Consider the following 57,671-nt stretch of genomic DNA (forward strand, 5'->3'; position numbering starts at 1 on the left):
AGATGTAAAATCAAGAGCAAAGCAAACTCTGAAATGGCAAATTGCTAACGGCGTCCAGCACGTTCGGACTCACGTGGATGTGTCAGATCCAACATTAATTGCATTAAAAGCGATGGTAGAAGTTCGTGAAGAAATGAAAGAGTGGGTAGACATACAAATTGTCGCTTTCCCGCAAGAAGGAATTCTTTCTTATCCAAATGGCAAAGAGCTGTTAGAAGAAGCCGTAAAACTTGGTGCCGATGTAATTGGTGCAATTCCACATTTTGAGTTTACTCGTGAATATGGCATTGAATCTCTTCATTACGTATTTGAACTGGCACAGAAATACAATTGCTTGATCGATGTTCACTGTGACGAAATTGACGATGAACAATCACGCTTTGTTGAAACACTAGCGGCTCTCGCTCATAAATTTGAGATGGGTAATAAAGTCACGGCAAGCCATACAACCGCAATGGGTTCTTACAACGGTGCTTATGCTTCTCGCTTATTCCGTCTACTTAAAATGTCTGGCATTAATTTTGTCGCTAACCCCTTAGTGAACATTCACTTGCAAGGCCGCTTTGATGATTACCCTAAACGCCGTGGTGTTACCAGAGTAAAGGAAATGCTCGCTGCGAATATTAATGTATGCTTTGGCCATGACGACGTATTTGATCCATGGTACCCACTGGGCACAGCAAATATGCTGCAAGTTTTACACATGGGCTTGCACGTTACTCAAGTGATGGGTTATGACCAAATCAATCAATCACTTGATTTAATCAGCAAGAATTCAGCCCGCACTCTTAATATTCAAGATAATTACGGTATAGAAGAAGGCAAACCTGGCAGTTTACTTATACTTCCTGCCGAAAATGGTTTTGATGCTGTTCGTCGCCAAGTCCCAGTTCAGTACTCGGTTCGTCATGGTAAAGTAATTGCAGAAACTCAGTTAGCAAAAACCAAGATCAACCTTGATCAAACGGAAGATGTTAACTTCAAACGTTAATCATCAATAAAGTCAATAAACAAGGGAGCGCACGCTCCCTTTTCCTTCGAAAATAACCAGCAATTTTTTTTCGTAAAAACTCAATCAAAGTGTGTACAGCCTCTAAGAATGTGTTACCATGCTCTCGCTCTGTTAGCCAGAGTTATTTAAGTTAGAAAAGTAAAATTGACATGTAAAATCGTTACCCGTTTTTGTAAGTAGTTTTTCCTTATTTCTTAGCAATATTAAATAATTCAATTATCAGCGCATTGCAGAAGACTGCAATAAACAATTAAAATTTATGAATAAGGGACAAATTATGTCTAACACAAATACTGGCACTGTAAAATGGTTTAACGAAGAGAAAGGTTTCGGTTTCATTTCTCAAGACAACGGCGGCGCTGACGTATTCGTACACTTCCGTGCTATCGCATCTGAAGGTTTCAAAACTCTTAAAGAAGGCCAAAAGGTTTCTTTCGAAGTTGAGAACGGTCAAAAAGGCCTACAAGCAGCTAACGTTGTTGCTCAATAATAAGCATTTAGCTTAAGAATTTTAAAGCGCTGATTTTTATCGGCGCTTTTTTGTTTCTATTGCGTTATTTTCCCCCACCTCAATTTCATTCTGCGGCACTTCGTACTATTAAATTCATATGAACATCCTAATTTGTGTCGATTTAATATAACCCGACCCCATTAATCATATAATTTTTAAAGCAAATTACGCAAAAATCCGCTAGTCTTATCTTTAAGTCACTCCCGTTAATATTCCTAGTTGCAGTAAGAATAATGAAAAAAGATGAATTTCAAAAATCGACCGCTAACTTAAAAAAAGCTGTTCCACTCATGATGAAAAACAGAGTGTCTACTACACCTGCAAATTATGCGTTGTGGTATACCTATGTTGATAATGCAATTCCTCAGCTAACGAAAGAAATGGATAGTGTTCTAGAACAATATGGCATTTGCCCCCCTACAGTTGGCGACACTCTTTACACCAACTATGTAGCCAGTAAATCAGAAACCAATATGAATGAGCTTCGTGCGAGTATTGAAGTTTTGGTGACAGAGGTTGCACATTCAATGAATGATACTTTAGCGGACACTTCTGCATTTTCAGAAATGATCGACAAAAGTTTAGGGGATCTGTCTAGAGTCGAGAATGAAGGCATGTCTATCGATGAAGTTATGGGGCTTGTCCGACAGCTTGTTTCTGAATCAAGAGATATCAGACACTCGACTCAATTTCTAAACTCTCAGCTAAATAATGCTTCAAGTGAAATTAGCCGCCTAAAGAATCAACTTGTAGAAGTTCAAAAAGACGCACTGTTTGATAGTCTATCTAGCCTTTATAATCGCCGCTCATTCGACAAAGACCTCCAAACTCTGTGTGAAACGAATCAAGCGATGTGCTTAATACTTCTCGATATCGACCATTTCAAATCTTTTAATGATACCTATGGGCACTTATTCGGTGACACCGTGATAAAAAGTATTGCTCGCAAACTTCAGTTAAGCAGTAGAGATGGCATCAGTGCCTATCGATTTGGTGGTGAAGAATTCGCTTTAATCGTACCAAATAAATCTTTGCGTATTGCAAGACAATTTGCTGATACTAGCCGACGTACCATTGAAAAATTATCCATAAAAGATCGCCGTAGCGGTAAGCAAGTTGGAAATATTACCGCTTCATATGGTGTCGTTGAGTTTAAGAAAGGGGAAAGCCCAGAATCACTGATTGATAGAGCAGATAAATTACTCTACGAAGCAAAATCACTTGGTCGTAACAGAGTCATGCCTATATAAAAGAAGACTCTTTTAGTGACTATAGTTCTAAGACGAATATCGTTTGAACATGCTTGGCTCACTCAAAGAAGCTTAACGTTTTGTTTATAGCCTACTCTTTAAATAGTTTCATTTAATAGCACAAAGCCTCGATATTTCGAGGCTTTGTCATTCTTAAAAATAGAACCCAGTACTTCCCTTGTCTGAGCGCTATTAATTTCTTGAGCACCATTAATTCTTTTACATTATGTGTGAATCATTGGAGGAGCACTAAAATGGTTTTTATAGGTGATAACAGTAATCAAGCCTGTAGTCTTCACCACTTTTCGCTTTGAATTCTTTATCTTCACTGCATGCTTTAGGCTTACCTTTCTCATCACCTTTTACCAAGCTGATCCAGTGTCGCATTGCTGCTGTGGACTCATCCAGTGTACTTCTATCTGATGTCATATCTTTAGGCGCTTGGCTAAAGGTTGTGCATGTCTCTAATTGAATATCGTCAATATCAACCAGTTCAACACACCCTGTTCCTTTGTGGCTGCCGAACATTACTTCTAGGTGGCTACCACTACCATCTCTTAACAAAATTGAGTCTGGGTCGCACTTCTCTCCCATGTAAGCAACAAATTGTTTTGGGTGCTGTAAGCCACTGTGCTGACCATTTTTAAAAAATGCCAATACGTGTCGGTAATCGATAACATAACTCGTCACGTCTTGATGTGAGCCATTTTCTAGTGGGAAAAGTCTATCAAGTAGCTGTTTAGCTTTGATCTGCTTTTCACTTTGTCGGTTTGAACTGATTGTCTCTACGGCAAAGACAGCTTCAGCGATAAATGGTTTTGTTTGTTTTTGGATTTCTGTTTTATCGAAAGTAAGCATATTCATAGTCTTTCCCTCTTGACTAATTCAGTGACCATTCACTGTTTCTCTTTAACCAGTCAGTTTTCAAATTGTAGATTGAAGGCAGAAAATCTAATTTCAATCCGATATTTATTATGAAAACTTACAAGCTCATTCAGTAATAATGTGTTCTAGAGCAATAATTCCAAACTAACGTTTAAATACTTTGTCATTTTGTGAATTGCTTAGTTTGTAGACTAACTCTTTTTTACTTACAATTTCACAACAAAAATTTTACAGTGTGAATTTTACAAATATGGCCTTGTCAAAAAGTTTAGTTCGTCAGTCACATTTTCTTGGAACCAAAATTAGGAACCTAAGAAAAAGGAACCATCTCACGATGGAAGATCTCTCTGCGCGCTGTATTCGCATCAACCCAGAGTACGCCCCTTCCGTTTCTTATCTATCGATGATCGAGCGAGGAAAGCGAGTACCAAGTATTGATATGCTTGAAGTGGTTGCTCAAGTATTCCAAAAAGACCCCACATGGTTTTTGGATGACGAGCCAGAACAGCAGGCCATTACCCCAGACAAAGGAAACCGAGGTGGTATCCGTGGGATGGCTTTAGAGCCCAGTTTTTTATTCTCAAATGACATTTTGCAAATTGCCATTCCAGAGATGCTGTCGCAAACTGGGATTTCAGGTAAACAGTTTGCTCACCTGTTGATAAGAGCCCATCAAGAAAGTAACCAAAACCACTTCCCCGATCTTGAGCGTGCGGCCGAAGAAGTTGGACTCAAACGGCTTAACTTAGGTGTTGAAGACCTCATTGATATCGCGCGGGATTTAGGTATCCAAATTCGCTGGGTCACTCGAACGCCAAAAGATGTAGTAGACGAGCTAGGTATAAACGCCAAGCAACTAGTGACTTCATTTTTTGAACCACCAGGAACCATTTACTTAAATGAGATACTCAAAGAATACCCAACGCGCTTGAAGTACGATTTATCCGTTTATATCGGTCACTGTATCTTGCATAGTAAAGAAGGTCTTAAAAGTGTCCTGTCTGTTGGCAATAACAACACTTGGGACGACACTCAATCTGCTTCATCTTCACTATTGAACTCTCAAGATATTCTTCAAGCTTGGCGAGATTTTGAATCCAGTTTTTTTGCAGGCGCTCTACTTTGCCCCAAGGTTCCATTTAGGCAGTTACTTGACCGAACCGGCTATGAAATTGATGTCCATAAACGCGCAGGCGTTTCTCCATCAGTAGCCATGAGAAGAATGACTGTCGTTTCTCCTTACCCTCATTGGCACTATTTCGATGCTTACGGTCCAGGGAAGCTAAAAGCCGTTTACAGAGGAAATGGCATACCACTTCCATGGGGAAACATGAGAACCGTTGCCGATCCATGTCAACACTGGGCAGTGTTCCGTAGGTTAACCGAACCAAGAGCCGGAAGCTCAGCACAAATTTCAATATTAAATGTTGGAGACGAGCCTCGTATTTATTGCTGTGAGTCCGTCAACATGACAGATCCAGCAGGAAACAACCGAGTTCTATGCGCTGGTATTGACCTTAATCCAGCAATCGATGCTCAAGGTGGAGACTCAAGATCCATAGCCGAAGAGCTGAAAGCATCTTGTGTGAGCAACGGAGGTTCAGTCATCATTCCAAATAGTATTAAGAAAGATCTCACTACTATCGCAAAAATTCTCAATATAAATTGGATAGAAAGAGGAATAGAAACCGAAGCTCGACTAATTTGTTCTCGAGGTGCAGAGTGCCCGCGCCAACCAAGTTGTTACTCTAAGTGTGGAGCATAAATCTTGTGCATCATTCTAAATGTTAAGTAAGTGTTCAGGCAAAGTGATAAACAAAGAACGCAAATAGTAATGGTAGGAAGAGTGGTACATAGCCTTGCAATGATTTGGTTGTTCGTGAATTTTAGGCAAAAAAAAACCAACCACAAATCAGTGATTGGCTATATATTTTTGTGAACAATATTAGGTTCACTAACAACGTCAGTTGGCTAGGTGACCCTCGGCTTAAGAAGGGTCACTAATACTAATGCAGTATGCGTGCCAACTTATAAAGCACCATTTATTAGGCATTCAAGCGCTTATTTACGACAATTACCACTTAACATTTGCATATTGCAATCGCAAAACGCAATTTAAAATAGATTTGCTAGTGAGCCCCTTATCAGCAATCAACTTTGCGGCTTACTCTCTAGCAGTACCGAGTAACTACAAAAAAAAGAGGTATAAATTACTCAATAGTGTTATTGACAATAAAGACATATATTAAAGTGTGATTTGCGTCGATATTTATATAGGAAATTCAACACCTTAGATCCTATACTCAACCCATCAAAGTAACTATTAAACGACTCTGTTCAGGAGAATGTTTTGAACTCTATTCTACGTCGGTTCCCGCTTTATCTAGTGGTCACTTTTATTGCGGGTGTTCCACTGCTTATATCACTAATACTCGCCACCTTGTCAGTTTTTGACTACCGAGAGCAAGCCAATACATCAAATCAAGACCAAGAAGCGGTACAGCTTGTTGCACTTTACGACAACCTAGCCCATAACATCGCAGTTGAACGTGGATTGTCGGCAGGCGTACTTGGCAGTAAAGGTAACCCTACTCAAGTCTCTAACTTGAATAAGCAACGCAAAGTCGCAGACAAACACATTGATGCTTTGATTCAATATACTCCTCAGTACCTATCACAAGAATTAACACTCAAGTTAAGTAAAGACATTCAACAGCGTTTACGTACTATTTCAGACATTCGATCTCAAGTTGATAGCTTAAAACCTAAAGCATCTCCTTTTGCCTACTACTCAGATATCAACCAGCTTGCTATTGATAACTCAGCCATGCTGCTTGCCAACATATCAAATGCAGAGATAACCACTGTGGGCGCTTCATTGATCTCGATTGTGACGATGAAAGAAAAAGCAGGGCAGGTTCGTGGAGCACTTAATGGCGTATTCGCACGAGGTAGCGCTACCCCAAAGCTCTTTACGAATATCCAAGGCTATATTGAACAAGGTAGCTATGCGATGCGTAATGCACGTATCGAAATGCCAGACGTTTATAAAAGTCAATTGACGAGCCTTACTCAGCAAGATAGCTGGAAACAAGTCGTCAATATACAGAATAGTTTTCTAGCTCAGTCTAATCATTTGGATTCAGTAAAAGGTCCAGATGCTAGTGCTTGGTTTTCATTAGCGACAGACCGAATAAAGCTACTCAATGGTCTACGTAGTGACTTACAAGAAAGTATGATCAACAAGTCAAATAGCAATGCTGAACGCGCCAACTTTTTGAGTAATTTATTCATTTTACTCATCATAATCGTGGGTTCTATTCTTTTACTTTCCATTATTTTATGCGTCCAGAATCTAAAAAAACGCGTAGGTTTCTTAACGTCTAATTTAGGTCAAATGTCGACACAACGAGACCTGACTGTTCAACTGAATATGGATGGTAAAGATGAAATTTCACAAATTTCGTCAAGCATTGATGCTCTTACGGTCAATATCAAGAACCTGCTGTCAGATGTGACTAAAACAAACGAGCACAGTACGATTCGACTTGAGACGATTGTGAGTAACTCACACAACCTAGGCAGCAGTAGTCAAGCCACAACAGCGAAGTGTGAAAATATTGCCACAGCTATGACAGAATTATCTCAATCAAGTTTAGAGATAGCTTCATCAGCGGAAAGAGCTCTATCTGAAACTTCTGACATGAAAGGACAAGTGACAGATTGCCTAAATCAAAGTGAAGCATCTTTTGCTTCTGTTGAGGGGTTATTAGCTCAAATTTCCGAAACGCAAAACTGTATGACAGAGCTTGAGAAAGATACTCATAGCATTGGTCAAATCGTAGCATCCATTCAAGGGATCTCCGAGCAAACCAACTTACTCGCCTTAAATGCTGCAATTGAAGCTGCACGAGCTGGTGAGCATGGACGCGGCTTTGCAGTAGTGTCATCAGAAGTTAGGGATCTAGCACAACGCAGTAAAGACGCAACTGAGAATATTAGCCAGCTACTTGAAAAGATCACTGAGAATACTCGTCGGTCAGTCAATAATATGGATAAGAGCCGAGAGGCAAGCGATGGCACATACCAATCCGTTCATGTAGTGAATGGAAGTGTTCAGCAACTTGAGACCGTCATAGAGCAGCTCAGTGAGCATATAACGAGTATTGCTAACTCAACAATCGAGCAATCGAAAGCCAGTGAAGAAGTCGATAAAGACGTAGATACGCTTAGTGAAATAGCTCAAAGTACAGGAACTTTGGCTAATGACTTGAATACCATCGTAGATGATTACAAAGTTGAAGTTGCCGATGTTCAACGAAAGCTGAGTGAGTTTAAATTAGGCTAATTTAACGTCTCATATCCGATACATTCGTAAACAAGCTACTCATTAGAAAAAGGCATAAAAAAGCGCAAAGACTCAATATGAGCTTTGCGCTTTTTATTATTCAATAGCATTAAGGCTTTATGCCACCTTAATGATCACTCGAGCTAATCAATACAGATTTTAGCCTAGCTCTAAGTTATTTATCTAAATACAGCCTAAGTAACAATAACTATCCGTTCGCTTTCGGTGCTGATGAAGGCTTTGAGTTACGAGAAAATGGCTTCTTCGAACGGTTACCTGCAGGCTTCTTTGAACCATATTCTGATGGCTTATTGTCACTATTCGAACGATTTGTTGCTGGCTTTTTACCACCATTACCGCGTCTGTAGTTATTTCCATTGTTCTTAATAGAATTATCATCAGTTGTAGATTGAGCACCTTCACCTGACTTATTAGCAGGCTTATTCGCTGTGTTTGGTTTGCGTTTTGGTGCTGAACCATTACCCGCTACGTGACGCTTATTTTTTCCAGCTGGCTTATGACCGCGAGAGTTTTCACCTGAACGTTGACCATCGTTGTGCTCTGTTTTTGGCTTTTTAGGTTTCTTCTGTTTGATAGGACGAGTATCTAAACGTGACTCCGGCAATTTGTTTACTGGAGCGAAGCCTTCAAGCTCATGGCGAGGAAGTACTTGCTGGATCAGGCGTTCAATGCCGAATAGGTCAGACGCTTCATCTGCAGAAACCAATGAGATCGCTTTGCCAGCTTCCCCAGCTCGACCGGTACGGCCAATACGGTGAACATAATCTTCAGAGACATTAGGTAAATCAAAGTTCACAACTTGCGGCAGCTGAGGGATATCAATACCACGAGCGGCAATATCTGTCGCCACTAATACACGAACTTTACCGGTTTTGAAGTTTTCAAGTGCTTTAGTACGAGCACCCTGGCTTTTATTACCGTGAATTGGAGCTGAAGTGATCCCTTGTTCATCTAAGAAACGAGAAAGCTTGTTCGCGCCATGCTTGGTACGGCTAAAGACCAAAACTTGGTGCCAATCATTATCTTTGATTAGCTTCGCTAGCATCGGTGCTTTTTTCTTTTGATCTGCCGGGAAGATGCTTTGCTCTACAGTTTTAGCGGTTGAGTTAGCTGGGTTTACTGAAATCTCTACCGGATTATTAACTAAACCTTTTGCCAAACGGCGAATGTCATCAGAAAACGTCGCTGAAAATAGCAAGTTTTGACGCTTCTTAGGAAGGAAAGCTAAGATTTTACGAATGTCACGAATGAAGCCCATATCAAGCATACGGTCTGCTTCATCCAAAACCAAAATTTCTAATTGATCGAATCGAATCGCGTTTTGGTTGTACAAATCTAAAAGGCGGCCTGGAGTAGCTACCAATACGTCACTGCCTTTACGCAGTTTCTGCATTTGCGGGTTGATCTTCACACCACCAAATACAACACTCGACGTAATATCCAAGTGTTTAGAGTACTTCACTACACTGCCATTCACTTGTGCAGCCAGTTCACGAGTTGGGGTTAAAACCAAAGCACGAGCTTGGTTAGGCTTAACACGAGGGCCTTTTGATAAGATTTCCAAGATAGGAAGCGTGAAACCTGCCGTCTTACCAGTACCCGTTTGGGCCGCAGCCATTACATCGTTGCCTTTTAGAACAGCCGGAACAGCTTTTTCTTGAATTGGCGATGGCTTGTCGTAACCTTGCTCTTCAATTGCTTTAAGGATTGGAGCAGAAAGGCCCAAAGAGGTAAAACTCATAGATTATTTTCTCTGTTTGATAACATGAAGATAAAGCCGTAATCATCAGAATGACTATGCGACTTCATACTATTACTCAATATCGAGTAAAGCGCGATATTCTGAGGCTTTTCCCTACTTTCAGCAACCAAAACTTTCCAAGAAAAAATTCTACTTATTTCACAAAATTGGGAGCCTGAAGTGCCTGGCGTTTTTCTTCATACATTCGTTCATCTGCAGCTCTAATTAATGCATCCACATCTTCATAGCATGAATCGTAGGTCACCCATCCAATACTCACCTTCAGATATATTAAATCTTGCTCATAGATCACTGGTGTTCCACAAATCACTCTCTGTAACTTCTGGCTAATCGCTCGGGCGTCAACATCGTCTTTCACTCGGGGCAATAAGATTAAAAATTCATCACCACCAATTCGAGCCACAATGTCCGAGCTTCTAAGTACGCTTTTTAATCGTTCAGCACATGCTACAAGTACTTTATCCCCAGCGGCATGCCCATAAGTGTCATTGATTGCTTTGAATTTATCCAAATCTAGATTCATCACCGCAAATGTTTCCGTGCCATGCTTACGAGCACTATCAAACTGCTGTTTTAAGCTGTATATGAAATAACGTCGATTCGGTAACTTGGTTAATTCGTCATGAAGAGAACGGCTACGAGCCATGGTATACAACTGATAAATAGTCATAAACGCTAAAGAGAGTACAAACAGGAGTACATAACCGACCAAACGAACAAAGTACACTCGGTACCAAGGCAAGTCGGCAAGTGCATCACCATCAAGTGAGGCTGCTATGTACCAACTTCCGTAAGGGAAGTTCACCTGTTCAGTGGCAAAAGCATCTTCAAAAACTGAAGAGTCACCATAAAAAATAGCACCTTCTTTACCTGTACTATTGAGCCCTCTGATACCAAGTCGGTACTTTAATTCGAAATTCTCAACGCCGACATCTTTGAAAAGTGACTGGAAATCAATAATGGCGCTGCACACACCCCAATAATCTTTGTTAAAAGGGGGATCGGTAAAAATAGGGTTTCTTGCAATGAGACCTTTTCCCCCTTGAACCAAATCGACAGGTCCAGAGATGAATATTTGCTCAATTTCATGGGCAATTCTTACCGACTCCCACTGTTCGGGGACATCACGATAAGCCACGCCAATCGCCTTTTCATTGCCTCTGAAAGGGTAGACGAAGTTAATGACATCATCCTTTGCTAACCCAATGATCTTGACATGGGTTCCTTCTCGAATGATGTTTGCAGCAATTTTTTCCCACTCTTTGGGACCAGCATCTGGGTTGACTGTGATTAATGTAGAGAGGCTATTAAGAACATAAATATCAGAAACAATGGCAGCTTCTAAACGAGAACGAATTACAGACAAGTGCTTTTTAGCCTCCGCCGCAGACTCATTTTTTAAAAATGAAACCTGGTTTCGGTGAAAAGATTCGACCGCTCCTACTGCTAACACAATAAACGAAAAAGCGAGAACTCTCACAGACCACTGTTTATTTAACCAATTTAGCATTCATGCTCCACTGTACTCCTTAATTTCATAATTAATTAAGGTCAGTTTTATTTATATAACTATTACTAAGAGTAAACTAAATGTTAAAGAAGTGCATATCTCAATGATGTGATTTTGAAGTAAAGCAATAAGAAAATCATCATTAAAAGTTGATATAAATCTGACACTTCGCCTCAATTAACTATGGTTCTACTCAAAGCAAACCAGAAAATCAGCTGTTAGCTTCATATAAATATATTATATAAAAACAAGTTGGAAGACGATTAACCAATAAAACTGACTTATATTTGACTGAATACTCACACGATCCCCCCTTCCTACTGCTAGTTTACTTGAATCTTGTTCATCACCCGGACCTATTGATATGAAACTAACAACACTCTCAGGTGGTATTGCGCTGGCTGTTTTTCTGGCTTTTGGCTCTTACGCAAACGAGTCAATTAGTGTTACAGAGTCTAGCCACTCTTCAGCAGACAACGTGTTGATACAAAAACCTGCATTAAATCGTCACTACAAAGAAGGTGCCGATTTGATTAAGAATACGTATGAAAGCCAACTTTATACTCTTCCTGCATTCAAAGAAGGGCACTATGGGCTTCGTATGTATCGCCAAACCCTTGATGATAAGTATTCGGCTGCAGTGTGGAGTGATATGGCTCGGGTTGCTAATAAATTGAATCGCCTCTCCAATGAAGTGCACACTCTTGAACAAATCGTCCTTTATTCAGAAAAACGAATAACGTCATATCTCGATGAAACTGATGAACGAAGCGTCCGACGCTACAACATTACTAAGCACATGCCAGAGTACTTATATCTAGGTGTTGATTTGCTGGGTTCAATGGCTAGAGCAAATGAATATGGGCTAGAACATAAAAATGATGAGAAACTACGTGAGATTATTAGACGCTATGATTTCTCTCACTATGTATCTAACCAAGACATGGTTAAGGCATGGGCTGCCCAATTAGCTAACCAAGTATATTGGCTAAGACAATTAGGTGAGCAAGACGTTGTGGATGAATTCGTAAAGACATTCAAAGATGCTTACCCTGACGAAACGGATAAGAAACTAAGCCAACAGCAATACGGTAATAAACTGTATGGCATGACTCATATTATCTTTGGTGATTCTGAGTACTACCAACATCAAGTAAGTGAAAAAGAACATCAGTGGATTTACGATTATTTCAGAGACAACATCGATACCATTCTGCTACGAGCAAAAGAAGACGTGATTGCTGAAGTCGGGTTGACATTTTTACTCGCAGGTTTAGAAGATGATCCAGTCGTAGAAAAAACACGCCAAGCTATTTTGGCTTCTATAGACAAAGAAAAAGGCATGATCCCATCTGTTACTGGAGATTTTGATCTCCAGTACGGTGAGCATAGAAATGTACTAGCGATAATGTTACTTGATTGGCAAAAAGTGAATGAGGCACCAACTTACATTGGTCAACCTGAAGTTTTTTCAAATCTACCTTATGGGCTTATTTCGAAGAAACTATAATATACGACACTTAAGCCGCTCCGTTCTATACAGTAAAACCTCGACTGCAAAATGTCACTTCAATGACATTTTGCAGTCGATATTACTTAGTTCAGTTCTCAATAATAATTTAGATTTCATCAACAATTGATAGAAGCATAAAAAATATCTGACTCTGTTTTCTGGTTGAATTCATAAAGTTCGCCATCAATTATCACTTTTAAGTTCTCGATATTTCGTGGTTTTTCGTCAACCGTAACTTCAAAGCCTCTAATGTGTGAATGGTGATAAAGTTGCCCAAACGACCCAAGAGCTACTGGCTTTCCATCCAAAACAAGAGAAGTATTTTCTTTCTTAATTTCGTATCCCTTAGTCACTATTAGCACTCTCAGTGGCGCTTGCTCTCTATCATCTGGAAAAACACTCATTTCCCCATTTTTTAAGCCGTCGTATTGTGCTCTGTGGTATCCACAACTTTGAGACTTAGTTAGTTCGAGCTGCTGAGATTCAACAGGCTTAAAATATGTTCTTTCGGTTGGGTAGACAACACAGCCAGTAATGAATGAAGTTGCTAATAAAGTAATGAATAATTGAATCTTCACTGAGTTTTTACCTTTAGTTTTGCTTCGACATAAGTTATGAATTGAATCTTAGTGATTCACCTCACCGTTGTCTGTAATGATTTGTAAGTCATTTATTACAAAACTTTTTAATCGCTCTACACTTCTGTGATGGCAACAACTCTGAGGATGGCAACACCATAAATATCCAATAACTAGTTAACCAAAAACCAGAAAACTCACATCACCTTCGACAGAACATAATTAGCCGATATAGAATGATTAATGCTATCGCCATCCCACATTGCGTATTTAATATTTAAATTTATCCATCTCTGTATTCAAGTTATCTGCCTGCTGAGACAAACCGCCTAACACTTCATCCACGTGGTTCACTTGTTCTGATACTTCAGTAGAGGCATCAGCAATAGAGGTAATGCTTGAGCTTATCTCATCAGTCACCGCTTTTTGCTCTTCTGTAGCTGCTGCAATTTGCACGTTCATATCATTAAGTTCCGTTAGCATGGATACGATTTGCTCCAACATCTGGGTGTTTTCGGCACAAGTACCCACACCTTTAATGACCGATGAATTCGCATTTTCTATGCCTTTAGAAACGCTTTGTGTCTCTTTTTGTAACGATTCAATTTTTGAGCGAATTTCTTCTGTCGAGTCTTGAGTTCTGCTTGCTAAAGAACGGACTTCGTCTGCTACAACCGCAAAACCTCGCCCTTGTTCCCCAGCCCTTGCCGCCTCAATTGCTGCATTCAAAGCCAGCAGGTTGGTCTGCTCTGCAATGCCTTGAATTACATCCAATACTTCAGCTATCGAGTTACTTTCATTATGCAGGCGAGTAATGGCTTCAACGGCTATTTTCATTTGTGTATTAATTTGTGACATTTCATCCCCGAGAGATTGTCCTACATCTTTACTCTTCGAGCCCGTTTCATTAGCTGCTTTCACATAATCAGCAGCTCGGTTGGCGAACTGTGCCACCTCAGCAATTGAAGCACTCATTTCGTTCACCGCGGTAGCGACACTATCAGTACGGTGGCTTTGTTCAGAAACCGCTCCGCGAGTACTGTTCATATTTCCAGACATAGACAGGGTGTTGTGATTCAGAGTCTCCGTCGCAACAGCGAATTCCTTGATCATTCCTTGGAGCTGCTCAAACAAAGCATTTAATGACGCAGACAAGTCCGTCATTTCATCCTTGCCTTGAATGTCCAATCGAGCGGTCAAATCGTTTCTTTGACTGATTGATTGCACTTTAAGAGAGGCATTTCTAATTGGACGTGAAATATTGTTCCCTACCAGATAAGAAATTCCTACAGACGCGGCGATAATGACGACAATACTGACAATTACGGTATTCATCACCGCTGAATTCAATACCGCGACATCCGCTAATGCTTCATCTTCATCAATCTCGGTTAAAATCCCCCACTTAAGGCCGGCTGCATCAATAGGAGCATAAGCAGAAAGCACTGCGACACCTCTATAATCATTGACGATTTCTACCCCACTTCCTCCAGCTAAAGCTTGAGTTGCCGTAATAGAGTTAACGGGTTGAAAACCAATGGATGAACCTTTGCCATCAATATTAGAAATCACATCAGACGATACACCCGAACGGCTTAATGCCGCCAAGTACTCTGCTTTACTTTCAATGAGGAATCGGGATTGGCTTCTCAGCAATAAATCAGGTCCTATCAAGTAACTTTCCCCACTGCTGCCTAATCCAGCCTGAGCCCACTCTTCAGAAAACGTCATAATTTCATTAATCGCATCAACTGGCATTTGAAATACTACGACACCAACTCTTCTTCCATGGTCGAAAACAGGGCTCGCAATAAACGAAGCCGCCGCTTCATACGAAGGATAGTAAGGATAAAAATCTTCTAAAAAATAACTATTTTTTGAAAGGTTCTTACTTTGACGATAAGCCTTACCTAACCCACTTGAACGGTATGGTCCCGTCTCTAGATTAGTAGCAAAATCGAGCTCTTTAAATACGGAATATACGACGTTTCCATCAAGGTCGATAAGGAAAATATCATAAAAACCAAAAGCTTCTAGATAGTGACGGATAGGGGAATGGTACTCTTTATGGGCAATGTCATAAGCGGTATTTAGGCTGTCGTAATCAAGTAAGTGCTTCTCTCCTAGTGCATTATTATTCGCACTTATATAACGAGCCTGTAGGGCTTTACCTGTTTCGGAAACTTGACTTAATTTACTGAGTTCATTGGCTGGCGTTTGAGCATTTCGAGAACGGTAAGTCATCCCAAACTGACTGGAATAATAACGCTTTAACTGGTTGAGGTTATCTTCCGTTACTTTGTCTACAGGGTATTCATTGAAAGCCTTAGTAAATGCTACCAACGCTTGTTCAGTTGAATGGTCATCAGCCAGCGTTTCTACTTGCAATTTTATTTGGTTAAAATAGCGTTCAATTTCATTTTTCTTAATTTCGCGCACAGACAGTAACTGGCTTGATGCTCGTTCATAGAGTGCATTTTTAGACAGCCCTGATGCTTTCCAACCAACAAAACCACCACTTACGACAACACCAACCGCGCACAGAAACGTACAAGCGACGATTATCTTGGTTGCAATTTTCATACTAAATCCTCGTAATACACAGAGTAATTTTTAAGCCATATGAAAATGCCAACTTACTTTTATAAAAATACTACTTTATACAAATACAACTGAATAGCAGTGCTATAAATTGCACCTCTCATTAGTCTAGACTAGAAATTTTAGCCTTTCGATTAATTATCTCATTCAATGGAATTAAACAAATCTTTAATAGAAATAAACCTAAAGCGCCAACTCTAACCAATGAAAATCTAATGCTTTTTCATTACCACTGTGAAGTCATCTGGTGAATAGCCATCAATGATGGTTACGTCGTCGCACAAGGTTCGACAAAAGCGATAGATCCCTTGCTTGTTGTAACCAGTCAATAAAGGTTGTTCGGGGTAGGTACTGGAATCCAATAAGTTAAAAATGACGCATTCGTTCGCCATTTCATACATATGCGTAATCACTTTGGTTAAGTAATTTTCATCGCGAGATTTGTAATTCAGTGACCCACTGGCAATCACAACATCACAAGAATTTACGCTTACGGTACTTAAGTCTCCGGCAAGAAATTCACAGCGGGGATCAGGGTGTAGGGTTTTCGCTTGCTTTAAGAAATGCGCTTGCTGATCAACGCCAATGTAGCGCTGTAAAGAATAGAGGTTTGAAAGGTAATCAAATAATTGCCCGTAGCCACAGCCTAAATCGACCACTGCGCGGTTTTCAAATTCTGTCGCATACGCAATAGCGGAAAACCTAGCAATCTGAGCGTAATGGCTTGACCAGCCTAATGTACGCGCATGGCTTTCTTGAGTTGCGTCTTTCCAGATTTTAACTCGCTTGCGGTGATACAAATAAACTTTCAGTCGATCGCGCCAATCCATTAAGAAAAATCTACGTAAACTTCACGCCCTGTATCCAATGACTTATTTTGATACTTCCAATGGTATTGGCTCAAAAGCCTTTCTGTTAATTCTAACCCAAGCCCAAAACCTAAGTTATTGTCTTCATTTGTTCCATCAACATTTTGATTAATAACGTGGACAGTCAAACCATCTTGAACAATCGAAACGCACCCTTCTTCAGTATGTTGAAATGCATTACGCACCAAGTTCGTCAATACAATTCGGCACAATCCTTCAGGTAGAAGACTAGAAGATAAGTCCGTTTTTAAATGGATTTCGACAGACTTCCCATTGAGAAGGTATTCAAGATCATGAGTGAGTTGTTCTATTATTTTACCTAGCTGGATGGAATTCATAGGCAGGTCTTTATCTTCTTGGCGAGTCAGCCACAATAAAGTCTCAGTTAAGTCAGTCATAGTGAAACCAGCGCGCTTGATACGGTCAACCACTTCTAACTGTTTCTCTGGGCTTTTACCTTTTTGAATCAACTTTTCAAGCAATTCGCTGTTTGTTCGAGTAACGGCAATTGGCGTTCGTAATTCATGGCTCGCATAACCTAAGAATTTTTGTTCCCTTTCTAACCCGTCCTGCATTGAACTCACGCTGTTTCTGATAATGCCTGCTAACGTGTTTAATTCACTGTAGTGGAAGTCAGGAATACTCCTTTCGATATTATCTTTATCGAGTACTTTCGCCCAATTTTTCAATTCTTCAACAGGGGTCGCTACTTTGCGGAGTATTAATATCAAAATGACAAAAAACAGAACTATCGCGGCAAGTGCTGTGACTAAAATAGTAATAAAGTGAGGCAGAGCTTTATCATCAAAAGAATTACCAAGCTCTTGTTTGAATATGGCTGACACATAACGAACTTCATCCCCATTCATGACTTTCATTGCAAAATAGCCGGCTTTAGGAGGCGCAAATAAGGACTTACCGATGATCTCCTTGGTTATTTCGTCAAAGCCCATTTCCGCTAACTTTAAGTTATCTTGAATTTCTTGTGGCAAATCATTCCACTCAGTCGCTACCGTAAATTCTTGAGCAGTAACAGGGTGCCCAGGAGCCGCAGCCGCTTGATGAGCTTGAGCACTCATCGAACCTCGCATTGCCACGTCCATGCCTGAGATAAAGTAGCTCACACTTAACGCAGACATGATCACAATCGTGGTGATACCCGTGAGCAGCATCGCTAGTAATACATATAACCTTAAACTCGGTCTTATCTTCATGATTCAGACGGTTCCTTTATCGCAAAGCCCTTACCTGTCACTGTGTGCACCAATTTTTTGTCAAAGCCTGTATCTACTTGCTTACGCAGGTTAAAGATGTGCACTTTCAAGCTATTGCTATCCGGTTGCTCTTCGCCCCATACCCATTGCATGACTTTTTCACGAGAAACCGTCTTGGGGCTTTCACGCATCAGGATTTCTAATATTTTGAATGCCGTAGGGGAAAGTTTGAGGGGCTTTCCAGTCCGGTAAGCTTGCTGTTGTTGTAAATCGATATCGAGATCCAACACAGATAAACGGCTAACCTGCCCACTTCGACGTTTCGCCAGTACTTGAGCTCGCACAATCAGTTCTTCCATCGCAAAAGGCTTCACTAAATAATCATCTGCACCCATAGAGAAACCCTTAAGCTTATCGTCTAACGTATCTCTAGCCGTCAACATCAAAATTGGTGTATCAATGCCTTGCGCACGAAGTTTCTCGCACACCTGTAATCCACTCATTTTAGGTAGATTAAGATCTAAAATGATCACATCATAACTTTGATTGCCGTTCTTCTGCTGGTTCTCAATTAAACTAAGTCCAGCCACACCATTAGCAGCATGATCACATTGAATATCTTCTAAATCGAGATAATCAATCACTGCCGTGGCTAAATCTAAGTCGTCTTCCACCAACAGTAATTGAAGTTTATCGGTGATCATATTTACCTCTACGTTTAAAAAGATTAAAGGTTAGAAACTGAAATAGCTTACCACCGCCTGAACATCTTGCCAGACAGTGGCGATTCTTCTGTTAACTCATTCAGCTTTGTCTACACACTATTAATAACAGATATTATTCAGACACTTTCAACTCAGTCTGCAATTGAGTGTTTTGATCAGTATCAAATCGAGCTTTCAAAGTTGTAATAAATTCTTTAATTTCACACTGAATCATCAGTAATGACGGCGTTAATATTAGGGTAATGAATGTGGCAAACAAAATACCATACCCAAGCGCTGCAGCCGCTGGAATTAAAAATTGAGCCTGTAACGATGTTTCACTTAGTAACGGTGTTAAACCCGCGAAGGTCGTGACCGATGTCAGTAGCACGGCTCTTAATCGGCCAGTACACGCTTGAACAATCGCATTGCGTGCAGACATGCCCTTTTCTTTAATTAGTTCATTAAAACGAGAAACAAGTAATAAGCTGTCATTCACCACCACGCCACTCAAAGCCAAGATACCATTTAACGATAAGATGCTGATTGTTAAATCATTCCACCAATGCCCTAAAATAGCGCCAACGATACCAAATGGAATAGCGGTCATTATGATAAGTGGTTGCACATACGATTTTAGTGGAATCGCTAACAAGGTATAAATCGCAATCATTGCCAGTAAAAACATACTGGTCATTGAGCTGGCAGTTTCGGCTTGCTCTTCCGTTTCCCCAGCAAAATTTACAGTTAGGCCTGGGTACTGTGTAAGCAGTTCTGGAACTAAGTTTTGTTGTAACTGATTTACCAACTCGCCTGGAGCCATAATATCTTTATCTAAAACCGCAGTGATATACACAGCTCGTTGACTGTCAATTCGCGTAATTTCTGAAGCTTGGTAATCCGAGTAAATGTTTGCAACTGTGCTTAAAGGCACAACCTTACCATCGCTGGTTCTCACATTAGCTTGGTTTACATCAGCCATGGTTTGACGATCGTCTTCTGGGTAACGCACTCTCACTTTTACTTCGTCTTTACCGCGCTGAAATTGCTGAACAATGTCACCACCAAAAGATTGTAATACTTGTTTTGCTAAGCTTGCTGTATCAAACCCTAAAGCACGACCTTGCTGAGTAATTTCAAAACGATACTGTGACTCACCTAAGTCAAGGTTATGATCAATGCCACTTACGCCAGCCACACCTTCAAGTGTTTCCACTAATTGATTACCCGCCGCGCTTACTGATTCATCACTCCACGCTTTTAGTTCTACTTTAAAGTTATCGACCATCTCCATTTTTGACAGAATTTTTAGCTTCTTCACGCCTTCCATTTGACCAACGGTCTCTTGCCAACGTTGTGCGAATTCGTTCGCTGAATACACGCTGTCACTGTCTAACTCAATTCTTACTTGCCCTGTATCGTCACTGTCCGCAATGACTTGTAGGCTTAGCAATTCACTCTCTTCGTCTGCTGCGCTGTACTGAGATCTTAAACCTTCATCAACCTGAACGGCTGCCGCCTCTAACTCTAATAGGTTCGTTTGCGTTTGCCCAAAGCTTGCATCATTTTGCATCGACATATCGGCAGTCACTGTATCACCCGGCATATCAGGGAAAAAAGCAACTCTCACATTGCCTGTCATTGGCAAACCAACCACTAAAATGAACAGTGAGATGAACACCATAATCACCGCGTAACGAAGTTTTAAAGCCCAATCAATCACTCGGCTATAGATACGAACGTTAAACCACTGTAGAGCACTATCAGCCCCATGTTGAATACGGCTCCAAACGCCTTTTCTCTCGCCTCGGTGGGTATTAATGTGCGCTAAGTGAGAAGGTAAAATAAACTTCGACTCAACCAATGACAGCAACAAGCAAATGGTGACAACCGAACCAAACTGAGCGTAAATTTGCCCCATTTTTCCATCAACATTTGCCAGCGCTAAGAATGCTACAACCGTTGTTAACACACCGAATATAGTCGGAGACGCAACTTTCATCGTACCGCGAATCGTGTTGTTAACTGAGTCTCCTTCTTCTTTGCGAGTGGTATAAATACTCTCTCCCACCACTACGGCATCATCAACCACGATTCCGAGTGCCATAATGAAGCCAAAAGTCGTCATTTCATTGATGGTCAACCCCATAAAGCTGTCAGTCATGAAGAACAAAGTGCCGCAGAAAACAAATGGTAGACCAGCAGCCACCCAAAACGCGACTCGTACATTAAGAAATAACGCCAGCACAATGAACACTAGTCCAATACCCGTTAATGCGTTTTTCACAAGCAAGGCTAAACGGTCTTTGATCATGGTACTTTTGTCGTACCAGGTTTCAATTTCTAGACCATCTGGGAGTGCATTACTTGCTTCCCAACGATCAACTACTTGCTGAGCTTGTTCCACAATACTCACAACGTCGCCATATTCATCCATGACGATTTGTATCGCAATCGCGTTTTTTTGGTTATAACGAGACAATACAAAGGTATCGTCGGCAAACATGTCTTTAACTGTCGCGATATCCCCTAATGTAATTTGAGTACCATCGCTATTCGTCACGACCGGAATAGCGTTAAAGTCTTGCAGTTCATAAGCTTGCTCAGACACTTTTAAACGAACAGTTTTATCCCCGTTACGTAAACTGGTTGATAGCGCCGTGGATGATTCAGCATTAATCGCTTCAGAGACGTCCGTTAAAGTCAGTCCATAGGCTTGTAGCTTACTTTCATCAACTTCAACCGAAATCATTGGGTCGACTTTAGCTTTAATTTCAAGATCGCGAATCGCAGACTGGCTCAGTAAATCCGCTTTCAGTTGCTCGGCTAAATCTTGTAATGTGGCTCTGTCCGCTTCACCGTATAGCTGCACCCAAAGCGCGTGGTCTTGCATTCGAGCTTTATCAATTACTGGGTTGTCCGCCCCTGAAGGCAAGTTATTGATGGCATCGATTTTGGTTTTTACATCTGTCAATAAAGTATCTAAATCGTAGGTACTTTCTTTTTCGATAGAAACATGGCTGCCATTTGCATCTGAAGTCGAAGTAATGCGTTTGATGCCCGGCACGGTTTCCAAAGCATCTTCAATTTTAATCGCCAGCCCTTCTTCTGCTTGAATTGGATCACCACTGTCATAGGTGACTGAAACCGTCACAATATCAGGTTCTAAACTTGGGAACGCTTCTTTACGCAAAGAATTCAGCGAGAATAAACCAATCAAAATAACACCAACTAGTAATAGATTTGATGCTACCGAATTATTAGCAAACCAAGCTATTGGTCCTGTGTGCTTTTCCTGGTTTTTATGGTTGCTTTGAACTTCTGGAAGTTGAGTGTTTTCAGACATAATTAACCCTCAACCTTAGCCATGACTTTCATTCCCACTTGGAAACTGCTCAACGGACGTTTCACTACGTGAACAACTGCTTTGGTGCTTGTATTCAGGTCAAAATCCAAGCTATTTGGGTCAATGTAAATCAAACCATCTATTTCAAACTGAGCTTGTGCTGAAGACTTCGCGAGCAACCCTTGTGAGTCCACCACCCAAATGTCACCCTGCTGTGAAAGTGCAGAAGCAGGAAGTTGCCACAATTGATCCAAAGCTTTACCCGAGATAACCGTCTTCACAAACATACCAGGATAAAGATCGTCCACTTGTTCAAGTGGGTTTTCGACCACAACAATCAGCGAACGCTGACGAGTATCTTGTGATAAATGCTGCTCGACTCGTTCAACATTGCCCTGCCACTGATGAGCGCCATCAGAGCTTTCCAAAGTTACTGGCCAAGAGGTACTTTGAAGCTGTTGGTTATCTAAAGATGGTAAGTTTTTCCATTGGCTTTCTGATAATGGGACCGTCACCTCTACTTCATCGATGCTATATAAAGTCGCAACTTGAGTACCCGGTTGAACATAGCTGCCAGGTTGAATATCTCTCGTCACCACTAACGCATCAAATGGGGCTTTCACTTGCGTTTTCTCAAAATCTTGTCGTGCTTTTTTAAGCTCTAATTGCGCATTTTCAAGGGCGGCTGTCACTTGCGCTAATTGAGGCTTTCTCAACACTAGCGGGGAATCCGGTTCGCCTGATAAACCCGAATGTTCCCATTCTGATTTAGCTTGCTCACCTTGCCTTTGCTCTTCTAATAAATTCAATTTTGCTTGAGCAACATTCGATTTTGCTAGCGATACCGCTTGCAGGTAACTGGTATCATCAATACGCGCAATCACGTCACCTTTGTTAACCACTTGCCCCGTTTCAAAAAGTGTACTCACACTTTCAACACGCCCGCCCACTTCAGCTGAAAACATCAGCTCATAACGTGATTTAACTTCACCATGACCAACAACTTCTGCTTGGTACTCACCAGAAGTCACATTAATGATGGAGACCTGAGGTAATTTAGAAAGCGCTTCTTTTTCAGAAACTTGATCTGTTTTCGAACCTTGTTCTTTTGTGTGAATTTGACTCTGGCTAGATGATAAGCCTCCAGATTCAGGTGACACGTTAGAAGGCTCAGGTTGCACATGAGAAGATAAAGCCGACTCTGGGGCTTTTTTCACTGGCTCCATTTGAGAGCCATTAAAAGCCACCGCTGCAAATATGCTTGAACCCGCGATAAGAGTAATTGCGATAGTTAGTTTGTTGAGTTTCATGCGGATGCTCCTAAGCCAAGTGCTAGACCTAAATCAATTCGGTTTATTAAACGGTTATAAATAGTTTGTGTGAGTTGTGCTTCAAGATCGTAGGTTTGCTGCTGAACGGTAAGGAGATCAAAAATGTCGACTAAACCCTGACGATACTTTTCTTCGTAGCTGATAAAGCTGCGTTGAGCGCTTTCTAAAGCAAGAGCTAAATGTTGTTGCTGAAGGGCTAAAGAGCCTTCTTGCCCCATGGTATTTTCAACTTCATTCACCGCATTAAGCAGTGTTTCTTGATAAGCCCAATAGCTTTGCTCTGTTGTTAACTGTGCCACTTCCGCTTGTGACTTCAGTTTCCCACCTTGGAATAAGGGTGCAGATACTTGACCTAATGCGCTCCATAGCGGACCGGTCAATAACGCTTCACTTGGCGACTCTGCCATGTCAGTTAAACTAGCTGAAAGACTAATAGAGGGAAGCATCGCTTTATAAGCTGCATCCGTTCGTAGTGCTTCCGCTTCAATGTTTAAAAAAGCAGATTGGAGATCAGGTCTACGAGATAAATTTTGATCTGGCATCACATCTAACGGATTTAAGACATCAGGAAAAACAACCGGAATAGACACGTCTAATGACTCGCCAACCCACTGACCCGTTAATAAAGTTAGACTACGTTTACTGCTTGCAAGTTGCTCTCGGTAGTCAGCTAAGGTTGCCTTCGTTGATGCACTATTAGATTTAGCATTATCGAGGTCTTCTAAGCTTCCTAAACCAGACTTATATCTGGCTAATACCAAATCTTCATTGTTCTCAAGAACCACTAAACGCTGTTCTTCAATCGTCACTAGCTGCTGTTTCAGGCTAATTTCTAGCCACGTGCGCATTAAGTTCGCCACCACTAAGTCTTGTGCACCTTGTAAGCTGGCTTGAGAACTCATCACATCTTTCATGGCAGCATTACTACTGTCTGCCAGCTTTTGCCACAAATCCAGCTCCCAGCCAACAGTAAGGTCGGTGGTATAAGTATCGTCACTGTCTTCTTGCGCTTTACCACTGAAGCTGGCTTCAACGGTTGGCAAACGGTCAGCTGCGGTAATACCTTGCTGCGCGTAGGCAATATTGAGTGCCACTACGCTTTGCTGCAAACTCGGGTTGGTTTCAAGCGCTTGAGTAATGAAGGTGTCTAATTCAGGTAAGCTCACCAAATCCGTGATCTGTATGGATGATTCAGTTTGGTTGTTTTCACCACCTTGAGCCGATAAGTGAGATTGTTGAACAAGATCCAGCAACAATTGCTGATTTGTAGAAGCGGTGGTTTGTTCAGCTAGTACAGTGTAATCCGCTTGATTCGTTGAGCTGCAACCAATCAAGCCGACTAAAGCCAGCGAAAGTAGGGATTGTTTTAAAGGAAGATTCAGTGTCATCTTCATGTCTCCTGTTAGAATGGAGACAAATTTAGCAACTGAGAGGTTAAGGCAGGGTTAACGCTAGCTTAAAAATAGAATTTATCGAAAAGAAAAAACAAAAGTCAGTGCCTACATGTGAAAAAGACTGCTGAGCTCTACTTACTATTACTAGGGACCGTATTGCAATGCACGGGTTACATCGAATAGTGACTAGTCTTCTTGCCCCGGAATAAAACTCGCCAATTTATAGCCGATAGCGTAACTCACAACACCTATCGTAAAAAATATTAATAAAGTGAAAGCGGTGGCGACAAACGAAGACACGCCAAAACCCCAGACAATGGTAAAGATTAATCCTTGAAATGCTTCTTGTGGCCACTGTGACATTGGAAAATGTGAGCCACCAACGATGATATAGGATGCGCTAAACAACCCACACAAGACCGCAGCGATACCGAAAATAATTTTGAAGTTCATAACGTTAACCTAATCCATAACTTGGAAATAATGCTTTATTAGCAATAACAAATAATGACACTTTTAACAGTATACATCACCTAGTGAAGACCCACTATGATGATAAATAAGCAGCATTTCGATTTTGTAACGAAGTGCATCCAAAAAAATTAAAAAAAATTCACATTATTGTAGCTTATAGAGAATGTCATACCTATAATGCGCGCACATAAGCCTATTTTACGACCAATAATAATGTTTAAGCATTCATTAGCAAGAGCCGTTTCCCTTATTTCAGATAACCCGTATATCAACGGAGTCTGTAATGTTTTCATAATGCTCCTGCCCGTCTCTTTAATTTCTGCATTTTGCATGCTACTTGGCAATGCCACGTCTTATTTTGAGTTACATGAGTTTTCACAACGCCTGTACAGCATTAGTACCCTTGTATGGCAGCTGTTTCCTATATTGCTGATTGTCTACTATTCCCAGTTTTTAGCTTCTATGCATAAGCTGGAAAGGATCTCATTAATCACCCCCTCGATCGTCATCTACTTTATTGTTAGCTATCAATGGGAGCTACTGAAAGTCGGTACGGTTATTCCCACGAACTATCCATTAGCCATCTTGCTTCCTATGGCTATCTGTTTCTGTTTAAAACTCACTAAACAAAAACGAAAACGCCAAAAAATAGAGCTGCCAAATGTAGTCGAAAAATCCATTGAGATGATCCTATCTTGCTCTGTATTAGTCTTTTCGTTCTCGACAATCAGTTACATACTCAGACATATCATCTTTGAAGATGTGGTTCTTGCCAGCTACTTCCCACACTTAGATCCACATTCACTGCTGGATGGTATTGTGTATGAATTGGCTCGAAACCTATTTTGGGCGATTGGTGTAAACGGACACATAGTACTGGCTTCTTACAAGAGCGAAATCTACCACATGAGCATGCATTTGGTAGAGCAGCACCAAACACTTGGGACGCCATTACCTATACTAACCAGTAACTTCTATGATTTTTATGCGGGGTTAGGTGGTGCTGGAAATACCTTATCTTTAGTCATGTGCATGATACTGTTCTCACGCAATGACAGTTACAAAAAACTGGGGTGTGCCGTTCTAATACTGAGTCTATTTAATATCAATGAACCCGTTATTTATGGCTTACCGATCATGTTTAACCCCATTTTGATCATCCCATTTTTAACCATTCCTGTACTCAGCTTAATGATCGCATATTTCGCCACCAGCCTTGGTTTTGTTCCGCCAATATCAGAAGTGATGAGCTGGATGACTCCCCCTTTGATCAGTGGATACGTAGGTACTGGGAATTCAATAAACGGCGCTATTTTACAAGCACTCATTATTGGTATTGGCGTACTGATCTATTTCCCATTTTTTAGGAAATATGAAAATCTAGGGCGAACTCGTCATATCTTCACCAACTCAGCTTCGAAAGAGTTTTTTAATAATGATGATGTATCAAAAGGCCAGTCCATGAATACATTCATCCCTCACCTCTCCAACAATATCTCAGCACAAAAATGCTTGAATGAGTTACAAGAAAGCGGTGAATTTACGCTGTTCTATCAACCACAATACGATATTACTCACCAGCAAGTCGTTGGGTTAGAGGTGCTCATTAGGCACAAAGGCTACGATGGAAAAATCACTCCCCCCTACTTCCTATCCAGTTTTGCCAGCTTAGGTATTATGCAAGATCTCGATTTGTGGGTGATTGAAACAGCCTTACACGAGGTAACTCCTTTTGCGGATTCTGAAAATTTCAAAGTCTCCATTAACGTTTCACCTGACACTTTGTTAATAGACAATTTTGCAAGTAGCATGCGTAAGTTAGTGGATAGCAGCGCCCTACAAACTCACCAGGTAGAGCTTGAAATAACAGAAGATGTACTGGTCAAAGATGAGAATAAAACCAAGCAAACGGTGGATGAACTTAGAGCCTCTGGTATTTCCGTTGCGCTGGATGACTTTGGTGCAGGGTTTTCATCACTTGGCTATTTATCTAAATTTGAATTCGATAAAGTAAAAATTGATCGTTCATTTGTGCTCAACCTATCCAGTGATAAAGGCAAAGAACTGTTTAAACTAACCAGCCAATTGGTACAAGTTGGTGGGGCAACGGTGGTGGTTGAAGGCGTTGAAGAGAGAGAAGAACTTGAGTTCATTTCAAAACAAAACATCAGCCTCATTCAAGGCTTTTACTTTTATAAGCCAATGCCTTTTGAAAAAATCATAGAACTGAACTTATATTCGACATCGAGCTCATTGGCAGCAAGTTAATAGGCAACTAACGTTCTAATTTAGTAAAAATCTTATTCAATTAAAACCCAAAGTAATAAAAAGGGCATACCAGAATGTATGCCCTTTTTTCTAAGCTTATAAAAGGAAGAAAATACCCGCTAAACAAGCACTCATTAAGTTAGCTAATGTACCCGCAGCTACGGCTTTCAAACCTAGGTTTGCCACTTCAGCACGTCGCTCAGGTGCAATCACACCAATAGATCCTAATTGAATCGCAATAGAACCAATGTTTGCAAAACCACATAATGCAAATGTGATGATCACTTGGCTGTGCTCAGAAAGTAAGGCTTTGTTTTCCACAAAATCAATGAAGGCTACAAACTCATTCATCACGATTTTCTGACCAATATAAGAACCAGCCATAAGTACTTCATCTGCCGGAATGCCTATCAGCCATGCTAAAGGTGAGAATAGGTAACCGAAAATCGCTTGCAGTGTAATGCCAGCAAAACCAAACACTTCACCTAAACTTTCAAGACCCGTGTTCACCATTGCAATCACACTCACAAAGGCAATCAACATAGTACCAACAGCTACAGCCACCTTCATACCATTCATTGCACCACTCGCTAGTGCATCAATTACATTGCTTTGATCAGCTTTATCTAACTCAATGTGCTCGTAATCACTTGGCGTTCCGGTTTCTGGAACAATGATTTTTGCCATAAGCAAACTACCAGGTGCAGCCATAAAACTTGCCGCAATAAGGTATTTAAGTTCAACCCCTAATCCTGCATAGCCGCCAAGCACACTGCCAGCAACAGAAGCCATACCACCCGCCATCACAGCGAACAATTCAGAGCGAGTCATGCTTTTTAAGAATGGGCGAATAAGTAGAGGTGACTCACCTTGAGAAAGGAAAATATTACCTGTCGCAACCAAAGATTCTGCTTTACTTGTACCTAGCAATTTTTGAACTGCACCACCTAGTACTTGAATCACTTTTTGCATGATGCCTAAGTAATACAGAGCTGAGATTAATGCACTGAAAAAGATGATGATTGGCAGAACGCGAACTGCGAAAATAAAGCCTTCTGTCGCTAAGCCACCGAATAAGAAAGCAATACCAGCATCCGCAAAGCCAAGTAAACTTGAAACACCGCTGCTTAAACTGGTTAATGCAATTTGCCCCCAAGGGAAATAAAGCACTAATGCTGCGAAGCAAACTTGCAATAAGAAAGCTCGGCTGACTGTTTTCCAGTTAATCGCTGAACGACTTTCAGATAATAGGTATGCGCAAGCCATCAGCGCAAGAACGCCAACAAAACCAAATAAAATATTCATATTGTGTCCTAAGAATCCTTAAAGAGTGAATAAGTGCCAAGCAAATGACAGCAAAGGAACAGGACAAAGGATCGCAAGCAGAAAGCTGCGAGATTGCGTAAGTAGCGGCTGTGTAGATAACAGCGATAGGAAATGTAGCAATGGATTTTTCATGTAGATCACCTTATACAAGCAGTGGAACGTAGCTGGTCCAGTCCTTGGGGTCATTCACAAATCCATGTGACGGCTTGTATTGGCTAAGCTTCGGCTTAAAACCGGAAGAGAAGTATAAATAGATAAACGAGACTTTCATCACATTTTTTTAGGCAAACGTTCGCGCGATTATTTATTAGGCAAAATCATTAAAATTAAAATGAAATCGATATCATTTGTTGTCATTTGAAGGACGACTTTACACCTCATCATCAAATCATAAATAAAAAAAGCCTACGTTATACGTAGGCTTTTTAACGGTTTCTTACTTTTATTTAGATAAAAATAGGCGCTTTAATGCTTTGAGTAACATACCTTGATGCCTCATCATAATTCGAGATCTTGGCAACCAGTTTGAGCTCCAAAGCACCGTTTTTGCATGAGAGAAAGTTTGAAAACCTTCAAATCCGTGGTATCGACCAATGCCCGATTGACCGACACCACCAAATGGCGCGTCGTCTGCTGATATTTGCAGTAACGTTTCATTAATTCCTACTGAGCCGCTATGCGTTTTATCTAAAATATCACGCTTAATGTTTGGATCATTAGTCATAAGGTACAACGCCAAAGGTCGTGGTCTTTGGTTAATGTATTGAGCGCATTCTTCCAACTTTTCATAAGTCATTACCGGCAAGATAGGACCAAAGATCTCTTCTTTCATGGCTAGCATTTGATCTGTTGTTTGAGTCAGTAAGTGAGGCAGCATTAACCGGCTTTTACTAAGTTCATCAGCGGCACTCTCATTCGCCCCCTCGATGGTGATATTTTGTCTATCAATCGTATGTAACTTAGCACCTTGTGCAGTGGCATCTTCAACCATATTCAGCAATCGCTGGTGTTGTCTCTCATTGATAATGTGACTAACCCCTTTCACTTTGCTCTTCTTGATGTAGATCTTCTGGAAGCGTTTCAGGTACAAATCAACAAACTGGGTCTCTTTCCCTTTCGGCAACATCACATAATCAGGAGCGATGCATATCTGCCCAGCATTTATGGATTTACCAACTAATATCGCATCAACAGCGTTTTTCAGATCGGCATCAGGGGCAATAATAACCGGTGATTTCCCACCAAGCTCTAAAGTGATAGGAGTAAGGTTTTCTGCGGCTGCTTTTGCGACTAATTTGCCAACAGCTGTGGAGCCCGTAAATAAAATATGATCAAAAGGCAAAGCACTAAAATGTGATGAAATTTCTGCCTCTCCTTCTACACATTGAATGTGGTCTTCGAATTCAGCCAAAATATGAGTTAGAACTTTATTGGTGTGAGGGGTATTTTCACTCAGTTTCACCATCATTCGGTTACCTGAAGCAAGCGCGGTTGCGATAGGGGCAATGCTCAACACAATTGGGAAATTCCATGGCACCATGATCCCGATAACACCGAGAGGCTGATAATGAACTTCGACTTTAGATGGAAGTAGCATTATTCCTGCAGCTCGGCGCTGAGGTTTAGCCCACTTAGGCAACTTTTTAAGCGTGTAATTAATATGGTGAATGGCAGGCATTAAGTCGCAAATGGTCGAGTCAAATTCACTGCGATATCCATAATCTTGCTTTAGTGCTTCAACCAATAATGCTTCAGACTCAAGCAAACGAGTTTTTAACGTGCTCAACCGAACCATGCGATCAGTAATTAGGCTATAAGGTTCAGCCTCATAAGCTAATTTGAGATTGGAAAATGTCTGACGAAGTGCCGGTAAACTTAACTCAGTTGTTTCAGAATATTGAGCATTCATTGGAAGTCCACTTAATGAATATTGACCCTATTCATATAACCTACCTCCGAACCGGCTTCAAATTTCACCAGAGAATTTGTGAAGCCGTATTATGTTTTGAAGCCCAATCATGAATCAAGCTGTTAAAAACATATGACTTTTAAGTACGATCAATATTATTGCGATAAATGCTCTTACATCACTCGTACAAACTCATACATCCCATCATTCTTAGCTTGCTCTTTAAAAAGCAAAACACCATTGTGAAAAGTTAAAGCTACCCAAAATTCTGAAGATTCGTAATAGTAGGTAAATACGCCATCTCGCCTGTCTTCTATTTGCTTTGGCGTCCCTAAAACTTTCTCAACTGCCGCTATTCTTGTTTGACCATCAATCAATGTACTTAAATCAAACGATTCTGATGCGTCATCATCAATACAACCGACTAACCCACCTAGAAATACACTCAGTAACAGCGCTATAGACACAAGCTTTTTCACAACACACTTCCTTATTTCTGTTTTGCGCATTGTAACTGCGATTAAGCAGTAGAAATGTAACGCCTTGTAAGCAGCATAAATACACTTGGAGAGCTTAGAAAAAGTAGGATTTAGTGAGATGAAAATTACGATGTAGATTTAGAAAATAATATGCAGATGTCGGGGGGCATTAAAGACTGTTTAGTCCCTAGCTCGCTTTTGGACAGACAGAAATGAGCTTTGGAGAACCAAGTATTAGCAAATCACGAATTAGCATAAGTATGGAAAGTCACTAAGCTCACTGTCCAGTATTGATTGTGCACATCACTGTCTTGCTTTCACACAAATCTGACATTGATGAATGCCATAAGCTATCGATATAAACATCAATATATTGTATTATTACATCCGTATTTATACTTATTAGGATTTTCTATGTTGATTCACGAATTTTCGAATAAGGACGTTACCGCTGAGCATGTAATTTTAGCTCAAGCAATACTAGCAGGGACTGCTCAAGGTGATAAAAGTAAAGCACAGCGCTTTATGATTTTTGTAAATGAGATTCCCGATGCGCCGACTGTGCAAAGCCTGATTCCACACTTTAGTCAATTTATGAAGCGCTTTAAAGCCAGCTAACATTCAGAATACGTTACACAGGGATGTGTAATTAAGATCACCAATTCCCCCCTAACCCCTACCTACTTTTAAACTCTACCTGACCCTGTGCTCGCTCTATAACTAGCCATTGTTATCGGAGGACAATAGAGTTTGATCAATTTTAAAAACGTTTCCGGACAAAAATGTTTAGGTTGATAAGACAAGGTACTTAGTTCCACTTCAAAGAAGTTATTCCATTTCCGCAAATCACAATCGCCTAGATTTCATTTCTATTGGAACGTTTATTCCGCTAAATTATTCCAAAACCAAACAAGAACCATCGATTATATACATAGGAAGATTATGACTGAATTTGAAAAGATGATGGCTGGTGAAGACTATGATGGCGGCGATCAAGCAATAAATGACACTCGTGACAACACCTCAAGGCTCTTACTTGAACTCAACCAAACCATTGTTGAGTCTCATCGCCAGAAAGTTCTAGTGCAGTTGATGAGAGAAATATCTGCCACTAGCATTATTCGCTCTCCATTTCATTGTGAAATAGGCAAAACCATTTCTATTGGCAAGAGTAGCTTCATCAATATGAATGTCACAATGTTAGATGGAGCAAAGATCATCATTGGAGACAACGTATTAATTGGACCAAATACTCAGCTCTACACAGCAAGTCATTCTTTAAATCACCTAAAGCGCCGTCAGTGGGCAACCATATGCAAACCAATAAGTATCGAAGATGATGTGTGGATTGGTGGTAACGTTGTAATTAACCAAGGGGTTACTATCGGTGCTCGCTCCGTAATTGCAGCCGGCTCAGTTGTGAACACTGATGTTCCTCCAGATTGCTTATATGGTGGTACACCTGCCAAACTAATCCGTCGCATTGATTAAACTGCGTAAGGTAACTCAACGAAAACCAAGGGGCTGTCCTTGGTTTTCTCTTTTGAATTCACGAATTCAGATCATTTATTAATAGGTTAACGTGACACTGACTTGTAAAGGGGCACAGGCTTCTCAGAAGAGAAGAAAAGCCTGTATAGGCGCTACTCAGCATTCAAACCAAGTTTTGCAGCCTAGTACTGATTCGCCAAATCTCTTCAAGCTTAAATGGTCTTTTGATGCCGCTGCATTTTCCAGAAGATAGCTTTCTCATGATGACCTCCTCTCAATGTTGTTGGTCAACATGAAGTTTGGCAGTCACATTTAGTAGGGTTCAGGAAGAGCTGAAACGGCTATGGACAAAAGTTTCTTAGAGTTTCAACTTAAATTCGATTTAGTACAGGTATGCGAAAACTCTTTCTTTAATAAACAACCTTGCTTAGACAAAACAACTAGTTTCATTACTCAACTTAACCTAGCTAAAATCGTTCAATCAAGAAGTCCAAGAACAAACGAAGTCGCTTGGGTTGATACTGGCGGCTCAGGTAAATCACGTTCAAATCTGCGCCCGCAGAAGAGGTCGATGCGTTGAAGTTCTTCATATAGCCATTTAACACCGTCACTAGACGCTGATGTTTGATGTCTTCTTGCACATCGAGAATCGATTTCAACGCAATACCCGCCCCATCTAACGCCCATTGACGAATCACTTCGCCATCATCAGAAAACCGTTTCGGTACGACAGTAACAACATTGTGTTGCTCATCATCTTGAAAGTGCCATGTTTTCAACTCTTCATTGCTGCGAACCATGGCTAAACAATCGTGCTGTACTAAATCTTGTGGCGTGATTGGCGTGCCTTTCTTTGCCAAATACTGAGGAGAAGCACAAAGCACTCGGCGACTAGACGCCAGTTTACGAGAGATAAGATTGCTGTCGGCTAGCTCCCCATATCGGATAACGATATCCAAACCGGAATCAGCCAAGTTGGATAAGTTATCGTTCAAATACAGATAAGGGATCACATCGGGATAGAGCTGACTAAATTCCGACAGTATTGGCGAAATGTATTGCTTACCAATATCACGAGGAGCCGAGATTTTAAGTGTGCCGCGCACTTCTTTGGTGCCAGTTTGGAGTAAGTTTTCCGTCTCTTTAACGCTGTCGATGATTTCCAAGCATGCCTGATGGTACATAGCACCAGAGTCCGTCAATGAGATATGCCTTGTACTGCGATTAAGTAATTTCACCCCATAACGATCTTCCAGCGACTGCAATCTTGCCGTTACTGTTGCTGGCGATAAGCCGAGTTCTCTACCAGCCGCCGCCAACCCTTGGTTCTTCACTATACTGACAAACAGCGTCATATCCGAAAACTTGTCCACATTCCCTCCTCAAACTTCATTATTCACCTGAACCGAATAATCAATTCAAATATTACCCAATTATCAAATTTCTTCCAACCAATATACTGACCACATCGAAACAAGATTAGAGAAACAAATCATGAAAACAGAGAAAATCGTTTACGTCGTACTGGGTGGCACATCAGGTATTGGTGCTGAGCTTAGCCAACAACTTGCAAGCGACAATGCGGTTGTCCACGTAGCAAGCCGCAAAACAGGGTTGGACATCAGCGATGAACAATCGGTTTACCACTACTTCGAAACCATTGGTGCTTTTGACCACCTGATCGTCACAGCAGGTTCTTATGCTCCGGCAGGCAAAGTGGTGGACGTGGAAATTTCCCAAGCAAAATACGCTTTTGATACCAAGTTTTGGGGCACCATTAACGTGGCTAAACATGGAGCTCGCTACATCAAGAAAGGCGGCTCAATCACGCTAACTTCCGGCATGTTATCGCGCAAAGTTGTTGCTAACACCTACGTAAAAACCGCGATCAACGCTGCCGTTGAAGCAACCACAAAAGTACTGGCGAAAGAATTGGCTCCGATCAGAGTGAATGCGGTCAGCCCAGGTTTGACTAAAACTGACGCGTATCAAGGCATGAACGAAGACGACAGAAATGCCATGTACCAACGCACAAAAAATAGCTTGCCGGTGGGCAAGGTTGGCAAAGCCAGTGATGTTGCAAAAGCTTACCGACTTCTGATGGAAAACAGCTACATGACCGGCGCCGTAATAGATGTCGATGGTGGTGCACTGCTTGGATAGCAACACACGCTTGGCTAACAGCAAATAAAAACTAGGTGCCAGAGCAATAAAAAAGCGTGGCACCAATGGGTTCAAACGAAAAAAAAGAGACTCCCTCATGAATAAAGAAAAAATGCCGCTGCAGGTATGGATCTTATCACTTGCAGCTTTTGCTATCGGCACCGCAGAATTTGTTATTGCAGGAATCCTTCCTGAAGTCGCCAACTCTTTGTCCATCACGGAAGGGCAAGCGGGTTACCTAATCAGTGCCTACGCACTTGCCATTGTGTTTGGCGGTCCGCTACTTACGATTTACTTAGCGCGCTTTAACAAGAAAGCCGTACTGGCTGGGCTAATGGTGCTGTTTATTCTCGGCAACGTATTGTCCGCTTTCGCGCCGAACTACTTTGTATTGATGGTCAGCCGAGTGATCACGGGCTTAGTTCAAGGTCCTTTCTACGGCATCGGTGCCGTGGTAGCAACCAATTTGGTTTCAGAAAAAATGGCAGGTCGTGCGGTCGGACAGATGTTCGCGGGCTTAACGCTGGCTAACGTTTTAGGTGTGCCTGGCGGTACCTGGATTGGCTTGCAATTTGGCTGGCACACCACTTTCTTGGTCGTTGCCGCTTTTGGTTTAGTGGCTCTGTTCTTTATCACTTCAGTGGTCAAATCCACCGGTCATGCCGAAGCAAAAGATATAAAAGCACAATTGGCCGCGTTCAAAAACCCAATGCTACTTATCAGCTTAGCGATCACCGTATTTGCTTGGTCGGGGTTCATGGCTTTGTATGGTTACATCGCCCCTATCGCCATGCACATCACAGGCTTTGGTGAAAGTGCCGTAACTTGGATTCTGGTTATCGTTGGCGTCGGTCTGATTGTTGGTAACACCATGGGTGGTCGTTCATCGGATAAAAACCTACAAAAGGCATCTATGTTCTGGGCTATCGCGATGATTGTGTCACTCGTACTGGTCGGAATCACTGTAGAAAGCAAAGTGCTGTTCATTGCCACCGCCTTTGTATTTGGTATTGCGTCATTCGCTAACGTACCAGCAATGCAACTTCGAGTAATGAACCACAGTGGTGAAGGTCAGGAATTAGCAGCGACGGCAAACATCTCGGCTTTCAACTTAGCTAATGCCTTTGGCGGTTTCTTAGGTGGCATGGTGCTCGATAGCCAAATGGGCGCAGGCATGATCCCTTACGCAGCCATCATTGTTCCACTGATTGGTTTGCTATTCATCGCCAAGGCGAACCGCAAAGAAAGCAGACAAACCGAGTTAGCGCCAAGCTTCAACAACTAATTTCATCCCGGCTGGTAGTCCTGACTTAACGCCTCCCGAACAATCAGGGCTGCCCAATACAAATCAATAGGAAAACACTATGAAACTCTACATTTACGAACATTGCCCATTCAGTGCTCGCGTCCGCTATGTTGCTGGCATGCTGAATATCCAACTCGACGTCATCAATATTACTTATGACGATGACAAAACCACAACGGACCTGATTGGAACCAAGCAAGTGCCACTTCTTATCAAAGACAACGATGACGTGATGGCAGAAAGTCTAGAGATCATCGCTTACTTCCTTGAACTGGCAACATCAAGTGAAACAAGCCAACCGTCGCAACCAGTGCTGGATTGGCAAAAAATCGCGTTCCTTCCAGCATGTAACTTTGGTAGACAAAGCGATCTTATTTTCTGTTTTGCGCGGGTTCTTCAGTGCCGCAGAAATCCAATGGGACAACACCGTGAAAAATTGGATGGAATCTGTAAGCAACAAAACCCAAGTACCGCTACTTAAGTAAGGAACCGATCATGAGCAAACTATTTGAACCAGCCCAGCTGAAACAACTGAATCTACAAAACCGTGTAGTCATGGCACCAATGACCCGAGCACGCACTAGCCAGCCGGGGAATATTCCAAACCAAATGATGGCAACTTACTACAAACAGCGCGCAACCTCAGGCTTAATTATCTCTGAAGCTACCCAGATTTCAGATGATTCGCAGGGTTACTCATTTACACCAGGCGTCTACACTGATGAGCAAGTGGCAGGCTGGAAAACCGTCACTCAAGCAGCAAAAGAGCAAGGCGCAGCTATGTTTTGTCAGTTGTGGCATGTCGGTCGTGTATCACACCCGACATTCCAAAAAGGCGAACAGCCTATTGCCCCATCAGCACTAAAACCAGTAGAAACCCAAGTGTGGATTGCCGACGAGCAAGGCAACGGCAATATGGTCGATTGTGTAGAGCCACGAGCCATGACTCAAGCTGATATTGACCGTGTCGTGAGTGATTTCGCCCATGCTGCGAAACGAGCGATTGAAGCAGGCTTCGATGGCGTCGAAATCCACGGCGGTAATGGTTACCTGATTGACCAGTTCATACGTACCAATTCAAACCACAGAACCGATAACTACGGCGGTACTCGCGCAAACCGACGTCGCTTTTTATTAGAAGTGGTCGATGCGGTGAGCGAAGCCATTGGTGCCAATAAAGTGGGAGTACGACTCGCGCCTTTCATCACTTTTAAGGATATGAACTGCCCAGACATTGTGCCGACCATCCTCGATGCATCGAAACAACTTCAAGCTCGTGATATTGCATACTTGCACCTGTCTGAAGCGGATTGGGACGACGCACCAGTGATTCCAGAAAGTTTCCGCATCGAACTGCGCGAATACTTCACCAACACAATTATCGTCGCGGGCAGTTACACCCAAGAGCGTGCTGATGAGGTACTTGAGAAAGGTTATGCGGATTTAGTGGCGTTTGGGCGCCCGTTTGTTTCTAACCCTGATTTGGTAGCGCGCTTAAAGTACCAACAACCTCTGTCTGAGCTTGACGGCTCTACGCTATTTGGTGGCAATGAGCGTGGATACACCAATTACTCAGTATTTAACTGCGTAACTAACTCATTAATAAACAATTAATAGAAAATAGAGTGCAGTACGTATCACATGAATTATTTTTACTGTGCTCTTCACTCTTACGGTAAATAAAGGTCTCGTTCAAAATCAATTCAACACCACCAATTGATGTGTACCGGTAATTTGGAGCATTAATATAGTTAAAAACAAAAAGCGCAACGGATCGAGTGTTGCGTTTTGCCACGCTTTACTTTTTGTATATCTAAACTAGCTGACTATCTATAATCTATTTAGAAGCCTAACAAATATTGGGGCACTTCCGCATTACTAAGTGCCAACTATGAAGGTTCTGGACATAAGCTTGTCAGTTCCTTATCTAAATTAGTAACTGATGATTTAAGACAGGTATCGCAAAACCTAAGCCACCACCGCTTATTTTGGTAGTAATCTTAAACGAAAGTAGAGACTTCCAAGCGAAGTGTGTGCGTATAAATGCCAATTTCATGCAAGTTAAAACAAAAATAGTGATTCTGGTCCCGATTCGAAACCATTCTTACTACCACGATTATTTTCAAGTTTCTGCCAAAATCAATATTGACCTGTCTAAAGCTTTACAGTTTATAGTTCACTCATAAATGAGAGGAAAACCCATGTACCGTATATCTGAATTGGCACAAAAAGTCGGATTAAGCCGTTCAACTTTGCTCTATTACGAAAAACTCAAACTGATTTCAGCCAAGCGGCAAAGCAATGGGTATCGCTGCTATACAGACAAAGATGTTCAACGGGTAAAACTATTACAGCAACTACAAGCTGGCGGACTAACCCTAAAAGAGTGCCAAGCATGCATAAATACTCAAATCGACAGAGAGCTGCTACTTCATAGGCTTAATGTATTGGATGAAGAAATCACACAAAAACAAAAAGCAAGAGAGCTTCTTTCCTCAATGCTTGGCATGAACTCTATGAAGGAGTGGCACCAATCAATGGAAAAAGAAGCTCCGTCAGCACATTTAGAATGGTTAATGAAACAAGGCTTCAGTGAAAAGAGTGCCTTGAGGCTAAAGTGGCTTTCGAAAGATATGAATGAACATGAGCAATACATGGCTGATTTTGAAGCTATTTTTCAAGGGTTAGATCGGCTGGGACCAGGTGATGAAGGTTACTCTCTCAAAGCATTACGCTCTTTACCAATTAGGTCGGGCGATGCGCTAGAGATTGGTTGTGGAAAAGGAGTCACAACCACTTTGCTGGCAGAAAATTCAGACTTCAATTTAACGGCACTCGATAACGATGAGTACTGCCTAAGCTGTCTTAAAGAGAAGGTTAAAGATCATTCTCTTGAACATCGAATAACAACGATTTGTGCCAGCATGGCAGCGATGCCATTTGATCGGGGGCAATTTGATGTGCTCTGGTCAGAAGGCAGTGCTTATATCATGGGAGTCAAGCAGGCACTTAAAGATTGGAAACCATTTCTTAAGACTAATGGCTACTTAGTTATTAGTGACTTGGTTTGGTTAACCGATAAACCAGATGCCGAAGTCATAGAGTTTTGGCAACAAAACTATCCAGACATGGCGACGAGCGAGCAACGAATCAAAGAGATGATGAAAGCAGGCTATGAGGTTATAGAGAGCTTTACACAGAGTGAACAGTCGTGGCGCAACTATATGGATCCATTGAACCAAAAGATCACTCAGGTCGAAGACGAAGATTTCACTTCTAATTCACTCAATGACTTACGCAAAGAACTACAGATACACGAGCAATACTTAGGTCAATATGGTTACCAAGTATTTGTACTAAAAAACAAAGGTTAAAACATGAAAATTAGAGCTGAAAATCACTCAGACATTACAGAAATTGAAACACTTATTTATCGAGCGTTTGAGAACCATCCACACCATGAACCAGGTGCTAAACCAACAGAGCACTTGATCGTCAATAAACTACGTGATGCAAAAGCATTATCACTATCTATAGTTTGTAAAGATCAAACTGGCATCATTGGTCATATTGCCTTTTCACCGATTCTTATTAATGGCGAGGAGTCTGTTTGGTATGGCTTAGGCCCAGTATCAGTGATGCCAGAGCGTCAAGGTGAAGGTATCGGCGGTGCACTTATTCGTGAAGGGTTATCACGACTTAAAACACAAGGTATTGAGAGTGTAGTGTTACTCGGCGAACCAAAATATTATGGCCGATTTGGTTTTGAGTCACAGCCAAACCTTACACTTCCAGGTGTCCCATCAGAGTATTTCCTAGCTATACCGCTAGCCAACAGTATTCCGACGGGCGAAGTTGCTTATCACTCTGCTTTCTTTGACAACTAACTCGGCAGAAAACAAGAAACATATTAAAGATTACAGCATTTACTACATTGAGGAGTCTGGGCACTTTCCAATGCTAGAGAAACCTAATGAGTTCAACAAGATCCTTTGGGAAGCGGTTAAGTCTGTTAAGTCATTTGATTGATTAGGTTCGTTCCTATCGACTGCAAGTTACTTTTTACCAGAACTGCATGAGTTAGAGTGAATTCTCTAACTCATTTTTCTATTTCTGACATATGATTTCAAGCAGATTTGCCTAACCATGCACTCTAAACACTTGGATATAAGAACTATGCTTGCTTTCAGTTTACCCACATGAACTTAGATATTAACCATCATAATGAGTGCTATACCTTTAGGGGTTCATAGCAAATTTTTATTGTTAATGAGTAGGATTTATTGGAACTGACAAACTATATTGCCTTCTGGTAGCAGACCAAGAAGAAATACTCTTTGAAGCTTCATGCGCATTAATAATGAAGCCGCCACATAAAGTGGCGGCTAAAGTTACAAATTTTAGGGTTGTTAACTATAACGAAGTAAAGCGAGCGGTGAAATGACGCAACACTTCCGGCTCATATTCAAAGGTTAAACCCACTAACTCATGCGCTCTGTCTCTGAGTTCAATGATCGCATCCGCAATGTAGTCCATGTGATCGTTGGTATACACTCGGCGCGGAATCGTGAGTCGCATAAGCTCTAATTCAGAGGCTTTTTGTTCACCCGTTTCAGGGTCTCGCCCGAGCAACAGTGATCCAATTTCCACAGCGCGGATCCCCGCTTCTAAATAAAGAGCATTACACAGTACTTGAGCAGGGAATTGCTCTGCCGGAATATGTGGCAGAATCTTCGCGGCATCCACAAATACTGCGTGTCCACCTGTTGGGTACTGAATTGGAATACCCGCTTGGTGTAGCCTATCGCCTAAATATTCAACCTGACTAATTCGGTAATGTAAGAAGTCTTCATCTGCCCCTTCATACAAACCTCTCGCCAGTGCTTCCATATCTCGACCTGCCATTCCGCCATAGGTCACGAAACCTTCCATTGGCACACAACGCGTTCTTACTGCTTGGAACAATTCTTGGTGATCTCGAATGCAGCATAAGCCACCAATATTCACCATAGGGTCTTTTTTAGCCGACATCGTCAGCATATCGCCATACTGATACATTTCGCGGATGATCTCTAAAATCGAGCTATTTTTATACGCCTCTTCACGCTGTTTAATAAAGTAAGCATTCTCACAATAACGTGCAGAATCAATCACAACAGGAATATCGTGCTTAGTCGCAATCTCATAAACTGCTCGCATATTCGCCATTGAAACCGGCTGCCCACCAGAGCTGTTACATGTAATGGTAGTAATAATGCCCGCAATGTTATGAGAACCATGTTGTTCTATGGTTGCTTCCAGCTTCTCTAGATCAAAGTTACCTTTCCAGTCATATGGTGTCGTAGTATCAAATGCCTCTTCCGTCACGACATTGATCGCTTTACCACCATTAAGTTCAATATGGCCGGCTGTGGTATCAAAGTGGTAGTTCGAAATGAAGACTGGTGTTTCACCGCCACGGACATTTCTCATTCTTTCAATCAAGCACGGAAACAGAATTTGCTCGGCTCCACGCCCTTGGTGAGCGGGCACTGTTAGGTTATAACCAAAGAAGTGTTTAACGGCGTCACATAGGTTGTAATAGTTACGGCTGCCTGCGTAAGACTCATCTCCCATCATGATCCCTGCCCATTGATTGTCACTCATGGCGCCGGTACCGGAATCCGTCAATAGATCAATATAGACATCATCACTGCGTAATAAGAAAGGGTTGAGCCCTGCTTCTGCTAATGCAATTTCGCGATCAGCAAGTGTGGTCATTTTAATTGGTTCTACCATTTTGATGCGAAAAGGTTCTGGAATACGTTTCATCTTAATTTCCTTTAGGTAGATCTAAGCCGCCTGAATTCAGGCATAGTGAGTTAATTTATTGCTTAATTTTCTAGTGGCTGAAATTCAATTCGAGTTAAATGATGAAAACTATTAACTCATTGAAATAGCGCTATCAGTGCGGGTGCACTAAGGAAATTAATCTGTGGCTTTACTGAGTAACGAGAGGCAGTAGTCAAGGTTATACCAAGGTGACAACACTAACGTGCTGTCGAGCTGAGCTAATTGGCTCATAGCGTTATCCTCCTCCTTGATGAATGATTCTGATATTAATAATAACAGTGAAAGCACATTATGCGGTTCGAAACCAATCTAACTGCTACTCACTTATTAACTTATTAACTTATTAACTTATTAACTTATTAACTTACTATAGCTGAATTCCATGATGCATGACTGTGACACATGGCTATTTTATGGTCGCTGTCTTCTTAAGTAGCTATCTCCCAATAGTAAATGCCTACTCAAGCAAACACCGACTTTTCATCCAAATACGACTTGTCTTTATAGTGCCTTGCAAACTGTCATCGACACTCTATCTGTCGATAAATCAAAGCAGTATTGCGCATGTTTTCTAAGGCATGAGAAAACAACTTTGTCTAACTTATTACTGCTAACTAAATCAGACATTATCGCCATGGTTTGTTCAAGACTCATTCCATCACGGTATGGTCGCGACTGGCTCAAGGCTTGAAACACGTCCACTACCGCAACAATTCGGCTTGGCTGATCCAACTGCTCAGCAGTTTTTCCTAATGGGTAGCCTGACCCATCTAAACGTTCATGATGGTTAGATGCCCACTCACAAATTTGTGGCGAGTGAAAAAGCTCTTGCAGTGAAAAGCGCGTATCAGTAGCGTGCCGCTTAATGCAACAAAACTCTTCATCGGTAAGAGAGCCAGGCTTATGCAGTACATCTCTTGGCGTTTGTAGTTTTCCAATATCATGAACTAAGCCAGCCAAATACAACTTTCTCTGAGTTGTTTGCGAATACCCAAGTTTCTTGGCGAGGTATTCCGTTAACTGCCCCACCTTTAATGAATGCTGGAAAGTAAATGCGCTTTTCGCGTCTACCAGCTTTGCAATAAACTCACCAAATGCAATGGTCTCATCAAGCGTCATTTTTTGAGAAAAGAATGGAACGGCTGAAAACTTACTGCTCATAATCTCAATGTATGAAATATCCATCGAAAACCAAAAGTCATCATTATCGACCAGTTCACACATGTGCTGAACTAAGTTACTCTCAAACAATGTACCTGCAGAATCGGTTAAACATTCAATAATGCTCGCTTTACCTGCCGGCGTGAGATTACCAAAGCGATCTGAGGATGTTTCACCATATAGATAGTCTACTCGATCAGCTAACATGATAATTGCAGCTAACTCTTTCTCAAGCATACCCATTGGTAAAAATTGCAGCTCTTCCCATGCTGTATGATGATATAAAACGGGTTTGGCAAATATAGAAAGTACTGGGCATTCTTTTAATATTTCGTGCCCTTTTTGACAATGATGATGGGTGCCCTCTGGCACTAAGCTCGTCAACAAACTTCGATGTTCATCCATCTGGGTAATGCCACAGTCATGAATCAACCCAAGCGAAAATGCCAACTGTGCTTGTTCTTCTTCCCAACCAACACTTTGTGCGCATCGATAAGCAATATAGCCCACTCTTTGCCCATGATTTTTACTTTCAAACCCCACATTATCCAGTGCTCTCGCAATGCCTAGTAGTGCCCGCCTTAAATCTACAGTCACTTCTTCGCAACACAAATCCATTTCTTCAACCTAGTTTTTACGCTTTATATATGACACACGAATACTAATCCAAAATAGGTATAAATAGACATATAAATACTAAGGTTTTTATCATTTAGTGATATTGGTTGCGTATAACGTGATCTACGTGCCACAAAATAGGGTTAAGTTTTCCTGTACAGCACCAATGAGCAACATTAATCTGTTTTATACGCAACTAATTTTCCATAAGGATAGCTATGTTTAAAATTGATATTGATGAGGAACTCTCCATTGCTTTAGTCCAAGAAAGCTTCGCTCCCCTTTATGCTGAAATATCTCAATCTCAAAATGAGTATTTAGCACAATGGCTTGCGTGGCCGCCTCATTGTCAAAGCGAACAAGATTTCAGAATATTCGTACAACGTAGCTTAAATGATTATGCTGAGGGAAAAAGCATGACTTGCGCCATTGTTTTAAATGGAAAACTAGTCGGGAACTGCAGTTTCAACAGCATTAACCACGACACTAAAAAAGCTACAATTGGATACTGGGTGTCTCAAGCGGAACAAGGGAAAGGTATTATTACCCGAGTTGTGCAAAAACTTATTGATATTGGGTTTAATGAACTTGATATGGAAAAGATTGAAATTTCCGCGGCAGTCGGCAATATACCCAGCCGCAAAGTGTGCGAACGATTAGGGTTTGAACTGGAAGGGATCATTACTCGTAATGAGAACTTGAATGGTCGGGTCATTGATCATGCTATATACGGGCTATTGCGTATTAATAGTAAATACAGCTAACCCACCTCATCAATGTATTGTGAAGACGAGCTCTGAAAGCGATTAACTAAACCAATCAAACACAAAACATTAAAGAACAAGGGCAACATATGTTGCCCTTATTAATATCTATAGAAGATATTTATAACACCCCACCTAATGAAAGGTAGTGGCATTATTCAATAGGAAGATACCCATTGTAATTTGAGGTATTAGAATTCGTGACAGGCTTAGAGTCCGAAATAGGCTGTGAGCTCGAAATTGACAGGGAGCTCGACTTAGGCATTGAAATAATGAACTTTGCACCACCATGATTGCTGCCTTGAATCCTAATTTCCCAGCCAAGTTTTTTTGCCGCAGAGTTAGCAATCGCTAAACCTAAACCAAACCCACCTGTTTTTGAGGTTCGGCTTTGATCCAAACGAGAAAACGGCAGCAGTACTTCATTTCGTTTTTCAACAGGGATACCTTTCCCGTTATCTTCAATCGCTATTAACCAATTCTCTGAATTTTCATCCAAGGTAACCCACACCTTATCTTTGGTATAATTCCCTGCATTCTTCAGAATATTATCTAATACTAAACGAGCCATCGTGCAGTCACATTTAGTTTTAATACCATGAAGTAATAGAGACTCAAATTCTACATTCGAGAGTTTTGAATAACGTACTCTTTCTAAACAATATTCAGATAAATCTGTATTGATTTTTACTAGCTCAAAGAATGAATCATCCGCGACATTAAGCTTAGAAAGCATAATGATATCTGATGTCAGCTCGTTAATATCATCAATATAATTATCAATATCATCAAATAGAACTTGGTGCTTTTCGGGGGCTTCACGCCTTAATAAATCGGCAGCCAATTGAATTCGGCTAAGTGGGGTTCGCACTTCGTGGGGAATAGCCTGTGCAAATATGTGACTTTGCTTAACTTTGCTTTCTATTTCCTCAGCCATAGAGTTGAAGCTACTTGCAAGATCAGAAATAGGGTGGAGTTCTTTTGTGTTAGAGCGAGTGCTGAGTTTTCCTTTCCCAAACTGTTCTTGCTTAGCAACCAGTAACTCTATGCGCTCTTGTAAGCGGCGAATAGGTAAATAAATACTGGCTCCAATAGCAAACACGACCGCAATTAATAGCGCCAGTAGAAAGTGTCGCTCAGAATCTTCATACCATTCAATGTCAGGGCTGAAAAACTCTTCAATTTCGCTGAATACGAAACTGTACTTAGAATTAGGAAGAGGGAAAACGGCAGAGTAGAGGTTGGTGTCCGTCAGGTAAACGGGAATAGTATTTAACGTGGTATGGTGTTCGCAATTGCGACATGGAGGTTCCCCATCCCAATTTTCAATTAACCTTAAGTTAAAAATATAAAACTGCTGGTACCCCGTTCTATCCAGTTCCCCATACAATGATTTCGGCTGATTATGTTGATTAACATACTGCTCCGCAAAGTAACTGCCATCATTCAGAAAGGTTTCTATTTCTGATCTTCTCATATGTCCATCACCGAGTGTGATGAACAGGAAGATAGTAGAAACTAAGCCAACAACAATCCCAATATACAAACGAGCAAACATTGAAGTGTTCTTCAGCTTCTTCGGTATAAAGCTAAGCAACAAGCATATACCCCTTATTTCTAACCGTTCTTATCCATTGTTTTTCGTTGGCGTGAATACGAAGTTTTTTGCGTAAACCAGACACCCGCATATCGATTGAACGGTCATTGAATGAATAGTCGATACCACGGAAAAGCTGACAGCACTGATCTCTCGTAACAACTTCACTCATGTTTGTGACTAACAAATTTAGAATATCGAATTCAGCAGATGTGAGTTTTAGATTTTGACCATTTAAATATGCAGACTGATCACCAACATCAATGAAAATTCCATTTGGGTTAGGAACATTTTCTTGGCTTTCAATAGAATGGCTAGTGGAAGAAGGCGAATTGTTAGCGGCTAAAGAAGCACGACGCAGCAAAGCCTCAATTCTAGCTAATAAGGCATGACCTCGAATAGGCTTAGTCACATAATCATCAGCACCAAACTTAAATAGGCTGACTTCACTGACTTCATCTTCAGATGCCGTCAAAACTAAAATGATACCGTTATAAAACTCTCGCGCTTGGCGACATATTTGAGTACCACTCATGCCTGGTAACATCAAATCAAGTAATACGAGATCTGGTTCAAAACTGCGTATCTTGTCTAGTGCGAGGTTACCATCATGAACAGCGCTCACAACGTAGCCTTCGGCTTCTAAATAAAGAGTAGTTAAGCGGGCTATTTCTAGATCATCTTCTACAATGAGTACTTTAGCTTTAGACATCAATATCATCCGTATTTATAAATGCGGGCGTATTATATATGCCATACTGATTCATTCAACAGTGTGATGCTCGTCATTATTTTACCGTATGACAATTAATTTGCATCAATAATGTACACCTAGTTTTACATAGTTGTTTGCATATAACACTTGGGATTCACGGATGTATTGCCCTAACTCGATTCATGGCAAGTTACCTCACTCATCATCGCTTTCTGCTTCAATGAAACGAGCGTTACACTTTAATAGTGTAATAAAATGTAACGCTGAATAAGTCAAAGGTGTCAGACAATAAAACGGTTTAGTACATGGTCCTGCTCCAATATTTTACTTTGTTGGTTATCGAGTGACTTACTCGCATTTTCCGCAATATTTGTAGCATCAGTAGACAACTCTTTAATTCGAAGCGTATTCCCATTGATTTCTTCGGACACTAAACTCTGTTCTTCAGCCGCAGAAGCTATTTGAATACTGACTTCGGTAATTCTATCTATTTCTTGTTTAATTTCTTCAAGTACCAACTCCGCTAACTTCGCTTTGGTTACGGCATCTGTCGTTGATTGCTTACTTTGGTCCATAGCACTAGAAACCGTTCGCGCTCCACTTTGTAAGTGCTCAATCAAACTTCCGATTTCAGAAGTAGAATCCTGAGTACGCTGGGCTAACGTCCTAACTTCATCGGCTACTACAGCAAAACCACGACCAGAATCACCAGCTCTTGCTGCTTCTATCGCTGCATTTAATGCCAACAAGTTCGTTTGACTAGCAATATCGTTGATAACATTTAGTACGGTTTCAATGTTTGCTGTCGCAGCTTCTAGGTTTTGCATTTCTATCAAAGCTTGCTCAATCTGTGAAGCAAGAAAATCAATCGAGGTTCCAGTTTCACTCATTGCATTTGAACCTCTCTCCGTTGCATCTCCTGCGTCTTTGGCTGCTGATGCAGCACCTTGGGCATTATTGGCCACTTCAGATGCAGTAACGGACATCTCATTCATCGCCGAAGCTAACTGCTCAAGTTCCTGAAGTTGCTGGTTCATCGTTCCAACTGACTTTTTAGATCCCGCCACCGTGACTTCTGTTACTTCCAATATCTCCTGGCCTAACTGTTTAGATTCGATAATCTGGGTTTGAATTTTGTTTGCAAATGCGTTGAAACCCTCTGCTAATGTTACGAATTCACGGTCTGTATTTGTATCAAGTCGTTTTGTTAAATCTCCCTCACCAGAGGCAACATTTTCGATGGCATCATTTAAAATATGAATTGGTCTAATCAAGTATTTAATCAACAGACTTAAGATAACTACACTGACTAATGCTGCTACCAAACCATAAAGTAGAGAGGTATTACGCATTTTGTAGACACTCTGATACGCTTTTTCTTCATCAACAATCGCCCCAATTAACCAATTTTGCCCCGGAATTTCGGCTATACGAATTTGGTATAATCTTTCGTTTAATTCTATTTTTTGATCTTTCAAATGAAGGTTAATATCCGGTATATAGCTCGTTACCTCTTCTCCATTTTTTGATGTATCAGGGTGAGCAATAGTGATCCCTTTATCTGTCATAATGAAAAAATCACTCGCGTTAAATAGGTGTACCTCACCGACCAAATCAGACAAACCACTCAGATCGACATCAAAAAACATTGATCCAACAAATTGTTTATTTTGAAATACTGGGGTACCGATTGAGATGACAGTTGTCCTTGTAGAAACATCGATATACGGCTCTGTAACGATCAATTGCTGTTTTGATGCACTTTGTTGATACCAAGGACGAGTTCTCGGATCGTAATCAGAGCCAGCCTGCCAGTTATCATCATTCTCGACAAACGACCCACTTCTTTCTTCACCAAAACCTACGGCAATAAAGTTCTCTTTTAAGATAGAGGTTTCAATAACATTCTGGACTTCTTGAAGCGTATCACCGTAATACTGAACAGTTTCAGTAGTGAAGCGAGCTAAGTTTTTTTTACTTTGCAGTTCTAGAGCAATGACATTTGTCATTTCTTTTACCATTTGGTTTAGACTTGTATGCTCTATGACTTCTAGCTCTTTTCGTACCGTGTAAGCTTGCATGGCGGTAAGTAAAGCGATGGAAGAAAGCAGCAGTAATGACGATGCAAGCAATATTTTTTGACTAAATTTCAATTTCTAATTCTCTGTGTAAACGGATTTAGCCCATTTCGAAATTGATCTTCCTTGCAGTCTCGATATGAACAGTAGAGTCATGCACTCAATATTCTGCAACTGAGAAAATTAGAGCATTACTTAGGATTCGACTTAAACCTAAGCTAATTATCTATGACCGTTATAGCGAGGTAATCAGTATTTTTACGGTAAATAAATGCTGACTAATTACCCTGTCAGTAAGCTGCTATGTTCATTTTCATCGGGTGATTCGACACCAAAGATTTATTAAATATCGCCTATTAAATAAAGTTACTTTTGATAGCTCCTTATAACGTCTATGTATTGACGTATCGTCTAGCTCTTTACCTTGTGTAAACAATCTGTATTGACCGTATTTGGTCAGAAATCTTTCATAAACAATATTCTCAGAGTCAACCACCTCTTTTTTCACCAACGACAGTAAAAACCTGAATAATAATGGCGATTTACGCGAAGAATAATAAACAACCAATTTCTTCATCATGATGAGAATAAGCAAAACACAGGCAACAGCCACCAACAACTCATGAAGATAAGCCTTAACCCATGATCCTAACGTGTACTTTATTCTGTAGTTAGCTGAATCCAATTTTAGGCTTTTTATCTCCTGATTTTCAGGCTCCCAAACAAAGAGAACGACTTCTGGCAAGGTAAACTCTCCGGCTTCTTTTACAACGTAGGTTATCGCTTCTACTTTTGTAGTTTTATTCACCCCACGAATACGCGTCTCATTAATTTGAGAAGATTGAACGAAGCACTTCACATAATCAGTTGTATAAGGAAAATCATCGCAATTCACTAGTTCCGGTAAAAGCATCGAGTTCGTGTTACTCGCGGTTAAAGTGATGGTTCTTGATATCGAGTCACCAACATTAATGTGTAATTGTTCTCTATCTTCACTGCTACTGACCACCGTTATTTGTTGTGAAACATCCACATTATCAGCAGTCAACCAAAGGTGCGGTTCAAACATAAAAGCGCTCTGCTTATTCGCACTAAATCGAATGGGCTCAGTCTGAATAAAGCCACTTACATTGCTATTTTTTTCCTTATTGTTTTTATTTTCATGGGCATTTTTACCGCTACTCCCGCTGATGTTTTTGATTTCTAGCTCAATGGTGATACTTGGAATTAAAAACTCGCCGCTTTGTAATGGATAAACCACAACCTCCCATATTTGCTGGGAATAAGTCTTCCCATTTAAACGTTTAGTTGAGTTTATAGAATGAAGTTGGTTAGAAAGAACCACTGCATTATCAACTTCAAATCGATGTATGTGAGTTCCTTTGGTGAACCAAGTGTCAGACAGTATTTCAATATTAACTGTCACTTGTTCATGAACAGAAAAAGCGCGACTGTAGTTATTGCTATGTGTACTATTTCCACCGTGAGCATCATCCACCCACGCATTAACCTGAAGACTTCCTCGATGAGATAAGTCGCTAATTTCCATGCTGAAGCTATTACTCGTCACTAATAACAGCAAAAGCAGACAGGATGATAATAGCGTTCTGCATGTTAAGTTAGTGCTCACTTTCAAACTCCTTACTTATCCCTATGCCCGCCTCGAATTGAATGTAAAACTTGGAAGTTAAAAAATCAGAGAGATCACTTTGCACCGCTCTCATCCATTTATCATTTGCTGATGCGTTTGATAATATTTGCTCAGCAGTAAGTACTTCTTTGATTAGCAGCTTTGATTCTACTTCTTGCTCAAGCCCTTCTGACGTTTGAGGTTTATCCCCTAAATCTCGACTACTTTGCTGCTCATTATTATTGGCTTGGCTCTTGGTGAATTGGTCGATGTCCTTAATGATTTTTTCCACAATTATTAGGTTAGTTTTGGCTGCAATACTGTTAGGGTATACCTCTAGCAACGAGATATAAAAACGCTTAGCCGCTAAATACTCTTTTTGATGAGTCAATGACGCCGCGACACCCAACTGAGAGTGAAGATCATCATTTCTCATGAAGTACTGTTGAGCAATTTCGTATTCACCAGCTTGAAAATAGGCTGTCGCTTTCCATTGGTCATTATCGAATAACTCGGCGGAAAGCTTGTATTCACCTTGTTGATAATAATACTGACCCTGCTGATCTTTGGTTAACCACAGATCGACAAAAGACCACTCACTTGCGGTGACATTTGGTGAATAGAATGAAAAGCTACTTAAACATAAAATAATTCCCCAATGAACGAGCCACCCTTTGCGGAACCACATTAGATAAACAACTAAGATGAACCACACAAGTGAATACCCAGAATCAAACCAAGGCTCAGACGACCCCATATTCATTTTAGCATTTTGGGTAATAATGCGTTCAAGCCTACCGACATCATTATTAGTTGGTGAAAACTGGACATAATCACCATTTACCGACTCACTTAAGCTCTCCAACTTTCCACTTTGTAGAGGGAAATTAGAAGGACGATCAGGGTGACCGATTCCATAAGTTAATAATCGATGAGGTCGGTGCTTAAAATATTGAGTGTAAGAAGTAATTGATTGTTGATTTAAAGCATCTGTCACTAGCATAACGGTTGCTGAGTCGCTTAAACTTAATAGTCTCTCAATCACTGGCACGGTATATTCCGCAAACTTACCTTGCCTTGGCATTACCTCTGGCTTAATTGACTCTAATAGCGGTTTGAAAATTGCTATATCTTGTGTAAAAGGCATCGCGACATGTGCACTCCCTGAATATACGATTAACGCTGTTTCTCCAGAGTTTCTTGCTTCTATCGTCTCCAAGATTTTTTGTTTTGCCATGATCAATCGGCTTGGTGCAACGTCTGTTTGATTCATCGTATCAGACACATCCAGCACCACGATCAATTGAGAGTTGTCTTCTCCAAATAACGAAGATTGGCGATACCAACTTGGACCTGCAGCAACGAAAATGGCAGCAAGACCAATCACAAAAAGTAGTTTTTTGGGTAACTGCTTTCCCCAAGAAGGTTGCTCTACCCGCATCGCTTTCGCTAGATGTGTCGGTAACGCTTTTAACCACTGTTGTTCACTAGCTTCACGCTTCGAATGGATCAGCAAAAGCCCAATAAAAGGCACAATTAATAACAGCCACTCAACTCGAAGAAAATGAAACTCAGAAAGAAATATAGGTACAGTCATTTGATTTCCTCCCCTATATTGGGACACTGTCTCGTTCTAAATAAGCTCACAGCCATGAACAAAAGATGGTGCAATACAAGCAATATTACTGGCACAAAATGTAGGCTAACTTTGGGTTGAAAGGTAAAACTCTTGTAAACCGTAGGCTCTAAGTCTGCAATCACTTGATAAACCAATTGAAGCTCTTGGTATGACATCGCTAAAAATGACTGGCCACCAGTGATGCCGGCAATACTGTTTAGCGTTTCAACTTCCAAAGCTTGTTCTCCTGCAGTATTAGGGTTACCCATCGCTATGGTATGAATCCTAATGTTGTTTGCCGCAGCAACTTTAGCCGCGTCTATAGGAGGAACAAGGCTGTTGGTATCATTTCCATCGGTGAGGACAATCATCACTCTTTGCTTGTCATTTTCCCTAGTATCTTTGCCATCTCTACTCTTACCTTTATTTTTGTCTTTATTACCCTCGCTATTATCAATAGTTTCCTCTGAAAGGTAAGTTTTAATCCCCAGACCTATTGCGTCCCCTAGGTGAGTACTTGGTCCAGCCATTGCAACTTGGCTTTCTTTCAATAAAGACAACCAAGCTTTATGGTCAGCTGTAAATGGCGATTGCATGTACGCAAAATCACCAAAAACAATTAACCCTAGCCGATCTCCCTTACGCTGTTCACTGAACTCACTCAAAACTTGCTTCGCAGCTTGTAACCTTGATTCTTCAACACCATTCACACTATAGAAATCGGTGGTCGACATAGAACCCGACAAATCAACCAGTACCATCAAGTCTCGTCCGTCTAAATCTCTAGTTTCTTCGTCACCTAGCCATACTGGTTTTGCTGCTGAAATAACTAACAGTATCCAACCGAAGACCAATGAAAATCGTTGCCAGCGCCCAGGTTTTATATCTGAACTTCCGTTATTCACATTTAGCTGCAGGTCTTCGACCAATCGCGTAAAAAATGGAACACGAATGGCGACTCTTTGAGTCTGATATTGAGGTGCAAGGAGGTAGATAAAAAGAGGAATCGGCAATAAAGCAAATACCCACGAATATTCAAACTCCATAAGCAGCATCTCGCTTGTGGCACTTGATCCATTCAATCGCGTCACTTTTCACTTGGGTAAGCTCAGTGCTCGTCCATACTCGAGCCGAATTAGGTCGATAAATCGACTTTTGCCAATGTTCGTGAACCTCTGAAACAAAAAGAGAGTCTTGCGAAGTTATAGATAAAAAACGAAGCCATTCTTTACCTGTAAGGTGGGCAATATTATGATTAGGGAATGCATAACATGCCGTGTTTTTCAGCACATTGTTTAGGCTGCGTAATTCAGTGGCAGCATCGCCTGTAAAACATGCTTGAGCCCATAATTCATCACGTTGTTGCACAAAAGATAATGCTTTTTTTCGATAACGTTCCTCTTTATATTTTTTAATAAATCGAATACCAAGCCCTGCCAAACCAAGGCCGATAACGACAAACAGAACTTTCCAACCAAAAGTTTGAGGATAAAAGGCGATGCTGATTGGAAGTTCTGGATCAACAAAGTTTGTTAGTAGAATATTATTGGATGGCATCACTTCACCCTCTTACTTTATTAAGGAAATGATTAATGTGATGACCAGAAGTATCAAGCTCAATAAGAGGGAAACCCGCAGAGCCAAATAAGGTTTGCCGAGCAGATTTTTCTTGCCCAAGCCATTTATTGTAGTCATCAAGCTTGGTGTTCATACTTTGGCTCACAGGAAGTTGATGGTTTCCATCGCTGATCAGCATTGGGTCACTGAACATCAAATTCACTTCCATAGGGTCATTAATAGCAATACCTAAAACATCATTATGACGCTTTAACCATTTAATCCTTTCAACATCGTCAGGCTTCATACCAGAGAAGTCACTAATAAATATAAGCAAGCTGCCTTTTAATTTCAGCTTCATTAATTTCGTTAATCCAAGACTCAGAGATGGTTGCTCAGTCACAGCCTTATCAGGGGAGTTTATCTTTGACTTCTTCGAAATTGATTGGGAGAGCATTGGTTTAAATGACTGAGGTTTAGAAGCAGTTGTGACTAAGCTTTGGTTCATTGACGTCAGTGTTTTTAAAACTCGTGAAACATGTGCAATGTTTCTTTGTGGTTTGTACCACTTAGCTTCAAAATCATTGAACAACAACGCGCCAATTCGATCATTACTTTTGATTACCGACCAAGCGCAACAGGCGCTGATATGAGCCGCAACAACAGACTTCATTGTATCAACAGAAGAAAAAAACATACTTGTTCGTTGATCAACGACTAAGATCACCGGTTTATCTTTTTCTTCACTGTAAACTCTTATATGAGGCTCTCCGGTTCGCAGTGTCACTTTCCAATCAAGGCTCCTCACATCGTCACCTATCTGATAATGACGGAATTCCTCAAAGTTAATCCCCCGACCACGGTACTTAGATTGATGACGACCTGACATTTTACTTCCTGCCTTCTGGGAAGGAGGTAGAATGAGTTTTGACGCTGACATTTTCATGGACATTAGCGTACTCAACTCTGCAGAGATTCTAGGGTCTTGTGCAATATTCATAAGATACCTTTAAGTCAAAGGAACAGTGAGAAGAAGCTCATCAATAATTTGTTTGGTCGTCACAGAGTCTGAAAGGGCTTCAAAGCTTGGCGAGATACGATGGCCAAGTACAGCCGTCACAACACTTCGAACATCATCAGGCGTTACATGATCTCGCCCTTCTATCCAAGCATGAGCCCTACTGCATTTGTCTAATGCTATCGACGCTCTTGGGCTCACACCAACATCTATCCACTCCGACAATTTAGAGTGTTGATATTGCTCAGGTTGCCTTGTCGCAATAACCAAATCGACAAAGTATTGATCGATAGGAGGCGAGCAATAAATACGTTTGATTTCTTCCTTGGCTTGAATCAGATCCTCTTGTGTAAAAGCACATGTCTCTGCGCTTTTATAAAGGTCTGAATCTTCGCCTAGCTCTTCTTTTCGCATTAAATGAATAATGTCCATTTCAGCTTCCCGTTTTGGATAGCCAACTTCAATTTTCATGATAAAACGGTCCATCTGTGCTTCAGGTAACGGGTATGTGCCTTCTTGTTCAATCGGATTTTGCGTAGCCATCACCATAAATGGAACCGGAAGCATTAAAGACTCACCTCCAACAGTCACCGTATTTTCAGCCATAGCCTCTAATAAAGCAGCCTGAACTTTCGCAGGAGCACGGTTAATTTCATCGGCTAAAACGATGGAGTTAAAAATAGGACCCGGTTGGAATACCAAAGAAGCACTTTCTTGCTGATACATTTGCGTGCCAGTGACATCGGAAGGCAATAAATCTGGAGTAAATTGAACACGACCAAATGCCAAGCCTAATGCATCAGAAATCATTTTAACTGCTCGCGTTTTTGCGGTACCAGGTAGACCTTCAAGCAAAATGTGTCCACCAGTCAATAACGCAATGACCATCGCTTTTGTCACATGTTCCTGTCCAACAATTCGTTGGTTAACGTATTCAAACAGTGAAATGATCGAAGAATTGGGTTTCTGAGACATAAAAGACCTATCGGAGCACTGCTCCGCCGTAATTAGAAATATTCACAAAGGATTGGATATGGCTACTGCTGCTATGTTTTTACTGCTATATGTTATTAGCTGCATATTTTTTAACTGAATAGTGTTAAATACTTCATTTAATTCACTGCTCTGATTTTTATTAATAACTTAGGTTTTAACTACTCTGTGTTCAGTAGCGTTTTTTAAGTTCGGTGACCACACTTTCAGGCGCAACCCGTTTTAACGAATCCAGGCAAGGCTTAGCGTTCTGCTTCGACTCCAATAGCGCATCGCATAATGCATAGAGGTACACAGGTTCTTGGTTTAGTTGATACGCTTTACCGAACAGTCTCGCTGCTTGATGGACATCAGAATCCCGAACGGTAGAGGCATATACATAAGCATATTTGGAGTTCGCGGGAGCGAGAGCCACAGCTTGGCTAAGTGACTGTTTTGATTTCATCAAATCACCAGACCGATGATAGCTTAACCCTAAGCTGTATTGTAAATACGCATCCTTAGGGTACTTGCCTGCTGCTTTTTCTAGCACTTCTCTTGATTGAGCCGTTTTACCAATATCACGTAAATACCCAGCATGGAGTACCGCAATTCTTGGATCATCATAAAGGGTATACATACGTTCATATTGCTCTTCAATGAGCGCTTCTTTTCGTTGAATTCGATAGAACCAAGTTTTCTTTAGATCACCCTCTAACGTTAATGGCAGTTTTTCCAGGTACTTCCCTACATACTTGTCTAAATATTCTTGATGCGAAGGAGACAATATTTGCCAGATTTGGATCAGTACTTGTACGGCTTCTTCACTAACATCTTGATTATTGTCATTCAACATCGGAGATATTACATCCCACTTTGCTCGACCTTCCCACTGTTTAGCCGCCTGAATGGCAGCTAAACGCATTTCTGTATGTTCCGAACGTGAGGCTCTTGCAACTGCAATAATGGCATTAGGACCGTAATACATACCTAAATTACTTGTTGCCTCAACTCTCAATTCCATACTCAACAATTCATTCTGAGAATATTCAGCTAGGAGTGACTCTTCCCTTTCTACAGGCGGAACAGGAAAATCTGCAGGCTGTACTGCACTTGCACCAACATAAAATGGGCATAAAAAAGACATGATGCAAACGAACCACAACTTAAGTGTCATTTTGCTTAATTCAAGCTGGTTTAGTTTTAATTTTATGCAGCGATAACTCATGCGCTTTCCTGTTCGTTCAATAACCGTTGAGACAGTTCTTCTGCTCGAACTAGCAGGGCATGTAGTAAATAGATATCGCGTGTTTTTTGCATTCTGTTCGCACTTAACCAATGGTTCAATGCTGTTAAAGTATCTTCGTAGCTCACATCTTCTCCTGAGCGGCTATTTAGATACCCTAAGCTCTGCAATGAAACCACTAGTTCAGGGGAGTTTACCTCAGGCATAAGCAGGTATTTGAACTCATCTTTATATACCATTTGAAGTACTGCATGATTGGCTTTGGCAATCTCATACTGAGTGCGTTTAGCGGTATAAGAATCACCGCAATCAGGATGATTAGGTTGTTTTTGACACCGGTTGAATAGACGAGCAAATTCTGTATAGCGAGTACTCTTTGTTTCGAATGCCAATGAAATAATCGCGTTCACTTGTTCCTCATTATACAAACCATCTAAATCACTATTAGCTGATTGGTTTACTTTGTATTTATCACTCTCAGATTTTTGCTCGACCTGCTGTTCTGTTTTTATTGTTGTCTCTGCTATCGAAGTACCGACAAAAGACATAACGAGAGATGCGATCAATATTCTTGATATAATCAATTTCATTTTTTCACCC

44 protein-coding genes and 4 pseudogenes (1 of these 48 only partly in view) are annotated in these 57,671 nt (G+C 41.0%); 17 read left to right on the plus strand and 31 right to left on the minus strand.

Features of this window, described 5'->3' with window-relative positions; translation table 11 throughout:
• The 3 genes from OCU78_RS20565 to OCU78_RS20575 form a co-directional block, all read left to right on the plus strand.
• Positions 1-991 carry the 3' portion of a cytosine deaminase gene (locus tag OCU78_RS20565; RefSeq protein ID WP_137373705.1) on the plus strand. 287 nt of this gene lie to the left of the window's left edge, so 991 of the gene's 1,278 nt are visible here — the last part of the coding sequence; the start codon falls outside the window, past its left edge; its stop codon occupies positions 989-991.
• A 298-nt stretch (positions 992-1,289) separates the two neighbouring features.
• The gene (gene cspE, locus OCU78_RS20570) at positions 1,290-1,502 is read left to right on the plus strand and encodes a transcription antiterminator/RNA stability regulator CspE (protein WP_004730009.1); all 213 of its coding nucleotides are present in this window, start codon (positions 1,290-1,292) and stop codon (positions 1,500-1,502) included.
• A 254-nt stretch (positions 1,503-1,756) separates the two neighbouring features.
• Entirely contained in the window at positions 1,757-2,773 is a 1,017-nt protein-coding gene (locus OCU78_RS20575; RefSeq protein ID WP_137373704.1) for a GGDEF domain-containing protein, read from the plus strand.
• 261 nt (positions 2,774-3,034) lie between these two features.
• Here OCU78_RS20575 and OCU78_RS20580 read toward each other — a convergent pair whose 3' ends face one another.
• Positions 3,035-3,637, minus strand: coding sequence for an aldolase/citrate lyase/malate synthase family protein (locus OCU78_RS20580; protein ID WP_137373703.1), 603 nt, complete (start codon positions 3,635-3,637; stop codon positions 3,035-3,037).
• 355 nt (positions 3,638-3,992) lie between these two features.
• Here OCU78_RS20580 and OCU78_RS20585 point away from each other — a divergent pair, with 355 nt between their 5' ends.
• The gene (locus OCU78_RS20585; RefSeq protein WP_240701743.1) at positions 3,993-5,423 is read left to right on the plus strand and encodes a DUF3612 domain-containing protein; all 1,431 of its coding nucleotides are present in this window, start codon (positions 3,993-3,995) and stop codon (positions 5,421-5,423) included.
• Positions 5,424-6,008: 585 nt separating this feature from the next.
• Complete coding sequence (locus tag OCU78_RS20590; RefSeq protein ID WP_137373701.1) at positions 6,009-8,006, plus strand: methyl-accepting chemotaxis protein; 1,998 nt, start codon at positions 6,009-6,011, stop codon at positions 8,004-8,006.
• 208 nt (positions 8,007-8,214) lie between these two features.
• On the opposite strand, the gene OCU78_RS20595 is transcribed toward OCU78_RS20590, so the two are convergent.
• Both OCU78_RS20595 and OCU78_RS20600 read right to left on the minus strand, forming a co-directional pair.
• On the minus strand, positions 8,215-9,768 hold the full coding sequence (locus OCU78_RS20595) for a DEAD/DEAH box helicase (RefSeq protein ID WP_137373700.1): 1,554 nt from the start codon (positions 9,766-9,768) through the stop codon (positions 8,215-8,217).
• A gap of 154 nt (positions 9,769-9,922) precedes the next feature.
• Entirely contained in the window at positions 9,923-11,299 is a 1,377-nt protein-coding gene (locus OCU78_RS20600; RefSeq protein ID WP_137373699.1) for a diguanylate cyclase domain-containing protein, read from the minus strand.
• Between the two features lie 364 nt (positions 11,300-11,663).
• On the opposite strand from OCU78_RS20600, the gene OCU78_RS20605 reads away from it, so the two are divergent.
• On the plus strand, positions 11,664-12,809 hold the full coding sequence (locus OCU78_RS20605; protein WP_137373698.1) for a DUF3541 domain-containing protein: 1,146 nt from the start codon (positions 11,664-11,666) through the stop codon (positions 12,807-12,809).
• A 119-nt stretch (positions 12,810-12,928) separates the two neighbouring features.
• Here the strand turns inward: OCU78_RS20605 and OCU78_RS20610 are convergent, their stop codons facing one another.
• From OCU78_RS20610 to OCU78_RS20650, 9 genes are all read right to left on the minus strand, one after another.
• Positions 12,929-13,390 (minus strand): hypothetical protein, encoded by a 462-nt coding sequence (locus OCU78_RS20610; RefSeq protein WP_137373697.1) that lies wholly within the window; start codon positions 13,388-13,390, stop codon positions 12,929-12,931.
• Between the two features lie 270 nt (positions 13,391-13,660).
• Positions 13,661-15,973 (minus strand): methyl-accepting chemotaxis protein, encoded by a 2,313-nt coding sequence (locus tag OCU78_RS20615; protein WP_137373696.1) that lies wholly within the window; start codon positions 15,971-15,973, stop codon positions 13,661-13,663.
• A 230-nt stretch (positions 15,974-16,203) separates the two neighbouring features.
• A complete protein-coding gene (locus OCU78_RS20620; RefSeq protein ID WP_137373695.1) occupies positions 16,204-16,821 on the minus strand; it encodes a class I SAM-dependent methyltransferase in 618 nt (205 codons plus the stop codon).
• Positions 16,821-18,074: a sensor histidine kinase gene (locus OCU78_RS20625; protein WP_137373694.1), complete on the minus strand. Its 1,254-nt coding sequence runs from the start codon at positions 18,072-18,074 to the stop codon at positions 16,821-16,823. The genes OCU78_RS20620 and OCU78_RS20625 overlap by 1 nt, the downstream gene beginning before the upstream one ends.
• Positions 18,071-18,778, minus strand: coding sequence for a response regulator transcription factor (locus OCU78_RS20630; RefSeq protein WP_137373693.1), 708 nt, complete (start codon positions 18,776-18,778; stop codon positions 18,071-18,073). The genes OCU78_RS20625 and OCU78_RS20630 overlap by 4 nt, the downstream gene beginning before the upstream one ends.
• Before the next feature lie 133 nt (positions 18,779-18,911).
• The gene (locus tag OCU78_RS20635; protein ID WP_137373692.1) at positions 18,912-22,124 is read right to left on the minus strand and encodes an efflux RND transporter permease subunit; all 3,213 of its coding nucleotides are present in this window, start codon (positions 22,122-22,124) and stop codon (positions 18,912-18,914) included.
• A 2-nt stretch (positions 22,125-22,126) separates the two neighbouring features.
• Entirely contained in the window at positions 22,127-23,434 is a 1,308-nt protein-coding gene (locus tag OCU78_RS20640; RefSeq protein ID WP_137373691.1) for an efflux RND transporter periplasmic adaptor subunit, read from the minus strand.
• Positions 23,431-24,843 carry a TolC family protein gene (locus tag OCU78_RS20645; RefSeq protein WP_137373690.1) on the minus strand — a complete coding sequence of 471 codons (1,413 nt, stop codon included), beginning with the start codon at positions 24,841-24,843 and terminating at the stop codon, positions 23,431-23,433. The genes OCU78_RS20640 and OCU78_RS20645 overlap by 4 nt, the downstream gene beginning before the upstream one ends.
• Positions 24,844-25,035: 192 nt before the next feature.
• The gene (locus OCU78_RS20650) at positions 25,036-25,302 is read right to left on the minus strand and encodes a hypothetical protein (RefSeq protein ID WP_137373689.1); all 267 of its coding nucleotides are present in this window, start codon (positions 25,300-25,302) and stop codon (positions 25,036-25,038) included.
• A 234-nt stretch (positions 25,303-25,536) separates the two neighbouring features.
• On the opposite strand from OCU78_RS20650, the gene OCU78_RS20655 reads away from it, so the two are divergent.
• On the plus strand, positions 25,537-27,591 hold the full coding sequence (locus OCU78_RS20655; RefSeq protein ID WP_240701742.1) for an EAL domain-containing protein: 2,055 nt from the start codon (positions 25,537-25,539) through the stop codon (positions 27,589-27,591).
• A 96-nt stretch (positions 27,592-27,687) separates the two neighbouring features.
• Here the strand turns inward: OCU78_RS20655 and OCU78_RS20660 are convergent, their stop codons facing one another.
• The 4 genes from OCU78_RS20660 to OCU78_RS20675 all read right to left on the minus strand — a co-directional run bounded on the left by OCU78_RS20660 (position 27,688) and on the right by OCU78_RS20675 (position 31,305).
• Entirely contained in the window at positions 27,688-28,896 is a 1,209-nt protein-coding gene (locus OCU78_RS20660) for a NupC/NupG family nucleoside CNT transporter (protein ID WP_137373688.1), read from the minus strand.
• Positions 28,897-28,914: 18 nt separating this feature from the next.
• Complete coding sequence (locus OCU78_RS20665; protein ID WP_257217114.1) at positions 28,915-29,049, minus strand: hypothetical protein; 135 nt, start codon at positions 29,047-29,049, stop codon at positions 28,915-28,917.
• A 310-nt stretch (positions 29,050-29,359) separates the two neighbouring features.
• Positions 29,360-30,826 carry a coniferyl aldehyde dehydrogenase gene (locus OCU78_RS20670; protein WP_137373687.1) on the minus strand — a complete coding sequence of 489 codons (1,467 nt, stop codon included), beginning with the start codon at positions 30,824-30,826 and terminating at the stop codon, positions 29,360-29,362.
• A 173-nt stretch (positions 30,827-30,999) separates the two neighbouring features.
• A complete protein-coding gene (locus OCU78_RS20675; protein ID WP_137373686.1) occupies positions 31,000-31,305 on the minus strand; it encodes a hypothetical protein in 306 nt (101 codons plus the stop codon).
• Positions 31,306-31,719: 414 nt separating this feature from the next.
• Here OCU78_RS20675 and OCU78_RS20680 point away from each other — a divergent pair, with 414 nt between their 5' ends.
• Positions 31,720-31,923, plus strand: a complete 204-nt coding sequence (locus tag OCU78_RS20680) for a pyrophosphatase (RefSeq protein WP_137373685.1) — start codon at positions 31,720-31,722, stop codon at positions 31,921-31,923.
• Positions 31,924-32,247: 324 nt separating this feature from the next.
• Positions 32,248-32,796 carry a sugar O-acetyltransferase gene (locus OCU78_RS20685; protein WP_137373684.1) on the plus strand — a complete coding sequence of 183 codons (549 nt, stop codon included), beginning with the start codon at positions 32,248-32,250 and terminating at the stop codon, positions 32,794-32,796.
• 175 nt (positions 32,797-32,971) lie between these two features.
• On the opposite strand, the pseudogene OCU78_RS20690 reads toward OCU78_RS20685, so the two are convergent.
• Positions 32,972-33,058 (minus strand): annotated as a pseudogene (locus OCU78_RS20690) (integrase); the annotation flags it as partial.
• Positions 33,059-33,263: 205 nt separating this feature from the next.
• Positions 33,264-34,169 (minus strand): LysR family transcriptional regulator, encoded by a 906-nt coding sequence (locus OCU78_RS20695; protein WP_137373683.1) that lies wholly within the window; start codon positions 34,167-34,169, stop codon positions 33,264-33,266.
• A gap of 121 nt (positions 34,170-34,290) precedes the next feature.
• On the opposite strand from OCU78_RS20695, the gene OCU78_RS20700 reads away from it, so the two are divergent.
• From OCU78_RS20700 to OCU78_RS22960, 7 genes and pseudogenes are all read left to right on the plus strand, one after another.
• Positions 34,291-34,959 (plus strand): SDR family oxidoreductase, encoded by a 669-nt coding sequence (locus OCU78_RS20700; RefSeq protein WP_137373682.1) that lies wholly within the window; start codon positions 34,291-34,293, stop codon positions 34,957-34,959.
• A 97-nt stretch (positions 34,960-35,056) separates the two neighbouring features.
• Entirely contained in the window at positions 35,057-36,244 is a 1,188-nt protein-coding gene (locus OCU78_RS20705; RefSeq protein ID WP_137373681.1) for an MFS transporter, read from the plus strand.
• A 79-nt stretch (positions 36,245-36,323) separates the two neighbouring features.
• Positions 36,324-36,750, plus strand: a pseudogene (locus tag OCU78_RS20710) (glutathione S-transferase N-terminal domain-containing protein).
• 10 nt (positions 36,751-36,760) lie between these two features.
• Positions 36,761-37,879 carry an alkene reductase gene (locus OCU78_RS20715; protein ID WP_137373680.1) on the plus strand — a complete coding sequence of 373 codons (1,119 nt, stop codon included), beginning with the start codon at positions 36,761-36,763 and terminating at the stop codon, positions 37,877-37,879.
• A 587-nt stretch (positions 37,880-38,466) separates the two neighbouring features.
• A complete protein-coding gene (locus OCU78_RS20720; RefSeq protein WP_137373679.1) occupies positions 38,467-39,639 on the plus strand; it encodes a MerR family transcriptional regulator in 1,173 nt (390 codons plus the stop codon).
• A 3-nt stretch (positions 39,640-39,642) separates the two neighbouring features.
• Positions 39,643-40,152 carry a GNAT family N-acetyltransferase gene (locus tag OCU78_RS20725; RefSeq protein WP_137373678.1) on the plus strand — a complete coding sequence of 170 codons (510 nt, stop codon included), beginning with the start codon at positions 39,643-39,645 and terminating at the stop codon, positions 40,150-40,152.
• A 1-nt stretch (position 40,153) separates the two neighbouring features.
• A pseudogene (locus OCU78_RS22960) lies at positions 40,154-40,294 on the plus strand (alpha/beta fold hydrolase); the annotation flags it as partial.
• A 384-nt stretch (positions 40,295-40,678) separates the two neighbouring features.
• Here OCU78_RS22960 and OCU78_RS20730 read toward each other — a convergent pair.
• Together OCU78_RS20730 and OCU78_RS20735 are read right to left on the minus strand one after the other, a co-directional pair.
• A complete protein-coding gene (locus OCU78_RS20730) occupies positions 40,679-42,076 on the minus strand; it encodes a tryptophanase (RefSeq protein WP_137373677.1) in 1,398 nt (465 codons plus the stop codon).
• 522 nt (positions 42,077-42,598) lie between these two features.
• A complete protein-coding gene (locus OCU78_RS20735) occupies positions 42,599-43,876 on the minus strand; it encodes an HD-GYP domain-containing protein (protein ID WP_137373676.1) in 1,278 nt (425 codons plus the stop codon).
• A gap of 218 nt (positions 43,877-44,094) precedes the next feature.
• Between OCU78_RS20735 and OCU78_RS20740 the strand changes: the two genes are divergently transcribed.
• Positions 44,095-44,640, plus strand: a complete 546-nt coding sequence (locus OCU78_RS20740) for a GNAT family N-acetyltransferase (RefSeq protein WP_137373675.1) — start codon at positions 44,095-44,097, stop codon at positions 44,638-44,640.
• Between the two features lie 250 nt (positions 44,641-44,890).
• Here OCU78_RS20740 and OCU78_RS20745 read toward each other — a convergent pair.
• From OCU78_RS20745 to OCU78_RS20795, 11 genes and pseudogenes are all read right to left on the minus strand, one after another.
• Positions 44,891-46,237, minus strand: a pseudogene (locus tag OCU78_RS20745) (sensor histidine kinase); the annotation flags it as partial.
• Positions 46,230-46,949, minus strand: coding sequence for a response regulator transcription factor (locus OCU78_RS20750; RefSeq protein ID WP_137373673.1), 720 nt, complete (start codon positions 46,947-46,949; stop codon positions 46,230-46,232). The gene OCU78_RS20750 and the pseudogene OCU78_RS20745, both read right to left, overlap by 8 nt.
• A gap of 284 nt (positions 46,950-47,233) precedes the next feature.
• Positions 47,234-49,105: a methyl-accepting chemotaxis protein gene (locus OCU78_RS20755; protein WP_167494038.1), complete on the minus strand. Its 1,872-nt coding sequence runs from the start codon at positions 49,103-49,105 to the stop codon at positions 47,234-47,236.
• Between the two features lie 238 nt (positions 49,106-49,343).
• Complete coding sequence (locus OCU78_RS20760; protein WP_137373672.1) at positions 49,344-50,660, minus strand: BatD family protein; 1,317 nt, start codon at positions 50,658-50,660, stop codon at positions 49,344-49,346.
• Positions 50,650-52,257 (minus strand): vWA domain-containing protein, encoded by a 1,608-nt coding sequence (locus OCU78_RS20765; protein ID WP_137373671.1) that lies wholly within the window; start codon positions 52,255-52,257, stop codon positions 50,650-50,652. The genes OCU78_RS20760 and OCU78_RS20765 overlap by 11 nt, the downstream gene beginning before the upstream one ends.
• Positions 52,254-53,324 carry a VWA domain-containing protein gene (locus OCU78_RS20770; RefSeq protein WP_240701741.1) on the minus strand — a complete coding sequence of 357 codons (1,071 nt, stop codon included), beginning with the start codon at positions 53,322-53,324 and terminating at the stop codon, positions 52,254-52,256. Before OCU78_RS20770 ends, OCU78_RS20765 begins: the two co-directional genes overlap by 4 nt.
• Positions 53,314-53,835, minus strand: a complete 522-nt coding sequence (locus OCU78_RS20775; RefSeq protein WP_137373670.1) for a DUF4381 domain-containing protein — start codon at positions 53,833-53,835, stop codon at positions 53,314-53,316. The genes OCU78_RS20770 and OCU78_RS20775 overlap by 11 nt, the downstream gene beginning before the upstream one ends.
• Before the next feature lie 4 nt (positions 53,836-53,839).
• Positions 53,840-54,835 carry a DUF58 domain-containing protein gene (locus OCU78_RS20780; RefSeq protein ID WP_137373669.1) on the minus strand — a complete coding sequence of 332 codons (996 nt, stop codon included), beginning with the start codon at positions 54,833-54,835 and terminating at the stop codon, positions 53,840-53,842.
• Positions 54,836-54,844: 9 nt separating this feature from the next.
• Positions 54,845-55,828 carry an AAA family ATPase gene (locus OCU78_RS20785; RefSeq protein WP_137373668.1) on the minus strand — a complete coding sequence of 328 codons (984 nt, stop codon included), beginning with the start codon at positions 55,826-55,828 and terminating at the stop codon, positions 54,845-54,847.
• 190 nt (positions 55,829-56,018) lie between these two features.
• On the minus strand, positions 56,019-56,972 hold the full coding sequence (locus tag OCU78_RS20790; protein WP_137373667.1) for a tetratricopeptide repeat protein: 954 nt from the start codon (positions 56,970-56,972) through the stop codon (positions 56,019-56,021).
• 77 nt (positions 56,973-57,049) lie between these two features.
• A complete protein-coding gene (locus OCU78_RS20795; RefSeq protein ID WP_137373666.1) occupies positions 57,050-57,661 on the minus strand; it encodes a hypothetical protein in 612 nt (203 codons plus the stop codon).
• Positions 57,662-57,671 lie beyond the last annotated feature (10 nt).

It is taken from the genome of Vibrio gallaecicus, from assembly GCF_024347495.1.
Lineage (GTDB): Bacteria > Pseudomonadota > Gammaproteobacteria > Enterobacterales > Vibrionaceae > Vibrio > Vibrio gallaecicus.

What these genes read in the sequence shown, in the direction of transcription:
- cspE (WP_004730009.1), top strand. Translation starts at nt 1,290, where the DNA reads ATGTCTAACACAAATACTGGCACTGTAAAATGGTTTAACGAAGAGAAA.
- OCU78_RS20575 (WP_137373704.1), top strand. Translation starts at nt 1,757, where the DNA reads ATGAAAAAAGATGAATTTCAAAAATCGACCGCTAACTTAAAAAAAGCT.
- OCU78_RS20580 (WP_137373703.1), bottom strand. Translation starts at nt 3,637, where the DNA reads ATGAATATGCTTACTTTCGATAAAACAGAAATCCAAAAACAAACAAAA.
- OCU78_RS20585 (WP_240701743.1), top strand. Translation starts at nt 3,993, where the DNA reads ATGGAAGATCTCTCTGCGCGCTGTATTCGCATCAACCCAGAGTACGCC.
- OCU78_RS20595 (WP_137373700.1), bottom strand. Translation starts at nt 9,768, where the DNA reads ATGAGTTTTACCTCTTTGGGCCTTTCTGCTCCAATCCTTAAAGCAATT.
- OCU78_RS20600 (WP_137373699.1), bottom strand. Translation starts at nt 11,299, where the DNA reads ATGCTAAATTGGTTAAATAAACAGTGGTCTGTGAGAGTTCTCGCTTTT.
- OCU78_RS20605 (WP_137373698.1), top strand. Translation starts at nt 11,664, where the DNA reads ATGAAACTAACAACACTCTCAGGTGGTATTGCGCTGGCTGTTTTTCTG.
- OCU78_RS20615 (WP_137373696.1), bottom strand. Translation starts at nt 15,973, where the DNA reads ATGAAAATTGCAACCAAGATAATCGTCGCTTGTACGTTTCTGTGCGCG.
- OCU78_RS20620 (WP_137373695.1), bottom strand. Translation starts at nt 16,821, where the DNA reads ATGGATTGGCGCGATCGACTGAAAGTTTATTTGTATCACCGCAAGCGA.
- OCU78_RS20625 (WP_137373694.1), bottom strand. Translation starts at nt 18,074, where the DNA reads ATGAAGATAAGACCGAGTTTAAGGTTATATGTATTACTAGCGATGCTG.
- OCU78_RS20630 (WP_137373693.1), bottom strand. Translation starts at nt 18,778, where the DNA reads ATGATCACCGATAAACTTCAATTACTGTTGGTGGAAGACGACTTAGAT.
- OCU78_RS20635 (WP_137373692.1), bottom strand. Translation starts at nt 22,124, where the DNA reads ATGTCTGAAAACACTCAACTTCCAGAAGTTCAAAGCAACCATAAAAAC.
- OCU78_RS20640 (WP_137373691.1), bottom strand. Translation starts at nt 23,434, where the DNA reads ATGAAACTCAACAAACTAACTATCGCAATTACTCTTATCGCGGGTTCA.
- OCU78_RS20645 (WP_137373690.1), bottom strand. Translation starts at nt 24,843, where the DNA reads ATGACACTGAATCTTCCTTTAAAACAATCCCTACTTTCGCTGGCTTTA.
- OCU78_RS20650 (WP_137373689.1), bottom strand. Translation starts at nt 25,302, where the DNA reads ATGAACTTCAAAATTATTTTCGGTATCGCTGCGGTCTTGTGTGGGTTG.
- OCU78_RS20655 (WP_240701742.1), top strand. Translation starts at nt 25,537, where the DNA reads ATGTTTAAGCATTCATTAGCAAGAGCCGTTTCCCTTATTTCAGATAAC.
- OCU78_RS20660 (WP_137373688.1), bottom strand. Translation starts at nt 28,896, where the DNA reads ATGAATATTTTATTTGGTTTTGTTGGCGTTCTTGCGCTGATGGCTTGC.
- OCU78_RS20665 (WP_257217114.1), bottom strand. Translation starts at nt 29,049, where the DNA reads ATGAAAAATCCATTGCTACATTTCCTATCGCTGTTATCTACACAGCCG.
- OCU78_RS20670 (WP_137373687.1), bottom strand. Translation starts at nt 30,826, where the DNA reads ATGAATGCTCAATATTCTGAAACAACTGAGTTAAGTTTACCGGCACTT.
- OCU78_RS20680 (WP_137373685.1), top strand. Translation starts at nt 31,720, where the DNA reads ATGTTGATTCACGAATTTTCGAATAAGGACGTTACCGCTGAGCATGTA.
- OCU78_RS20685 (WP_137373684.1), top strand. Translation starts at nt 32,248, where the DNA reads ATGACTGAATTTGAAAAGATGATGGCTGGTGAAGACTATGATGGCGGC.
- OCU78_RS20700 (WP_137373682.1), top strand. Translation starts at nt 34,291, where the DNA reads ATGAAAACAGAGAAAATCGTTTACGTCGTACTGGGTGGCACATCAGGT.
- OCU78_RS20705 (WP_137373681.1), top strand. Translation starts at nt 35,057, where the DNA reads ATGAATAAAGAAAAAATGCCGCTGCAGGTATGGATCTTATCACTTGCA.
- OCU78_RS20715 (WP_137373680.1), top strand. Translation starts at nt 36,761, where the DNA reads ATGAGCAAACTATTTGAACCAGCCCAGCTGAAACAACTGAATCTACAA.
- OCU78_RS20720 (WP_137373679.1), top strand. Translation starts at nt 38,467, where the DNA reads ATGTACCGTATATCTGAATTGGCACAAAAAGTCGGATTAAGCCGTTCA.
- OCU78_RS20725 (WP_137373678.1), top strand. Translation starts at nt 39,643, where the DNA reads ATGAAAATTAGAGCTGAAAATCACTCAGACATTACAGAAATTGAAACA.
- OCU78_RS20730 (WP_137373677.1), bottom strand. Translation starts at nt 42,076, where the DNA reads ATGAAACGTATTCCAGAACCTTTTCGCATCAAAATGGTAGAACCAATT.
- OCU78_RS20735 (WP_137373676.1), bottom strand. Translation starts at nt 43,876, where the DNA reads ATGGATTTGTGTTGCGAAGAAGTGACTGTAGATTTAAGGCGGGCACTA.
- OCU78_RS20740 (WP_137373675.1), top strand. Translation starts at nt 44,095, where the DNA reads ATGTTTAAAATTGATATTGATGAGGAACTCTCCATTGCTTTAGTCCAA.
- OCU78_RS20750 (WP_137373673.1), bottom strand. Translation starts at nt 46,949, where the DNA reads ATGTCTAAAGCTAAAGTACTCATTGTAGAAGATGATCTAGAAATAGCC.
- OCU78_RS20765 (WP_137373671.1), bottom strand. Translation starts at nt 52,257, where the DNA reads ATGACTGTACCTATATTTCTTTCTGAGTTTCATTTTCTTCGAGTTGAG.
- OCU78_RS20770 (WP_240701741.1), bottom strand. Translation starts at nt 53,324, where the DNA reads ATGGAGTTTGAATATTCGTGGGTATTTGCTTTATTGCCGATTCCTCTT.
- OCU78_RS20775 (WP_137373670.1), bottom strand. Translation starts at nt 53,835, where the DNA reads ATGCCATCCAATAATATTCTACTAACAAACTTTGTTGATCCAGAACTT.
- OCU78_RS20780 (WP_137373669.1), bottom strand. Translation starts at nt 54,835, where the DNA reads ATGAATATTGCACAAGACCCTAGAATCTCTGCAGAGTTGAGTACGCTA.
- OCU78_RS20785 (WP_137373668.1), bottom strand. Translation starts at nt 55,828, where the DNA reads ATGTCTCAGAAACCCAATTCTTCGATCATTTCACTGTTTGAATACGTT.
- OCU78_RS20790 (WP_137373667.1), bottom strand. Translation starts at nt 56,972, where the DNA reads ATGTCTTTTTTATGCCCATTTTATGTTGGTGCAAGTGCAGTACAGCCT.
- OCU78_RS20795 (WP_137373666.1), bottom strand. Translation starts at nt 57,661, where the DNA reads ATGAAATTGATTATATCAAGAATATTGATCGCATCTCTCGTTATGTCT.